At 63.2% G+C, this 55189-nt stretch carries 60 protein-coding genes (2 of these 60 running past the window's edge); 23 read left to right on the forward strand and 37 right to left on the reverse strand.

All coding sequences use genetic code 11. The features are described from left to right. A protein-coding gene (locus tag ACR0NY_RS12080) for an NAD(P)/FAD-dependent oxidoreductase (RefSeq protein WP_170369092.1) crosses the window boundary here: on the reverse strand, nt 1-70 show its start. It extends 1139 nt beyond the left edge of the window; 70 of the gene's 1209 nt are visible here — the first part of the coding sequence; the start codon lies at nt 68-70; its stop codon lies off the left edge, out of view. A gap of 99 nt (nt 71-169) precedes the next feature. Here ACR0NY_RS12080 and ACR0NY_RS12085 point away from each other — a divergent pair, with 99 nt between their 5' ends. The 4 genes from ACR0NY_RS12085 to ACR0NY_RS12100 all read left to right on the forward strand — a co-directional run bounded on the left by ACR0NY_RS12085 (nt 170) and on the right by ACR0NY_RS12100 (nt 1741). Next, on the forward strand, nt 170-655 hold the full coding sequence (locus ACR0NY_RS12085) for a peroxiredoxin (protein ID WP_170369254.1): 486 nt from the start codon (nt 170-172) through the stop codon (nt 653-655). A 120-nt stretch (nt 656-775) separates the two neighbouring features. After that, nucleotides 776-1021 (forward strand): glycine zipper 2TM domain-containing protein, encoded by a 246-nt coding sequence (locus ACR0NY_RS12090; protein WP_170369091.1) that lies wholly within the window; start codon nt 776-778, stop codon nt 1019-1021. An 11-nt stretch (nt 1022-1032) separates the two neighbouring features. Further along, nucleotides 1033-1380, forward strand: coding sequence for an EF-hand domain-containing protein (locus tag ACR0NY_RS12095; RefSeq protein ID WP_170360535.1), 348 nt, complete (start codon nt 1033-1035; stop codon nt 1378-1380). 49 nt (nt 1381-1429) lie between these two features. Continuing rightward, nucleotides 1430-1741, forward strand: a complete 312-nt coding sequence (locus ACR0NY_RS12100) for a hypothetical protein (RefSeq protein WP_093964392.1) — start codon at nt 1430-1432, stop codon at nt 1739-1741. On the opposite strand, the gene ACR0NY_RS12105 is transcribed toward ACR0NY_RS12100, so the two are convergent. Genes ACR0NY_RS12105 through ACR0NY_RS12120 form a run of 4 tightly spaced genes read right to left on the reverse strand, consistent with a single transcriptional unit; the run spans nt 1738 to nt 4482 of the window. Further along, nucleotides 1738-2031, reverse strand: a complete 294-nt coding sequence (locus tag ACR0NY_RS12105; RefSeq protein WP_093964109.1) for a 4a-hydroxytetrahydrobiopterin dehydratase — start codon at nt 2029-2031, stop codon at nt 1738-1740. The genes ACR0NY_RS12100 and ACR0NY_RS12105 overlap by 4 nt on opposite strands. Next, nucleotides 2028-3215, reverse strand: a complete 1188-nt coding sequence (locus ACR0NY_RS12110; RefSeq protein ID WP_170369090.1) for a GNAT family N-acetyltransferase — start codon at nt 3213-3215, stop codon at nt 2028-2030. Before ACR0NY_RS12110 ends, ACR0NY_RS12105 begins: the two co-directional genes overlap by 4 nt. Nucleotides 3216-3262: 47 nt before the next feature. Continuing rightward, complete coding sequence (locus tag ACR0NY_RS12115; RefSeq protein ID WP_170369089.1) at nt 3263-4030, reverse strand: glycerophosphodiester phosphodiesterase family protein; 768 nt, start codon at nt 4028-4030, stop codon at nt 3263-3265. Next, complete coding sequence (locus ACR0NY_RS12120) at nt 4027-4482, reverse strand: RidA family protein (RefSeq protein ID WP_005980179.1); 456 nt, start codon at nt 4480-4482, stop codon at nt 4027-4029. The genes ACR0NY_RS12115 and ACR0NY_RS12120 overlap by 4 nt, the downstream gene beginning before the upstream one ends. Before the next feature lie 296 nt (nt 4483-4778). Here ACR0NY_RS12120 and ACR0NY_RS12125 point away from each other — a divergent pair, with 296 nt between their 5' ends. Beyond that, entirely contained in the window at nt 4779-5606 is an 828-nt protein-coding gene (locus tag ACR0NY_RS12125) for an MlaA family lipoprotein (protein ID WP_170341043.1), read from the forward strand. Beyond that, nucleotides 5596-6204, forward strand: coding sequence for an MlaC/ttg2D family ABC transporter substrate-binding protein (locus ACR0NY_RS12130; protein ID WP_170341041.1), 609 nt, complete (start codon nt 5596-5598; stop codon nt 6202-6204). Before ACR0NY_RS12125 ends, ACR0NY_RS12130 begins: the two co-directional genes overlap by 11 nt. A gap of 61 nt (nt 6205-6265) precedes the next feature. Here ACR0NY_RS12130 and ACR0NY_RS12135 read toward each other — a convergent pair whose 3' ends face one another. The 4 genes from ACR0NY_RS12135 to ACR0NY_RS12150 are packed head-to-tail and all read right to left on the reverse strand — an operon-like array spanning nt 6266 to nt 10433. Continuing rightward, nucleotides 6266-7363 (reverse strand): ABC transporter ATP-binding protein, encoded by a 1098-nt coding sequence (locus ACR0NY_RS12135; protein WP_170341040.1) that lies wholly within the window; start codon nt 7361-7363, stop codon nt 6266-6268. 3 nt (nt 7364-7366) lie between these two features. After that, nucleotides 7367-8266, reverse strand: coding sequence for a carbohydrate ABC transporter permease (locus ACR0NY_RS12140; RefSeq protein ID WP_170341932.1), 900 nt, complete (start codon nt 8264-8266; stop codon nt 7367-7369). After that, nucleotides 8259-9131: a carbohydrate ABC transporter permease gene (locus ACR0NY_RS12145; RefSeq protein WP_170360524.1), complete on the reverse strand. Its 873-nt coding sequence runs from the start codon at nt 9129-9131 to the stop codon at nt 8259-8261. Before ACR0NY_RS12145 ends, ACR0NY_RS12140 begins: the two co-directional genes overlap by 8 nt. 57 nt (nt 9132-9188) lie before the next feature. Next, entirely contained in the window at nt 9189-10433 is a 1245-nt protein-coding gene (locus ACR0NY_RS12150; RefSeq protein ID WP_093964101.1) for an ABC transporter substrate-binding protein, read from the reverse strand. A 218-nt stretch (nt 10434-10651) separates the two neighbouring features. Between ACR0NY_RS12150 and ACR0NY_RS12155 the strand changes: the two genes are divergently transcribed. Further along, entirely contained in the window at nt 10652-11389 is a 738-nt protein-coding gene (locus ACR0NY_RS12155; RefSeq protein WP_170369088.1) for a response regulator transcription factor, read from the forward strand. Beyond that, nucleotides 11386-12825, forward strand: a complete 1440-nt coding sequence (locus tag ACR0NY_RS12160; protein ID WP_170369087.1) for a sensor histidine kinase — start codon at nt 11386-11388, stop codon at nt 12823-12825. Before ACR0NY_RS12155 ends, ACR0NY_RS12160 begins: the two co-directional genes overlap by 4 nt. A gap of 17 nt (nt 12826-12842) precedes the next feature. Here the strand turns inward: ACR0NY_RS12160 and fliP are convergent, their stop codons facing one another. The 4 genes from fliP to fliF are packed head-to-tail and all read right to left on the reverse strand — an operon-like array spanning nt 12843 to nt 16042. Continuing rightward, on the reverse strand, nt 12843-13571 hold the full coding sequence (gene fliP / locus ACR0NY_RS12165) for a flagellar type III secretion system pore protein FliP (protein WP_170369252.1): 729 nt from the start codon (nt 13569-13571) through the stop codon (nt 12843-12845). Continuing rightward, on the reverse strand, nt 13571-13858 hold the full coding sequence (locus ACR0NY_RS12170) for a FliM/FliN family flagellar motor switch protein (protein ID WP_093964097.1): 288 nt from the start codon (nt 13856-13858) through the stop codon (nt 13571-13573). Before ACR0NY_RS12170 ends, fliP begins: the two co-directional genes overlap by 1 nt. Continuing rightward, nucleotides 13851-14447, reverse strand: a complete 597-nt coding sequence (locus ACR0NY_RS12175; protein ID WP_170369086.1) for a FliH/SctL family protein — start codon at nt 14445-14447, stop codon at nt 13851-13853. Before ACR0NY_RS12175 ends, ACR0NY_RS12170 begins: the two co-directional genes overlap by 8 nt. Then, nucleotides 14447-16042: a flagellar basal-body MS-ring/collar protein FliF gene (fliF, locus tag ACR0NY_RS12180; protein ID WP_170369085.1), complete on the reverse strand. Its 1596-nt coding sequence runs from the start codon at nt 16040-16042 to the stop codon at nt 14447-14449. Before fliF ends, ACR0NY_RS12175 begins: the two co-directional genes overlap by 1 nt. Nucleotides 16043-16161: 119 nt before the next feature. Here fliF and ACR0NY_RS12185 point away from each other — a divergent pair, with 119 nt between their 5' ends. The 6 genes from ACR0NY_RS12185 (at nt 16162) to thpR (ending at nt 21548) form a co-directional block, all read left to right on the forward strand. Then, nucleotides 16162-16659 carry a flagellar basal body-associated FliL family protein gene (locus ACR0NY_RS12185; protein ID WP_170369084.1) on the forward strand — a complete coding sequence of 166 codons (498 nt, stop codon included), beginning with the start codon at nt 16162-16164 and terminating at the stop codon, nt 16657-16659. A 9-nt stretch (nt 16660-16668) separates the two neighbouring features. After that, nucleotides 16669-17223: a hypothetical protein gene (locus ACR0NY_RS12190; protein WP_170341029.1), complete on the forward strand. Its 555-nt coding sequence runs from the start codon at nt 16669-16671 to the stop codon at nt 17221-17223. 65 nt (nt 17224-17288) lie between these two features. Beyond that, on the forward strand, nt 17289-17804 hold the full coding sequence (locus tag ACR0NY_RS12195) for a MotE family protein (protein WP_254432931.1): 516 nt from the start codon (nt 17289-17291) through the stop codon (nt 17802-17804). Nucleotides 17805-17850: 46 nt separating this feature from the next. Further along, entirely contained in the window at nt 17851-18720 is an 870-nt protein-coding gene (motA, locus tag ACR0NY_RS12200) for a flagellar motor stator protein MotA (protein WP_170341025.1), read from the forward strand. Beyond that, on the forward strand, nt 18717-20861 hold the full coding sequence (locus tag ACR0NY_RS12205) for a hypothetical protein (RefSeq protein ID WP_170369083.1): 2145 nt from the start codon (nt 18717-18719) through the stop codon (nt 20859-20861). The genes motA and ACR0NY_RS12205 overlap by 4 nt, the downstream gene beginning before the upstream one ends. Before the next feature lie 123 nt (nt 20862-20984). After that, entirely contained in the window at nt 20985-21548 is a 564-nt protein-coding gene (thpR, locus tag ACR0NY_RS12210) for an RNA 2',3'-cyclic phosphodiesterase (RefSeq protein ID WP_170341021.1), read from the forward strand. Here thpR and ACR0NY_RS12215 read toward each other — a convergent pair. The 3 genes from ACR0NY_RS12215 to betB form a co-directional block, all read right to left on the reverse strand. After that, nucleotides 21521-22879, reverse strand: coding sequence for an MmgE/PrpD family protein (locus ACR0NY_RS12215; protein WP_170369082.1), 1359 nt, complete (start codon nt 22877-22879; stop codon nt 21521-21523). The genes thpR and ACR0NY_RS12215 overlap by 28 nt on opposite strands. Continuing rightward, nucleotides 22876-25320: a GcvT family protein gene (locus ACR0NY_RS12220; protein WP_170369081.1), complete on the reverse strand. Its 2445-nt coding sequence runs from the start codon at nt 25318-25320 to the stop codon at nt 22876-22878. Before ACR0NY_RS12220 ends, ACR0NY_RS12215 begins: the two co-directional genes overlap by 4 nt. A gap of 142 nt (nt 25321-25462) precedes the next feature. Beyond that, a complete protein-coding gene (betB, locus tag ACR0NY_RS12225) occupies nt 25463-26917 on the reverse strand; it encodes a betaine-aldehyde dehydrogenase (RefSeq protein WP_170369080.1) in 1455 nt (484 codons plus the stop codon). A 187-nt stretch (nt 26918-27104) separates the two neighbouring features. Between betB and ACR0NY_RS12230 the strand changes: the two genes are divergently transcribed. Further along, a complete protein-coding gene (locus tag ACR0NY_RS12230; protein ID WP_093964087.1) occupies nt 27105-27434 on the forward strand; it encodes a hypothetical protein in 330 nt (109 codons plus the stop codon). A 19-nt stretch (nt 27435-27453) separates the two neighbouring features. On the opposite strand, the gene ACR0NY_RS12235 is transcribed toward ACR0NY_RS12230, so the two are convergent. Together ACR0NY_RS12235 and trhO are read right to left on the reverse strand one after the other, a co-directional pair. Next, nucleotides 27454-27972, reverse strand: coding sequence for a potassium channel family protein (locus ACR0NY_RS12235; protein ID WP_093964086.1), 519 nt, complete (start codon nt 27970-27972; stop codon nt 27454-27456). Nucleotides 27973-28052: 80 nt separating this feature from the next. Then, nucleotides 28053-28958: an oxygen-dependent tRNA uridine(34) hydroxylase TrhO gene (gene trhO, locus ACR0NY_RS12240; protein WP_170341012.1), complete on the reverse strand. Its 906-nt coding sequence runs from the start codon at nt 28956-28958 to the stop codon at nt 28053-28055. Between the two features lie 96 nt (nt 28959-29054). On the opposite strand from trhO, the gene pncA reads away from it, so the two are divergent. Beyond that, entirely contained in the window at nt 29055-29648 is a 594-nt protein-coding gene (pncA, locus tag ACR0NY_RS12245) for a bifunctional nicotinamidase/pyrazinamidase (protein WP_170369079.1), read from the forward strand. A gap of 4 nt (nt 29649-29652) precedes the next feature. On the opposite strand, the gene ACR0NY_RS12250 is transcribed toward pncA, so the two are convergent. Next, nucleotides 29653-30024 carry a hypothetical protein gene (locus tag ACR0NY_RS12250; RefSeq protein WP_254432930.1) on the reverse strand — a complete coding sequence of 124 codons (372 nt, stop codon included), beginning with the start codon at nt 30022-30024 and terminating at the stop codon, nt 29653-29655. Nucleotides 30025-30352: 328 nt separating this feature from the next. On the opposite strand from ACR0NY_RS12250, the gene pncB reads away from it, so the two are divergent. Continuing rightward, entirely contained in the window at nt 30353-31645 is a 1293-nt protein-coding gene (gene pncB, locus ACR0NY_RS12255) for a nicotinate phosphoribosyltransferase (protein WP_170341005.1), read from the forward strand. A 6-nt stretch (nt 31646-31651) separates the two neighbouring features. On the opposite strand, the gene ACR0NY_RS12260 is transcribed toward pncB, so the two are convergent. From ACR0NY_RS12260 to ACR0NY_RS12285, 6 genes are read right to left on the reverse strand one after another with little or no spacing between them, the layout of a single operon-like run. After that, nucleotides 31652-33097 carry an aldehyde dehydrogenase family protein gene (locus ACR0NY_RS12260; protein WP_170341003.1) on the reverse strand — a complete coding sequence of 482 codons (1446 nt, stop codon included), beginning with the start codon at nt 33095-33097 and terminating at the stop codon, nt 31652-31654. A 34-nt stretch (nt 33098-33131) separates the two neighbouring features. Then, nucleotides 33132-34730 (reverse strand): ABC transporter ATP-binding protein, encoded by a 1599-nt coding sequence (locus ACR0NY_RS12265; protein WP_170369078.1) that lies wholly within the window; start codon nt 34728-34730, stop codon nt 33132-33134. Continuing rightward, the gene (locus ACR0NY_RS12270; RefSeq protein WP_170340999.1) at nt 34727-35542 is read right to left on the reverse strand and encodes an ABC transporter permease; all 816 of its coding nucleotides are present in this window, start codon (nt 35540-35542) and stop codon (nt 34727-34729) included. Before ACR0NY_RS12270 ends, ACR0NY_RS12265 begins: the two co-directional genes overlap by 4 nt. Further along, the gene (locus ACR0NY_RS12275) at nt 35539-36486 is read right to left on the reverse strand and encodes an ABC transporter permease (protein ID WP_093964078.1); all 948 of its coding nucleotides are present in this window, start codon (nt 36484-36486) and stop codon (nt 35539-35541) included. Before ACR0NY_RS12275 ends, ACR0NY_RS12270 begins: the two co-directional genes overlap by 4 nt. 49 nt (nt 36487-36535) lie before the next feature. Beyond that, nucleotides 36536-37597 (reverse strand): ligand-gated ion channel, encoded by a 1062-nt coding sequence (locus tag ACR0NY_RS12280; RefSeq protein WP_170340995.1) that lies wholly within the window; start codon nt 37595-37597, stop codon nt 36536-36538. A gap of 53 nt (nt 37598-37650) precedes the next feature. Next, nucleotides 37651-39138: an ABC transporter substrate-binding protein gene (locus ACR0NY_RS12285; RefSeq protein ID WP_170369077.1), complete on the reverse strand. Its 1488-nt coding sequence runs from the start codon at nt 39136-39138 to the stop codon at nt 37651-37653. 171 nt (nt 39139-39309) lie between these two features. Between ACR0NY_RS12285 and panB the strand changes: the two genes are divergently transcribed. The 3 genes from panB (at nt 39310) to glpK (ending at nt 42548) form a co-directional block, all read left to right on the forward strand. Continuing rightward, entirely contained in the window at nt 39310-40149 is an 840-nt protein-coding gene (gene panB, locus ACR0NY_RS12290) for a 3-methyl-2-oxobutanoate hydroxymethyltransferase (protein WP_170369076.1), read from the forward strand. Beyond that, nucleotides 40146-40997: a pantoate--beta-alanine ligase gene (gene panC / locus ACR0NY_RS12295; RefSeq protein WP_170369075.1), complete on the forward strand. Its 852-nt coding sequence runs from the start codon at nt 40146-40148 to the stop codon at nt 40995-40997. Before panB ends, panC begins: the two co-directional genes overlap by 4 nt. 72 nt (nt 40998-41069) lie before the next feature. Beyond that, nucleotides 41070-42548: a glycerol kinase GlpK gene (gene glpK / locus ACR0NY_RS12300; protein ID WP_170369074.1), complete on the forward strand. Its 1479-nt coding sequence runs from the start codon at nt 41070-41072 to the stop codon at nt 42546-42548. 28 nt (nt 42549-42576) lie between these two features. Here the strand turns inward: glpK and smpB are convergent, their stop codons facing one another. From smpB to ACR0NY_RS12350, 10 genes are all read right to left on the reverse strand, one after another. Beyond that, a complete protein-coding gene (smpB, locus tag ACR0NY_RS12305) occupies nt 42577-43053 on the reverse strand; it encodes an SsrA-binding protein SmpB (RefSeq protein WP_170369073.1) in 477 nt (158 codons plus the stop codon). 47 nt (nt 43054-43100) lie between these two features. Then, nucleotides 43101-43643, reverse strand: a complete 543-nt coding sequence (gene idi, locus ACR0NY_RS12310) for an isopentenyl-diphosphate Delta-isomerase (protein WP_093964071.1) — start codon at nt 43641-43643, stop codon at nt 43101-43103. Between the two features lie 189 nt (nt 43644-43832). Further along, complete coding sequence (locus ACR0NY_RS12315) at nt 43833-44246, reverse strand: c-type cytochrome (RefSeq protein WP_093964070.1); 414 nt, start codon at nt 44244-44246, stop codon at nt 43833-43835. Nucleotides 44247-44358: 112 nt separating this feature from the next. Continuing rightward, complete coding sequence (locus tag ACR0NY_RS12320) at nt 44359-45372, reverse strand: P1 family peptidase (protein WP_170340983.1); 1014 nt, start codon at nt 45370-45372, stop codon at nt 44359-44361. Nucleotides 45373-45445: 73 nt separating this feature from the next. Next, nucleotides 45446-46192: an SDR family oxidoreductase gene (locus ACR0NY_RS12325; protein WP_170340981.1), complete on the reverse strand. Its 747-nt coding sequence runs from the start codon at nt 46190-46192 to the stop codon at nt 45446-45448. A 60-nt stretch (nt 46193-46252) separates the two neighbouring features. After that, entirely contained in the window at nt 46253-46672 is a 420-nt protein-coding gene (arfB, locus tag ACR0NY_RS12330; RefSeq protein ID WP_005980088.1) for an alternative ribosome rescue aminoacyl-tRNA hydrolase ArfB, read from the reverse strand. A gap of 264 nt (nt 46673-46936) precedes the next feature. After that, nucleotides 46937-47581 (reverse strand): queuosine precursor transporter, encoded by a 645-nt coding sequence (locus ACR0NY_RS12335; RefSeq protein WP_170369072.1) that lies wholly within the window; start codon nt 47579-47581, stop codon nt 46937-46939. 91 nt (nt 47582-47672) lie between these two features. Then, nucleotides 47673-48557 carry an esterase-like activity of phytase family protein gene (locus ACR0NY_RS12340; protein WP_170369071.1) on the reverse strand — a complete coding sequence of 295 codons (885 nt, stop codon included), beginning with the start codon at nt 48555-48557 and terminating at the stop codon, nt 47673-47675. After that, a complete protein-coding gene (gene mepA / locus ACR0NY_RS12345) occupies nt 48530-49393 on the reverse strand; it encodes a penicillin-insensitive murein endopeptidase (protein ID WP_170369070.1) in 864 nt (287 codons plus the stop codon). The genes ACR0NY_RS12340 and mepA overlap by 28 nt, the downstream gene beginning before the upstream one ends. After that, a complete protein-coding gene (locus tag ACR0NY_RS12350) occupies nt 49390-50757 on the reverse strand; it encodes an MFS transporter (protein WP_170369069.1) in 1368 nt (455 codons plus the stop codon). Before ACR0NY_RS12350 ends, mepA begins: the two co-directional genes overlap by 4 nt. A gap of 131 nt (nt 50758-50888) precedes the next feature. Here ACR0NY_RS12350 and ACR0NY_RS12355 point away from each other — a divergent pair, with 131 nt between their 5' ends. The 3 genes from ACR0NY_RS12355 to yaaA all read left to right on the forward strand — a co-directional run bounded on the left by ACR0NY_RS12355 (nt 50889) and on the right by yaaA (nt 54097). After that, nucleotides 50889-51176 (forward strand): YggT family protein, encoded by a 288-nt coding sequence (locus ACR0NY_RS12355; protein ID WP_170369068.1) that lies wholly within the window; start codon nt 50889-50891, stop codon nt 51174-51176. Nucleotides 51177-51252: 76 nt separating this feature from the next. After that, nucleotides 51253-53292 carry a DNA helicase RecQ gene (recQ, locus tag ACR0NY_RS12360; protein ID WP_170369067.1) on the forward strand — a complete coding sequence of 680 codons (2040 nt, stop codon included), beginning with the start codon at nt 51253-51255 and terminating at the stop codon, nt 53290-53292. A gap of 34 nt (nt 53293-53326) precedes the next feature. Next, nucleotides 53327-54097: a peroxide stress protein YaaA gene (yaaA, locus tag ACR0NY_RS12365; protein ID WP_170340967.1), complete on the forward strand. Its 771-nt coding sequence runs from the start codon at nt 53327-53329 to the stop codon at nt 54095-54097. Here the strand turns inward: yaaA and ACR0NY_RS12370 are convergent. Both ACR0NY_RS12370 and ACR0NY_RS12375 read right to left on the reverse strand, forming a co-directional pair. Next, nucleotides 54088-54549, reverse strand: coding sequence for a VOC family protein (locus ACR0NY_RS12370; RefSeq protein ID WP_170369066.1), 462 nt, complete (start codon nt 54547-54549; stop codon nt 54088-54090). The two genes, yaaA and ACR0NY_RS12370, sit on opposite strands and share 10 nt — an antisense overlap. Before the next feature lie 9 nt (nt 54550-54558). Next, on the reverse strand, nt 54559-55189 hold the 3' end of the coding sequence (locus tag ACR0NY_RS12375) for a response regulator (protein WP_170369065.1). The gene runs 1583 nt beyond the window's last position; 631 of the gene's 2214 nt are visible here — the last part of the coding sequence; its start codon lies beyond the right edge, outside the window — the gene reads right to left on this strand; it ends in the stop codon at nt 54559-54561.

Consider the following 55189-nt stretch of genomic DNA (forward strand, 5'->3'; position numbering starts at 1 on the left):
CGCCCTTGCGCAGCCCGGCCACCAGGGATGACCCCGCCTGTCCGGCTCCGATCACGACGATATGGCTCATCTGGTCCGCCCCCTGTCGATTTCCCGTGGCTTGTGCCACCCGCCCACCTATATTGCGGCAAGGAGCGAGTTTGCAATTTCAATCGACAGGAGCATGAAGATGATTTCAACCGGCGACACCCTTCCCGAAGCAACCCTGATCCAGATGGGCGCTGACGGGCCGGAAGAGGTGCGGGTCTCCAGCAAGGTCAAGGGCAGGAAGGTGGTGATCTTTGCCGTGCCCGGCGCGTTCACCCCCACCTGCCACTCGGCCCATGTGCCCAGCTTCATGCGCACCAAGAACCAGTTCGCGGCCAAGGGCGTGGACGAGATCATCTGCGTGTCGGTCAACGACCCTTTCGTGATGAAGGCCTGGGGCGAGGCCACGGGTGCGACCGCGGCCGGGCTGACCATGCTGGCCGATCCGGCCTCGGAGTTCACCAAGGCGATCGGCATGGATTTCGACGCCCCGCCCGCCGGCCTGATCTCGCGCTCCAAGCGCTACGCGATGCTGGTCGAAGACGGCAAGGTCGTGGCGCTGAACCTCGAGGAAAGCCCCGGCGCCTGCGAGATTTCGGCCGGAGAAGGCTTGCTCGAAGTCATTTGACAGGGCGGCCCCGGTGCGCACCGGGGCCATGCCACAGGTCATGTTGGATGAAGGCCAATTAACTTGGCCCGCACCCTCGGAATGTGCCAGTGTTCCTGCATGGGAACCGGGAGCTCATTTATGAAGAGATTTCTAGCAGTCATTACTTTGGGCGGCGTGGGGCTGTTGACCGCGTGCGGGCCTGCGCCAACACCGCAGCAACAGGCTGCGCGCCAGCACGAGATCGCCTGTCTTGGCGGCACTCTGGGCGGCGCGTTGATCGGCGGAGCCATCGGCAACCAGTTCGGCGGTGGGTCGGGCAAGGATATTCTGACCGCAGCCGGCGCCCTGGCCGGCGGGGTCGAAGGCCAGAGATTCGCATGCTGAGGAGCGCCAGGATGAAACACTCGGTTCTATTGATGACGGCCCTGATGATGGCAGCACCTGCCGCAGCAGACAGCGTGGCCGAACTGAATGAGCGCGAATTGAACGCGATCGACGCCAACAATGACGGTTTCCTGTCGCGCGACGAATTCGATGCCTTTTCGGATTATGCCTATCAGGAAATGGACGATGACAAGAACGGCACGCTCGGTCTGGACGAAGCCAAGCCGTTCATGGATATCAAGATGTTCCAGAAGATTGACCGCAATCGCGACAACTCTATCTCTCGGTCAGAGTATGACTCGCAGATGAATGACGATTTCCTGTCTGCGGACAAGGACCGGAACGGTCAGTTGGATTGAGGCCCGGCGCCCCGGTACGGCTGACCCTGTGACCAACAGGAGCGCAGGCATGAGAGTATTTTATTGGCTTGGTGCGGTCGTTTTGCTGGCAGCGTGCGACGTCCCGCAGGCTCCGGTCGTGACCGGGCCGGATGGGCAAGCGCGCATTCAGATCAATACGGCTGGTCTGACCTGCTATCAGACGCGCTGTCTCGACATCAATCCGGCTGCGCGCAGCGTACGGATGATGGGCAACCGCACCGCCGGGATCCCGCGCGACATCGACGTGAGCGACGGCACCGTTACCCCGGCCGAGTTCCGCCGTCTGGGCGAGGTTGCGATGCTGGCTGGCGGCATGGGGTCGCGGGGCGACCGCGGCTAAAGCAGGCTGTCCATCTTGCGGGCAAGCTTGGCGTCCTGAGACGACAGGCCGCCTACGTCATGGGTGGTCAGCACTACCTCGACCGTGCGGTAGACGTTGGACCATTCGGGGTGGTGGTTCCACTTTTCCGCAAAGATCGCCACCTTGGTCATCCAGCCGAAGGCATCGACGAAATCGTCGAAGATGAAGGTCTTGGTGATCGCGTCACGATCCTTGACCATGGTCCAGCCGTTCTTGAACAGCGGATCCAGCAGCGGGCCACGGGTCTCGGTCGACAGAAGTTCGCTCATTGCTGTTCCTCCGGGTTGGCTTTTCTGAACGGGCCATAGTCCGTCAGAATCTCGATCTCTTCCCCCACCGCGCGGGACTCGGCCTCGAGATACCGCGCGACGGCGTCCGCAAAGCCTGGATCGGCGACCCAGTGCAGGCTGTGCGTGCGCGTGGGCAGATAACCCCGCGCCAGCTTGTGTTCTCCCTGCGCGCCGGCTTCGACCCGGTCCAGACCATGCGCGATGGCAAAGTCGATCGCCCTATAGTAGCACAGTTCAAAATGCAGGCAGGGGTGATGTTCGTTGCAGCCCCAATAGCGCCCGAACAAGGTCTCGCGCCCGATGAAGTTCAGCGCGCCGGCCACCGGGTATCCGCCCCGCTCGGCCAGCACTAGCGCCACGTCATCGGCTATGGTTTCGTGAACGATGTCAAAGAATTGCCGCGTCAGATAGGGTGAGCCCCACTTGCGCGCGCCGGTGTCCTGATAGAATTCCCAGAACGCGTCCCAGTGTTCGGGGCGCAGATCGGCACCGGTCAGTGTGCGGATCTCGCCGCCAAAGGCATTGGCCTGTGCCCGTTCCTTGCGGATGTTCTTGCGCTTGCGCGAGGAGAGGGCGCCCAGAAAGGCATCGAAATCGGCATAGCCGTCGTTCAGCCAGTGAAACTGCTGCGAGTCGCGCACCAGAAGGCCCATCTGCTGCCCGGCCAGCGCCTCGTCCTGGGTGCAGAAGGTAACGTGCAGCGACGACAGGCGATTGTCGGCGGCCAGTTGCACCGCCCCCTGCACCAGCGCCGACATGGCGATCCCGTCATAGCCGGGCCGTGTCAGGAACCGTCGCCCGGTGGCCGGGGTGAAGGGCACCGCGATCTGCAGTTTGGGGTAATACCGCCCGCCCGCGTTTTCATAGGCATGGGCCCAGCTGTGATCGAAAATATATTCGCCCTGGCTGTGCGACTTGGCATACATCGGCGCGGCCCCGATCAACAGGCCGTCCAGATAGGCGGTCAGGTATTGCGGCTGCCAGCCGGTGCCCCGTCCAACCGAGCCGCTGTCTTCCAGCGCGCGCAGGAACCGGTGCGTGGTGAACGGGTCCAGCGGGCGGGTGCCGTCGGCGGCCTCGGGGCAGGCGCAACTGTCCCATTCGGCCGCCGGGATCTGATCCAGCGTCGACAGAACCCGTATTTCGATCTGTGACTGGTCCATGTGCCCTCCTGCGTCCCCTGAACTATCTGTGACGCCGGCAGCCGGGTTCAACCCGGAATGGCGGCCAGATAGTTCTCGAAGGTCACGTTGTCGGCCACCTTCCGCGCCTCGGCCTCTTGTTCGGCCGAGCGCACCGTCCAGCACAGGATCGGTACGCCTTGCGCCTTCAGCTCGGCCACGCGGGGACGGGACAGATCCTGCACCTCGTGGCTGATGAAGCCGGCGCCAACCCGGTCGAAATCGCGGATGTCGCGCAGGTGGTCGCAGACCGCGGCCGGCAGATGCTCGACTTCGGGCTTGTAGGAACAGGTCGTCAATCCACGCGGAATCTCCGGCGCCAGCCGGGCCAGCTCGGCCACCGAGTTGGGGTTGAACGACATCAGCGCGACCGGACCGTCATAGGACTTCAACAGCGCGACCGCGTCTTGCTCCAGCCGCCCGTCTACAGGCCCCATCGCACCGTGCTGATCCTTGAACTCGATCAGCAACGGCACGCGGCCCGCCACCAGTTGCAGAACTTCCTCAAGCGAAGGGATCCCCTCGTCCCCGTGCAGCAGCGGAAGGTCCGCGGCCTCGGCCCGGGTGATCTGCTGGATTGCGCCGGACCGCCCGGTCAGACGCGCCATGTCATAATCGTGGAACACCATGGCATGGCCGTCCGACGTCAGCTGCAGGTCAATCTCGATCCCGTAGCCCGCAGCAATGGCGGCCCGGATGGCCGCCCGGCTGTTTTCCGGGCGGTTCTGCCGAATGTCATGCAGCGCCCGATGCGCGATCGGCGCGCCCATGAGCACACGAGAAAGAGACGGTGTCATTGGATCTCGAAAATCCCTTCGATCTCGACGGCCACGCCCAACGGCAGCGACGCGGCGCTGACGGCCGAGCGCGAATGGCGGCCGGCATCGCCCAGCGCCTCGACCAGGAAGTCGGACGCGCCGTTGATCACCTGCGGCTGGTCGGTGAAATCGGCGGTCGAGTTCACGAAGCCGGTCAGCTTGATCACCCGCACCAGCTTGTCGATGTCCCCGCCGCAGGCCGCCTTGACCTGGGCCAGCAGGTTGATGGCACAGACCCGGGCCGCCGCCGCACCGGCGGCCACATCCATATCGGCGCCCAGCTTGCCGGTGATCAACGCATCGTCCTTCGAGATCTGGCCCGACACATAGACGATGTTGCCCACCCGCACGAACGGCACGTAATTGGCTGCCGGTGCGGGGGCGTCCGGCAGGGTCACGCCCAGGGATTCCAGTTTGGCTGCGATGCTCATGTGATTGTCCTCAACTTCATGTGACTCGGGCGGACGCTAACCGGGAACACCGCCCACGGAAAGCCGGAAACCGGCAATTTCGCCTTTGCCCGCGATTTGGGCAGGTCTCCACTCATGCGGATGTGTTGAATGCAGGCCACTTTACCCGGGTCCGGCGCGCGGGTTAAACGCTAGGAGTTTCCTTTCGAGTGCGAAACGACTATGTGCCGTTGAATTGGTCCGTTGTGCCAACGAGAAAACGTATTGATTGAGTGTCCGGCTGGATTACATCCGGACGATCGGGAGTAACCAAGACCGTGTCCAACCGGATCCGTTTCAAGCACATCGTCGCAGTGTCGCTGTTCGCGGTTCTGTCGGCCTGCGCGTCGCAGCCCCAGGACGCAGCGGCCCGCGGCGAGGTCTTCGACCCCTACGAAAACGCAAATCGCGGCATTCACAAGTTCAATCTGGGCGTCGACCGGTTCCTGTTCCGCCCGGCCTCGAAAGGCTATGTGAAAATCGTACCCGACCCGATGGTCACCAGCTTCAACAACTTCGCTGAAAACATCTCGTTGCCCGGACAGGCCGTCGACTATCTGCTGCAGGGCAATCTGAAACAGTCGGGCAACGCCCTGCTGCGGTTCGTGATCAACTCGACCGTGGGCGGGTTCGGTCTGTCCAAACCGGCGGATGAGTTGAACCTGCCGCCGGTTGATACCGATTTCGGCGAAACGCTTCATGTCTGGGGCTTCGGCGAAGGGGCTTATGTCGAACTGCCGTTCTACGGCCCCTCGACGACCCGGGATGCGGTCGGCGTTGTGGTCAACCTGTTCTCGAACCCGATCAACTTCTCGCCGACGCGACCGGCCGACAACCTGGGCGTCTATGCCGAGGTGGTACGGCGGATGGGCGATCGGGGCAGATTCTCGGACACGGTCGACTCGATTCTGTACGAAAGCGCAGACAGTTACGCTCAGGCCCGCCTGATCTATTTGCAAAACCGCCGGTTCGAACTGGCAAGGGACGATGAGGATGCCTATCTGGGTCTGTATTCCGATCCCTACGCCGATACCGGCACCGACCCGGTCAGGGACCCATACCTTGACCCTTACGAGGACCCATATGAGGACCCCTATGCTGAATAACGCCATGAACCGCCGTACCTTTGCCGCCACCGCCCTGGCCGGGCTGGCCGTGGCTGGCCTTCCGCAGCAGACCCTGGCGTTGACCGAGGCCAGCGCGACACAACTGGTCAACAGCGTCGTTGCCGACATCACGCGCGTGATCGAGTCGGGCAAATCCGAAAGCGCCATGCTGCGCGATTTCGAAAAGATCTTCGTGCAATATGCCGACGTTCCGATCATGGCACGCTATGCGCTGGGCGCCGATGCGCGCAGCGCCAGCAAGGCGCAGATGCGCGAATTCACCAAGGCTTTCCAGGGGTATATCTCGCGCAAATACGGTCGACGCTTCCGCGAATTCATCGGGGGTGAGGTCACCGTCAAGAATGCCCGCAAGATCAAGGCCGGTTACGAGGTTCGCAGCAGCGTCAAGCTGCGCGGCGAAGCGCCGTTCGAAGTGACCTTCCTGGTGTCGGACAAGTCGGGTCGCGACAAGTTCTACAACATGTTCATCGAAGGGGTGAACCTGCTGCTGACAGAGCGGACCGAGATCGGCGCCATGCTGGATGCACGCAAAGGCAACCTGGATCAGCTGATCAATGACCTGAAAAAGACCGGCTGAACCAACCGGTCAGAGTAGTGATGACGCCGCGCAGGATCCCTGCGCGGCGTTTTTTTGTGGCTCAGTTCAGGCGTTCGCCTGTCGCTTTCGCAAAATAGGACACTTTGCTCATGTCAAAGGCCAGGTTCAGCATCTGACCGGCCCTGGCGCTGGTCTCGGCATGCAGGCGCGCAGTGACCTGTTTGCCGCCCAGTTCCGACACGACGTAGGTATCGGCACCGGCCGGTTCCACCATATCGACCAGGCAGGCGGCCTCTTGCACACCGGCACCAGCGCGGAACCCGGATTCAGCGATGTCCTCGGGGCGCAGGCCCAGGATCACCTCTTCGGGCAGGTCCAGATCGCGCGTATCCGTCAGCACGATCGGATCAGCCCCATCCCGCGCAATGGCGACCTGCGTGCCGGTCCCGTTGCGCTGGACCCGCGCCGGGATCAGGTTCATCGCCGGCGAGCCCATGAAATCGGCCACGAACAGGTTGGCGGGGCGATTGTATATCTCGGCCGGAGTGCCGATCTGCTGCACCACACCGCCCTTCAGCACCACGATCTTGGTGGCCAGGGTCATCGCTTCGATCTGATCATGGGTCACATAGACGATCGAGGCATCCAGCGTCTGATGCAGCTTCTTGATCTCGGTCCGCATCTCGACCCGCAGCTTGGCGTCCAGGTTTGACAGCGGTTCGTCGAACAGGAACAGCTTGGGGTCACGCACCAGAGCCCGGCCCATTGCCACACGCTGTCGCTGACCACCCGACAATTGGCTGGGGCGGCGGTTCAGCAACGGCTCGATCTGCAGAAGCGAGGCGACCTCTTTCAGCTTGGCGTCCTGAGTTGCCTGATCGACGCCGCGCACCTTCATGCCAAAGGTGATGTTCTTGGCCACCGACATGGTCGGGTACAGGGCGTAGGACTGGAACACCATCGCGATGTCGCGGTCTTTGGGGCTGACATGAGTCATGTCCTTGCCGCCAATCGACAGCGTCCCGCCCGAGATCGGCTCGAGCCCGGCGATGCAGTTCAGCAGGGTCGACTTACCACAGCCGGAAGGGCCGACCAGCACCAGGAAGTCGCCCGGTTCGATCGAGATGTTGATGTCCTTCAGAATCTCGGTTGCGCCGTAATTCTTGTACAGGTTTTGGATATCGAGGATGGGAGCCATGGGTTATCCCTTCACGGAACCGGCGGTCAGGCCGCGGATGAAATACTTACCGGCAACGACATAGACGAGCAGCGTCGGCAGCCCCGCGATGATCGCGGCGGCCATGTCGACGTTGTACTCTTTGACGCCGGTGGTTGAGTTGACGATGTTGTTGAGCGCCACGGTCACGGGCTGCGTGCCCGCCTGGCTGAACGAAACGCCGAACAGGAAATCGTTCCAGATCTGGGTGAACTGCCAGATCACGGTCACCACGATGATGGGCAGCGACAGCGGCAGGAAGATCGACCAGAAGATCCGAAAGAACCCGGCACCATCCACTCGCGCCGCCTTGGTCAGCTCGGCCGGGATGGTGACGTAGTAGTTGCGGAAGAACAGCGTTGTGAAGCCAAGCCCATAGATCACGTGGACGAAGATCAGGCCCGGAATGGTTCCGGCGATCCCCATCATGCCCAGCAGACGCGCCATCGGCAGCAGGACCACTTGGAACGGGATGAAACAACCGAACAGCATCAGAGAAAAGATGATGTTGGCCCCTTTGAAACGCCATTGCGCGACGACAAATCCGTTCAACGCCCCCAGAAGGGTCGAGATTGCCACGGCAGGGACCGCAATCAGGACCGAGTTCCAGAAATAGGGCCGCAGGCCTTCGCACTGGATACCGGTGCAGGCGCCTGACCAGGCGGTTTTCCAGGCATCCAGACTGACCTCGCGCGGCAGCGAGATCAGCGATCCCGTGCGAATTTCCTCGAGGCTTTTGAGCGATGTGGTCAACATCACGAAAAGCGGCATCAGGTAGTAGAGCGCAAAAAGACCAAGCAGGACATACAGCAACCAACGCAGGGCAATCTTGCCCGTGGCACTCTGGCTGCGGGTTCGGGTTTGGGGCATCGACAGATCAGTCATTTTTCGCCCTCAGTTCTGAGTAGAGGTAAGGAACCACGATGGCAAAGACGACCAGCATCATGATCATCGCGGACGCCGCCGCCTGGCCGATATCGCCGCGCGAAAACGCCATCGCGTACATGTATGTTGCGGGCAAATCGGTTGCGTAACCCGGACCGCCGCCTGTCAGGGCGATGACAAGGTCAAAGCTCTTGATCGCAAGGTGTGCCAACACGATGAAGGCCGACAGGAAGATCGGAGCCATCGACGGAATGATGATTGCCGTATAGATCCGCCAGGTGGGGATGCCATCGACCTGCGCGGCCTTGATGATCTCGCCATCCACCGAGCGCAGTCCGGCCAGGAACAGAGCCATGACAAAACCCGAACTCTGCCAGATCGCGGCGATGACGATCGTGTAGATCGCGTAGTCCGGGTTCACCAGCCAGTCGAACTTGAAATTCGGAAAGCCCCAGCCCTGGACCATGGCCTCGATACCCAGACCCGGGTTCAGGATCCACTTCCACGCGGTGCCGGTCACGATCATCGACAGCGCCATCGGGTACAGGTAGATCGTACGGATCGCGCCTTCGACGCGGATCTTCTGATCCAGCAGGATCGCCAGCAGCAGGCCCAGAACCATCGCAATCACGATGAACAGCGCGCCAAAGACGTAAAGGTTGTTGATCGCCGTGTCCCAGCGGGGCGAGTCAAACAGGCGGTCATATTGGATGAAGCCCTTGATCTCGTATTTCGGCAGCAGTTTCGATCGGGTCAGCGACACCCAGGCGGTCCATCCGATAAATCCGTAGACAAAGATCAATACGGCGATGAACGACGGTGCCAGCACCACCTTGGGAAGGTGGTTTTCCAGCCATTCGGACATTTTTTCCTCCGGGGAAAGATGCTCTGCCCCGCAGTATAGGGGGCAGAGCGTGTTGGATCAGTAGCTGTTTGCCACCGCGTCCGCCAGTTGCTGAACCGCGTCAGCCGAGGACATATCCGAGTTGAAATGTGCGGTCACGACGTCGGTGATCGCACCAGCCTGCGCACCGCGCAGCGCCATGCCATGTGCGTAGGACGGCAGCAGCGAGCCATTGGCGGACGAAGCGCCCATGTCTTCGGCCGAGATCTTGGCGCAGATGTCGAACTTGTCCAGCGCCACGTCGGTCCGCGCCGGAATCGAACCCTTGTTCAGGTTGAATACTTCCTGGAACTTGGGGGCAACGATCAGCTTGGCCAGCAGTTCCTGACCGGCGCGCTTGTCGTCGCCGTCCACGTCGAACATGGCAAAGCTGTCGACGTTGTACAGGTATCCGTCACCGGGGGTCGAGCCACACAGGAAGTCTTCGCCCGGGACTTTGCCCGCGGCCAGGAATTCACCCTTGGCCCAGTCACCCATGATCTGGAAGGCGGCCTCACCGTTCATGACCATCGCGGTGGCCAGGTTCCAGTCGCGGCCCGAGAAGTTCTCATCAACGAACCCGCGCAGGGTGCGCATCTGGTCAAAAATCTGAACCATCGTGTCCGAGGTCAGAGTCTCGGGGTCCAGATCGACAAAGGCCTTTTTGAAGAACTCGGGTCCACCGATGCCCAGCGCAACTGCTTCGAAAACGGTTGCGTCTTGCCAGGCCTGACCACCGTGGGCCAGCGGGATGATGCCTGCGGCCTGCAGCTTCTCGGCAGCGGCGTTGAACTCTTCCCAGGTGGTCGGCATCTCGATGTCATTGGCGGCCAGGATGTCGGCATTTGCCCAGATCCAGTCGATACGGTGCACGTTGACCGGTGCGGCGCACCAGGTGCCTTCGCATTGCATATGCGCCGCGATCGAGGCGGGCAGGACTTCGGCCCAGCCCTCGGCCTCGGCAACGTTCGAGATGTCCGCCAGAACACCCTCTTCGTACCATTCCTGGATCGCCGGGCCTTTCAGCTGAACGGCGGTCGGCGCGTTGCCGGCCAGAACGCGGGCGCGCAGCGCGGTCATCGCCGCGTCTCCGCCGCCGCCTGCAACGGGCATATCCGTCCAGGTGCCGCCATTGGCTGCGAACTCTTCCTGCAGAACGGCGACCGACTTGGCCTCGCCGCCCGACGTCCACCAGTGCAGAACTTCGGCCTGCGGTTCGGCCATCACCGACGTGCCAGCCAGAACGGCCAGCGACGACGCCGTGGCGAGTGCGAAACGTTTCATGTTTGGTATCCTCCCAGATCCTTGTTTGCTGCCGCGGGGCAGCGATGCGGGACATTACCGGCAGCCGCTTGCCGTCTGGCAATGGCAAATTTCCCATGTATCCGGCGCGGGCTGCAAATATTCCCGCCTTTTGTTACAGCGTGTTACGTTGACCTTGAATCTGTTGCAGTCCGTTACAATTGAGGGCAGCGTCGAGGGGGAAATCGGGGAGGAACAGCGTGAGCATTCCACGTCTGCTGGTTGTGGATGACGATCCGGAAATCCGGTCGATGTTGACCCAGTTCTTTCACCAGAACGGGTTCATTGCCCTGCCAGCAGCAACCGAGCGTGAGGTGCTGGCGCACCTGAAATCAGGCCGCATCGACCTGATCCTTCTGGACGTGATGCTGGGTGATGAAAACGGTGTTGAGATCTGCGCCCGGCTGCGCCGCGCACAGGACGTGCCGATCATCTTCGTGTCGGCCCTGTCTGCCGATCATCAGCGCATGGCCGGGTACGAGGTGGGCGCCGATGACTACATCGCCAAGCCGTTCAACCCGCAACTGCTGCTGGCGCGCGTGCGCGCGGTGATGCAGCGCGCGCGGCGCACGCCATCGCTGGCCTATCGCCGGCGGATCCGCACGTTCCGCTTTGGCGGATGGGTCTATGACGGCAAACGCGACGAGGTGCATGCCCCGGACGGGTACCAGGTGTCGCTGTCGCAGCGCGAAACCGCGTTGCTCAAGGTGCTGCTGGCCAACCCGCACATTCCGCTGACCCGCGACGAGATCGCCGCCGCGCTGGACGTGACCGGCAGCGGTGACAAGCCCGAAGCGCAGGGTCGGGCCATCGACGTCCTGGTGGGGCGGCTGCGGTCCAAGATCGAGGCCAACCCCAAAGATCCGCAGATGCTGCGCACGGCCCGCGGTGTCGGCTATGTCTTCGCCTGCGAGGTCACCGTGGAACAGGAGGCATGACCCTGCGCTTGCGGGATCTGGGCTGGGCTTGGAGCCTGGGTGCGTTTGCTGCCGGGTTGCTGGCGGCAGGACTGTGGTTTTCATCCGTTCGCAACTGGGACGCCTATCTGACCCGGGCCTATGTTGCCGGGTTCTCGGTCTACGAAGATCTGCGCACAGGTCGCGCCTCGCATCCCGACGTGTTGATCACGCCACTGCCGCCCGAGGCATCAAGTCTGGCCGATGCCGGTGAATTCGAGCAGTTGCCCGACCTTGCAGGGCGCCGGTTTCTGACCAACCTGTCCATTCTGACCGACAGTTCCGCGCCGCTCAGCGGGCGGAACCTGACGCTTGCGGTCTTGTCCGACCGGCTGGTCTATCCGGTATCCGACATCGTGTCGGGCAGCGATCAGACCGGGCCGCAGAAGATGGGCAACCTGACACGCCTGCTGGCCACCTATTGCAGCGAACCCATTCTGGTGGCCCGGTTCGGACAGGGCGCGTGGCAGAAGATCGACGGTACGCAGGTCTGGGGGTGCGACGCGGCCCCGGCCGACCTGCGCCTGCCCGCGATCTTTCTGGCCGTCGTGGCACTTGCGATCATTCTGACATCGGTCGGCAATGTGACAGACAGCTTTTCGCGGTTCTCCCAGTCGCTGCGTGACCGCCGGCGCAGCGGGGGTCCGGACAGCTACGATATGTCCGGGCCGGCCGAACTGCGCGACATCGTATCGGCGGTCAATACGCATCTTGAGGACGAACGCGCACAGCTGGAAAAGCGTGCCACGGTCTTGTCCGGCGTCAGCCACGACCTTGGGACGCCAGCAGCCCGGGTGCGTCTGCGCGCGGCGCTGATTCCGGACGCCGAATTGCGAGAGAAGCTAGAGTCCGATGTCGACCAGATGACGGGCATGATCGAAAGCGTGTTGACCTACACCCGCTCGGAACTGAGCGTCGAAGACCCGCGCCAGATCTCCCTCACCTCACTGGTCGAGTCGCTGGTTGCCGACTATCAGGACATGGATCTGCCTGTGACCCTGAAACAGGTCGCCCCGGTCGAGGTGGAGGGCGCGGCGTCGCTCTTCATGTCGCGGCGCGGGCATGGCTCGCTTCCAGAGACCCGCCGCATCCTTGTCATGGCCCGGCCGATCTCATTGAAACGGGCGTTGACGAACCTGATCGACAACGCGCTGAAATACGGGCGCCACGCGACGGTTGAACTGGAAACAGACGCGGAAACCGCCACGATTGTCGTCGAAGACAAGGGAACCAACTTGTCCGTCTCGGATATCGAGGCGCTGATGGCCCCGTTCCGGCGCGGTTCGAACATCGGGTCGTCCGACGGGTTCGGGCTGGGTCTGACAATCGTTGCAACCGTGGCAGAGCAACATGGCGGCTCGCTGCGCTTTGAAGCGGGCGATCAGGGTCTGCGGGCACGGCTGCAGATCCTGCGCTGAGACCGTCCACGTGCAGTTTAGGAGTAGCTTCGCACCAAGGCACTGGCGATCAGGGACCACCCATCCGCAATCACGAAAAACGCCAGTTTGAACGGCAGCGAAACCGTGGCGGGCGGCACCATCATCATCCCCATCGACATGAGTACCGCGGCCACTACAAGATCGATGATCAGAAACGGTAGAAATATCAGGAATCCGATCTGGAACGCGCGGGCAACCTCGGACAGCATGAACGACGGCATGAGAACCGACAGAGGCGCCTCCGGCGACAGCTCCATCGACGCGGTGTCGGGGCGCAAGGCCGCCATGGCCCGAAACGTATCACCATCCAGCCGCGCCGCCATGAACTCGCGGAACGGCACCATCGCACGTTCCAATGCAGGCTCTATCGCAAGCGTTTCTTCGACCATCGGGCGGATCCCGGTGTCCCAAGCCTGGGCAAAGACCGGCTCCATGATGAAGTAGGTCAGAAACAGCGCCAGGCTGACGATCAGCATGTTGGGCGGGGACTGTTGCAACCCGATCCCCTGCCGCAGAATGGCCAGTACCGTGACCAGAAAGGGGAAACAGGTCACCATGATCGCAAGGCCGGGTGCCAGGCTGAGCACTGTGATCAGCAGGATCAACTGAATGGTTCGCGCCGATATGGATCCGCCGTCGCCCAACGACAGCGACAGCTCCTGAGCCGATCCCACTGCTGGTGTCAGCACAAGGATCGCCAATGCACACCAGGCCGCCCGACGCATCATCCAAGTCCGTTCTGGAAATCCGAAATCTCGGTCAGACGCACCGCCAATTGGCCGGCATTGTCCCCCTCCATTTCCTCGAGCAGACCACGGGCGACCAATTGGTCGCCGACATACAGATCCACCGGATCTTCGACCCGTTTGTCCAAGGTCAGAACGGCGTTCTCACCCATGCTCAACAGGTCGCGTATCAGGGGGCGCGCCCGACCGACGGAAACCGTCACCTCGATGGGAACGGCTTCGAACGGATTGGGTCTTTCAGGTTTGGATGCAGGTGCGTCACTCATTTGACAAAGCCTCTTTTGCCTCAAAAACATATGCGTCGAAAGCGGCGGCGATCGCGTCCAGCAGCGCGGTGCAATCAACCTCGGACCGGGCGGTGCCGACCCGCAACCGCGCCTGACCCGGCAGCAACTCGGGGTCCGCGACGACCTTGGGGAGAGGCGTTATGTCGGCGGGCAACATTGCATCGACATCCCCTTCAACACCGGGTGGAACCAACAGAAGGATCGGTTGTGCAACCTGCGCCTTGGCCATTTCGCTCAACTGCTCGATCACGCGGGTGGCAAGCCCCCGATCCAACGCCTGGGGAAGGACGGTCTGAACCAGAGCACTGAACATCGGTTCAAGCGACAAGGTCATCCGGGTCAGAGCTTCCTGGTAGGTGAAGGACATGTCGGAGAAAGCCGCCCGCATATCCTCGGTCAGTGCAGCACGACCTTGGGCTTGGGCCTGCAACGCATCCTCCCACCCCGCACCATATCCGCGTTCGAAAGCGGCGAGCCGCTCTTCCTCCAATGCCTCTTCGTCCAGCAACCGCAGATTCGCGCCGTCGGCCTGAGCCGTGAAATCCTCGAGCAGGTGGGCGATCGACATCACACCTTCTCCTTGTTTTCTTCCAGCCAGCTCCGCAGAATTTCGACCGTTTCTTCCTGTTTGTCCCCGATCATGGCGCGCAGACGGCCGACCGCATCTTCGCTTGCCGACGAGCCAATCGCAGGCACAGAGCCTCCGTTTTCGCCCTGGCCGGTGAGAGCGCTGAATTCCTGTCCATCCGCATCCGAGATTTCACCGACAAGATATGGCGCGCCGCCATCGGCGGGGGCCGCGGCACTCGGCAAGGCTGGCACTGCGGCCGAACCGGTCAGGATCGGCCGGATCACGAACAGCCCCATGATCAGCGAGACCATGGCCAACACTGCCATCTGTATCAGCGACATTGTATCCAGATGGAGGCTTTGCCAGACCGAAGCGGTCGCCAATGTTCCCTGCGGTTCGACATTGGGCAGTTCCAGGGATTTCAGCGTGATGACATCCCCGCGATCCGCGTCGAAGCCCACGGCCGAGGCGACAAGCTCTTCCAGAGCGTCCAGTTCCGGCTGTGCCATCGGTACAAAAATCTCGGCACCGGTAGCGTCCGTTGTGCGGGTACCGTTGACGAGAACGGCAACCGTCAGGCGTTTGATTGCCCCGGGCACCCGCAGAACTTCAAGCTCGGTCTCTGAAACCTCATAGTTGATCCGCTCGCGGGTTTGCGTGGCTGAAGAATTCGATTCATCGCTGCCATTGCCGTCCCCGTCCGGCAGGTTGGACGCGACCGTCACATCCGACGACTGATTGCGGGAGGTATCCGACCGTTCCTCGACATCGGTGCTGATTGCGACGCGGCCCTTGGGGTCGAACCGCCGCTCTCTTATGGATTCGGTCTCGGTGACCGTGTCGACGCTGACTTCGACCACCGCGTTGCCGGGTCCGACGCGCGCCTCGACCAGCCGCAGGACGCGGTCGCGCAGGACCTTGGCCTTGTCATCGGCAGTGTCGGCGGCGACCGCCGTCTCTTGCGGGCCGATCACGGCGCCGCTGGAATCGATCACCGCAACATCCTCGGGCGCGAGGCCGGTCACGGCGGAGGCCACCAGAAAACGGATCGCCTTGGCCTGTTCGACCGTGATCTTGGCCCCGGATGGCACCAGATAGACCGAAGCGGTTGGCGAAACGCTGGGCTGGAACGGGCTTGTGGACCCGCTGGCAATGTGAACCCGCGCCTGCCCTACATGAGAACTGCTGACGATGGTTCGCGCCAGTTCACCCTCCTTGGCGCGCCAATAGGCAGCGTCGAACATCTGCGAGGTCGTACCGAACCCACTCAGCGTGTCCAGCAGCTCATAACCCCGGTTACCATTTGCAGGCAGACCCTCGCTTGCCAGGGTCATGCGCAACTCGTCGCGTTGCGAGCCCGGAACATAGATTGAGCCGCCACGAATCTCGTAGGTGACTCCGCGTTGATCCAGGGCCCGGACGATATCCCCCGCCGCCCCGCTTTCCAGCCCCGCATAGAGGAGCGTCATGGACGGAGATGTCACCAACCGCGACATCGCCAGGACACTCAGGAACACGACGACAGCCGCCCCCGCCACGATGATTTGTTTGCGCCTGCCCAAACTTGCCCAGACAGTTCCGATCTGCTGCACGCTCACCTCCGACTCGCCGACATTCTGTGCGGCTCGTGCCCTGTTTGACCGATTGCCCTTAACAATCGGTTAGTCCCTGCGGGGTTATGACGGGTGCCGAACGCAAGAATGAGGACGCCATGACAGACGCGACCGTGGATGAGGCAGAAGGCCCGAAGAAGTCGGGCAAAAAGGGACTGATGATTGGCGCGGTTCTGGCGCTGCTGGGTGCCGCGGGCGGGTACTATGTGACCTCGTCCGGGCTTTTGGGCAAAGCACCCGAGGCCGAAGGAAAAACAGCGGTCAATGCGGACGCCGGAGATGCGATCGATGCGTTGCCGGACGTCGGGTTCGTCGACCTGCCGCCCGTGATCGTGTCCGTGAATTCCGGCGATTCGCGCCATCTGAAATTCCACGCTCAACTTGAGGTGGCCGCCGGTCACGAGGCCGAGGTGGAAAAGATGATTCCCCGCATCATGGACGTGATGAACGGCTATCTCCGGGCCATCAACCTGTCCGACCTCGAGGACTCGCTGGCCCTGGTTCGCATCCGCGGGCACCTGCTGCGGCGCATCGGCATCGTCGTTGGCGAAGGTCGGGTACGTGACGTTCTGGTCACGGAATTCGTATTGAACTAGGAGGCGAAATTGGAACTGATCTCGGACATTCTGCTGGTCGCCGGCGCCTTGGGGGCCGGGTTGTACTGTTTTGTTCTGGCCCGACGCCTCAGGCGGTTCACGGATCTGGAGCGGGGCGTCGGTGGCGCGGTATCCGTTCTGTCCGCACAGGCGGAAGAACTGAAAAAATCCCTGGATGCCGCGCGGGCGGCATCTGACCAATCCGGACTCAAACTGCAGGATCTGACCGAGCGCGCCGAGTCAGTCGCACAGCGGCTTGAGTTGATCATGGCGTCGATGCACGACGTGATCCCCGAGGACAAACCCGGGACTGGGGAGCCTGCAAATGCCTCGGTCGAAGCCAAAAAGCCGTCACCTCTCGAGGCGGAACCGGTATCGCTGAAAGAGGAATCCGGGCCTCAGGCACCCAGGCAACCCGCCGAGCCTGAGGCGGTGGAACAAATGCCATCCGGGCCGGAAGCCGAGGTCAAATCCACCAACGACCCCGCAGAGGATCCGGGCCCGATTCCCAAGGGCGTATTGTTCTTCAGGCACAAGGCTCAAGGTAGCGAGGCCCGATCCTGATGCGCAGCCTGCAACCTGCCCAACGTCGACCGCGTGGTGGCGTTCTGACACTCATTTCAGCCTTGATGATCAGTTCCGCCATCATACGGCTGGGGCTGGAGGCTGGGCCGGCTTTGGCAAGGGGGCCTGACCCCTCGGAACTCTCGGCACACAGCGCCGGCTCGGACGAAAAGCCGGACATGCAAGCCTTGCTGACCGAATTGCTGCGTCGGGAAGCGGTCGTCAGACAGCGTGAGAGCGCGCTGCGCGACAGGGAGCGTGCCCTGGAGATTGCCAACGAGGCCATTGCGACGCGCCTGTCCGCTTTGCAAGAGGCCGAGGCATCGCTGCGCGAGACATTGGCCGTGGCGGACAAGGCGGCTGAAACCGACCTCACCCGTCTGACCGATGTCTATCAGAACATGAAGCCCAAGGACGCCGCGGCGCTGTTCGAAACGATGGATCCGGTTTTTGCGGCCGGTTTTCTGTCGCGTATGCCGCCTGAGGCAGCTGCGGGTGTGATGGCCGGTCTCAGCCCCGAGGCCGCCTATACCATCAGTGTCGTAATGGCCGGACGCAACGCCAACGCCCCGACTGAGTAGCCGCCATGAGCCCCACCCTCAAAGACCGCTCTGCCGGAGAGACCACATGATCGGAATTCTTGGAATCGTTGTTATTTTCGTAATGGTGTTCGGCGGCTACCTCGCCGCCGGCGGCAAGATGGCCATCATCCTCAAATCTCTGCCGTTCGAGATGATGATGATCGGCGGGGCCGCCATCGGCGCCTTTCTGATCAGCAATGACATGTCGGCGGTCAAACACACGATCAAGGATCTAGGCAAGGTTTTCAAAGGCCCGAAATGGAAGCCCGAAGACTACCGCGATCTGCTGTGCCTTCTGTTCTCGCTGATCCGGCTTGCCCGTTCAAATCCGGTCGAGCTCGAGCAGCACATAGAAGACCCTGAAAACTCGGCCATTTTTGCGGCCTTCCCAAAGATACAGGCGGACAAAGAGGCAGTGGACCTGATTTGCGACACCATGCGGTCGGCGGCGATGAACTATGACGATCCCCATCAGGTTGAAGAGGTTCTGGAAAAGCGGATGGATGCCAATTTCCACCACGCCATGCATTCCAGCCACGCCCTGCAAACCGTGGCGGACGGGTTGCCGGCACTGGGGATCGTCGCGGCCGTTCTGGGCGTGATCAAGACCATGGGCTCGATCGACCAACCGCCTGAGGTCTTGGGCAAGTTGATCGGAGGTGCCCTTGTCGGGACTTTCCTGGGCGTCTTTCTGGCCTACGGGCTGGTCGGCCCCTTCGCCGGAAAGCTGAAAGCGGTCGTGGAGGAAGACAATCACTTCTATCAACTGATCCGGGAAGTTCTGGTTGCCAACCTGCACAATCACAACCCTGCAATGTGTATCGAGGTTGGTCGCCAGAACACGCCGACCCACAATCGCCCCGGCTTCACCGAATTGGAGAAAGCCTTGAAAGAGATCAAGCAGGCGGCAGCATGATCCGGGTTTTGCTCCTGACCCTTGGCCTGAGCGCATCGGCAACTGGAGTGCTGGCGAAGGACGTTCCGGTGCGGTCCGGCGAACATGACGGCTTCACGCGGCTTGTTCTCAGCGTTCCTGCGGGCACCAACTGGAGCCTCGCCCACCGGAAAAACGGTGCGCGCCTGGCGGTCGAATTGGACGACGTGGAATTCAAGACCGGATCGGTCTTTGCACGATTGTCCGCAGGCCGGCTTGAGGCGATATCGCAGGCCGATCCCGGCGCGCCGCTTGAGCTGGACTTCGGCTGTGATTGCGCGGCGGCCGCTTTTTTGTACAAGGATACGATGATCGTTTTGGACATAGCGGCGCAAAAAGCCTTGCCTCCGCCAAGGCTGGACATTCCATCGATTGTGATCCCAGAACAGACTTCCAAACGTCGTCCACAGGCCGAAGCCCCATCAATTGAATTGGTTGCCCCCCTTCTGCAACTGGATCGCGATGGCCTGCAGCAGCGCCTTTCGACCCGTCTGTTGCAAGGTGCGGACCGCGAGCTTGTCGACCTGAATGTCACACCTCCGGGTCCGCGTGCTTCGGTGCCGGAAGCGCTTCCGGACATCGCGCGGGATCTGCCTGCGCATATCCAGGTAAGCTCGATCCTTGACGAGTTGGGCAAACTGGGAGAGCCACCTCTGCAACCTCTGGAGTCGCTGCCAGCCTGTATTTCGGATGCCGAATTGGGGTTCGACACCTGGTCTGACGGTCGGCCCTTTGCGCATCAGGTGGCTGAGCTGCGTGCAGGGCTGTTCCGGGAGTTCGACAGGGTCGACAGATCCATCGCGCTAAAGCTCGCGAAGCTGTTGGCACACTGGGGTTTCGGTTCAGAGGCCATTCAGGTTCTGCAGTTGATGGAAGATTCATCGCCGGAACAGGAATGGGTTCGAGCGGTCGCGCAAATAATTGATGATCAGCCCGTATCAGAGCCTAACCAACTGCGTGGGTTGCAACGCTGCGACGGCGCGGTTGCCATGTGGGCCGCGATGGCGGATGGCCAGTTGCAGGATGATGCGCAGCAGGAACGGATGGAACAGGCGTACCTGAGGCTTCCTGAGCATCTACGCCGGATCCTCGGCCCCCGGCTGGCCGAGATATTCGTCAACTCCGGCCAGCTTGAAGCCGCCCGGCGGGTATTGCGTTCGGTAGATCGCGTCCAAACTCTGCAACACCCCGAGGTGACACTCGCGCAGGCAACTGTGGCTGCCGCTGAGGGAGATGCGGACACCAACGACACTTTGTTGAACGACGTCATCGACAACCCAAGCTCGGATTTGGAAGCCCCGCTTGCGCTGGCCCGGCTTGTTGAAAAGAAGTCGGCAGAGGGTGGGGCCGTTTCGCGACGCCAAATCGATCTGATCTCGGGCTACGCGATCGAACTGCGCAATTCTGAATTGGGCCCGGTCATGGCCCGCTGTCACGCCCTGGCACTTGCCCTGGGCGGCGAGTTTTCTGCGGCCTTCAATATCCTTGATGCCCATCGCAGAGACGAGACCTGGTCCGGCACGCGCAATCGTATCCTGCTTCTGGCAGCAGAGCGCGCGGATGACCTGACCTTTCTGCTGTATGCAAGTACCCTGAAACCACATGAATTAGAGTCTATTTCGACTGAGACTTCGCTGTTGCTCGCCAGGCGTTTTGCAGACCTCGGCTTTGCCAAGCTAGCCCGAGACTTGACTGGTGCAGGTTCGGATGGGACACGCAGGCGCGACCGCGCCATCCTTCGGGCCCGGGCCGCGCTGCTGGAAAACCGACCGGATCTGGCCCTTCGCGAATTGGCCGAGGATCCCTCCGATGACGCTGAAAGGCTGCGGGCGCAAGCCCTGACCGATATGGGTAATTACGCGGCCGCTGTTGAGGCTTGGCGGGACATAGGGGATGAGGATACCGCCGCTCGCCTGTCATGGTGGGCGGGGTTCAACTTGGAAGAAGTTGGGGCGAAGGACACCGCGCTGGGGCAGGTCATAGATCTGAGCTCGGCCCTGCGTGCGCCAGTGCAGCGAGACCCGGACAAGCCGATTTCGGACGCTGAACAGCTGCTTGAGGTCAGCGCCGACACGCGACAGAAGATAGCCGAATTGCTGAACGTGACAACTGAATTGGAATAGTTAGGATCGGCGCGACGAACGGTCGGCTTATGCGCCTCGCATTGAGAACATGCGCTTGTCTGAAAATGCAAGCACCGGCAGACTGCCCGGCAAATTCAACCTTATCCAGATCAGGGGCAACGGATGTCCGGAGCGCTCATTCGGTGTTTTGTCGCCATTCCCGTATCTTCCGAAATCGCCCAGCTATGCGCCGACGTCGCGCATGCAGCACATTGCGGTCGAAGTTTGCCTGCTGAAAACCTTCATCTGACGCTGGCTTTCCTGGGCGACCAGACCCGGGACGCCTTGATCGAACTGAATGATCATCTTGAGGCGGTTAGGTGCCCGGCCTTTTCTATCAGACTGTCCGGGCTGGGCAGCTTCGGCAACTCGCTGCACATGGCGGTAGAGCCCGATCCCGAACTCCTGCACCTGCATGAAAGCGTCCTGCAGTGCATTAGGCTGGCCGGGATGAGGCTGCAACGCCGCCGCTTTCGACCACATATCACCATCGTTCGGGGTATTGAATCGGCTCTAAACAGGGGCTTTTTGCAAATCCCAGTTCCCCAAGCCACCATGTTCGTGACCCAGTTCAACCTGAAGTCTTCGACATTACGGCCGGACGGGGCACGATATGAAACGCTGTCGACCTATCCTCTGCAGCTGCAAGGTTGGTCCGGTCAGGCTGACGACTTGGCCGACCGGTAGAGAGGCTGCACCATGTCACTAAACCGGGTGCCGGGATCGGTAAGGTTCAAAACCGCCCTGCTCAGATTCTTGGCAGCAGACTCTCCGATTTCTGCAGAAGAAAACTCGACAAACTTGTCGATGACGTCCTGTCGCGACATTGGAGCCTCAGGCCCGCCCCGGGCATGGATGTCACCCGAGCGGAAAACGCGACCGTCTTGCGTCGTTACCTGAACGTCGGCCCAGCGCCCGGCGGGAAAGCGGGAATTATGGCGGTCCGACTCGGATACGGTGATGCGGTTCAGGAAATCGGCGACGATCGGATCGGATAGTCCATCGCCGCTGATGTGCTCTACCCCGATCCGCCCGTGTACTGCAAAAGTCGAGACGGCAAATGGCAGCGAGTATTGCGCCTGCGACGTTGTCTCGGGCATCCCCGAATACAGTTGAACCGCTTCGTGAAAACTATGTATCTCGACGCGGGCGATCTGGTCATGGGTCAGATCGTGCGTGTTCATCACCGTGCGCAGCCCGTCGATGGCGGCATGGGCCCAGCGGCAGATCGGATAGGGTTTCACGTATTGATGTTCCATCTGCCAAAATGTGCCGAGGTCCTGCCAATAGGGTGCCGCGCGGGCTTTCTCGATGGTGATGGCGGGGGCGCCGGTAAAGCCGCGCTCGGCCAGAATCGCCGCCGACAAGCCTACCAGCGCGCCCCAGCCCGAGCCGTCATGCAGCATGGTCGGGTTGGCGATTTCGCGCATCATCTGGCTGCGGGGGCCGTGATATTCGGCAATGCCAAGGCCTTGGCGCAACTGGTCCGGTGAATGGCCCCGCAAGCGGGCCGCCATGGCAACCACGCCCAGTGCGTTCCACGCCCCCGAGGTGTGATAGTCACTGACGGTGGCGTGCAGGGCGATACCTGCGCGGCCCGCGATTTCGTAGCCGGTGATGACGGCGGCCAACGCATCGGGTCCCGACAGGTCTGGGCAGTGCTCGGTCAATGCGCACAGCGCGGGTATGACCACGACACCGATATGCCCCTTGGTCGGGTTGTAGCCGTCGTGTCCGTCGAGATTGTCGGTCTGCGTGGCGGCAGCGTAGGCCGCGCCCGCCAGACTGACCCGACGCCCATCACACAGCATCCGCGCTGAGAACGCAGAGTCGGTCGTTCCGTACAGCAATGCCGCAGTGTCGCGGGCGATCACGCCGGCCTCAATCGGGGTCGATGCGATCACGATGCCCAAAGTATCCAGCAGCATCAGGGCCGCCGCTTCGCGCGCACTGTCGGGCATCTGGTCCGCCGGGCGGTTCAGAACAAACTCGGCAACGCGGGCGAAGGTTTCGGTCACTTGGCACCCTCCATCGCCGGTTTTTGGTCACGCAGGCGCAGGCCCTTGGGGTCGAACGGAGGCGCATGCAGGATCCGCGCCCTGTGCGGCTTGCCCAGGATGAAGACATGCACCTCGTCACCCGGCTGAGCCACGGCTGGGTTGGCATAACCAATGGCCAGCGACTTGCCGACCGTATAGCCATAGGCGCCCGAAGTGACGCGCCCCACGGGCGCACCATCTGGGGTGAAGATCGGCTCGCCTCCGCTGGCATCGGCATCGTGGGTGACATCAACCTCGAAGATCGACAGCACCTCGCGCGCGGGATTGTCCTTGATCGCCAGCCAAGCCTCCTTGTGCAGGAAATCCTTGTCTGGCTTGATCAACACATCCAGACCGACCTCGTGCGGCCAGTACTCCTGAGAATACTCGCGCCCCCATGAGCCATAGCCTTTTTCGATCCGCAACGCGCCCAGAGCCCGGCTGCCGACCGGCCCGCCACCGCAGGCGCGGGCCGCGTCCAGAAGCGCTGTATAGAGTCTGATCTGATCACTTTCGGCGCAGTGCAGCTCCCACCCCAGATCGCCGGTGAAGCTGACGCGGATGGCAAGGCAGGTGACCCCGGCAACCTCGATCGTGGCCGAGCGCATGAAGCGGAACGCCTCATTCGACAGGTCGGCGTTGGTCAGCCGTTGCAAGGCCTCGCGCGATTTCGGGCCAGCGATGTTGAAGCCCGCGATGCGGTTGGTGGCAACTTCGAAGGTGGTGCCCTCGGGCAGGTCCACCATGTTGAAGAACCGTTGGTGATAGCGTTCGGCCATACCCGAACCAATCATCATGTAGTCGTCTTGGGCCGTCTTGGTGATGGTGAAATCGCCCGCCACACCGCCACGCACGGAAATCAGCGGGGTCAGGCATGAACGTCCCACTTCGGTCGGCACCCGGTTGGCCACCAACCGATCCAGCCAGTCATGCGCGCCCGGCCCCTTGATGACGTAGTTGGCAAAGTTCGAGATGTCGATCACGCCCACGCTCTTGCGCAGCATCCGGGCTTCTTGCTCCACCGGCTCGAACCAGTTCTGGCGGGTGAAGCCGTTGGTTTCGACCGTTCCGGGCTGATCGGCAAACCACAGCGGGTGTTCCCAGCCGCAGTTCAACCCAAAGACCGCGCCCATCTGCTTCTGCAACTCGTAGGCAGGGCGTACACGAGCGGGGCGGCCGGCGCTGCGTTCCTCGTTCGGGAAATGGATGGCGAAGCGGTGGGAATATTGGTCGGAGACTCGCGCCTTGGTGAAGTTCTTGTCGGCCCAGTCGCCGAACCGCGCCAGATCCCAGGCGAACATGTCGTATTGCGGCTCGCCCTCGATCATCCATTGCGCGGCCAGCAGGCCCAGCCCACCCGATTGCGAAAAGCCGGGGATGATACCGGTGCAGCAGAAATAGTTGCGCAGCTCGGGCACCGGCCCCCAGATGGCGTTGGAGTCCGGCGACCAGATCATCGGGCCGTTGATCACCCGTTTCACGCCTGCGGTCGCGGCCACCGGCACACGTTCGGTCGCGCGGATCACGTTCTCCATGATCCGGTCCAAGTCGTCGGGAAACAGGTCATGGGCGAAATCCAGCGGCGTGCCATCCTCGGCCCAGAACCGCATGTCTTTCTCGTAGGCGCCGATCAACAGGCCGTTGCCTTCCTGCCGGAAGTAATACTCGCCGTCGCGGTCGGCGATCGAGGGCAGACGGCGGCCGAGAGCTGCCACCTCGTCAATCGCTTCGGTCACGAAATACTGGTGCTCGGTCGGTTGCAGCGGCAGGGCCAGCCCGGCCAAAGCCGCCACCTCGCGCCCCCACAACCCGGCTGCGTTGACCACCCATTGCGTGTGGATGTCGCCCTTTTCCGTGCGCACGATCCACGAGCCATCGGGCTGCGGTTCAGTCCCGATTACGGGGCAAAACCGCTGAATCTCGGCCCCCAGCGCCCGCGCCCCGGCCGCATAGGCATGGGTCACCCCCGAGGGGTCCACGTTGCCGCCGTCGGGTTCATACATGATGCAGCGGACATCATCGAACTGCGCCAGCGGGTGCAGCTCCATCGCCTGCTCGCGGCTGATCTCATGGAAGTTCAGGCCATAGAACCGCGCCTTGGCCTCTTGCAGGCGCAGCTGGTGCTCGCGCGCTTCGGTCTGGGCCAGATACAGCGAACCCGGCTGGAACACGCCGCAGCCCTGCCCGGTTTCCTGCTCCAGCTGCTTGTACAGGTTCATCGTGTAGTGCTGGATGCGGGTGACGTTGTTGTTGTCGTGCAGCCCGTGAATGTTGGCCGCCGCGTGCCAGGTTGAACCGCTGGTCAGCTCGTCCCGCTCCAGCAGTATCACGTCGGTCCAGCCCAGCTTGGCAAGGTGGTAGAGGATGGAACAACCGACAAGGCCCCCTCCGATCACGACGGCCTGTGCATGGGTTCTCATTGGACTTCTCTCCTGACTGGCGGGGGCGCGTCACCCCTCGGCATCAGAAGTCAGCCACAGTGTCCGCACACCGTATGCTCTGTTCCCGACCCCAAATGTCGGGAACAGTGCAAGTTGGGCCGGAATCCCGATTTGGGATCGTCTAATAGGGTGCCTCGACGTCGTTCATCGAGACATAGACGGTTTTCATTTCCGAATAGTGGTTGATCGCCAGCTTCGAGTTCTCGCGCCCAACACCCGACAGTTTTGACCCGCCAAACGGCGCTTCGACCGGGGCCAGGTTGTAGGTGTTGATGTAGCAGGTGCCCGCTTCGAACCCGGCCACCACGCGATGGGCGCGGGTCAGGTCCTTGGTGAAGACGCCGGCGGCCAGGCCAAACTCGGTGGCGTTGGCGCGGGCCATCACTTCGTCCTCGGTCTCGAAATCCAGCACCGACATGACGGGGCCAAAGATCTCCTCGCGGGCGATGGTCATGTCGTCGGTCACGTCGGCAAAGACCGTGGGCTGAATGTAGAAGCCCGGGCGATCCAGCCGCGCACCGCCATGGACCAGCCGTGCGCTCTCGGCCTTGCCCTTCTCGATATAGCCCAGAACGATGTTCATCTGGTTTTCGCTGACCATCGGGCCGAAGTTCACGGCCTCATCCATCGGGTCGCCGATCTTCACATTGGCAAGGCGTTCGGTCAGACGGGTCAGGAAGGCCTCTTTGATGCCTTTCTGCACGAAGACCCGCGTGCCGTTGGAACAGACCTGACCGGATGAGTAGAAATTGCCCAGGATCGCGCCCGAGACGGCGTTGTCGATATCGGCATCGTCGAACACGATAAGGGGCGACTTGCCGCCCAGTTCCATCGTGACGTGTTTCATGCCCTCGGCCGCGGCGGCATAGACCTTGCGGCCCGTGGGCACCGAGCCCGTCAGCGACACCTTGGCCACGCGCGGGTCGGTGACCAGCGCGGCGCCCACATCGCCATAGCCCTGAACCACGTTGTAGATGCCCTTGGGGGCACCGGCCTCGATCAGGATCTCAGCGACTTTCAACGCCGACAGGGGCGTGGTTTCCGAGGGTTTGAACACCATCGCGTTGCCACAGGCCAGCGCCGGAGCGCCCTTCCAGCATGCGATCTGGGTCGGGTAGTTCCACGCGCCGATGCCGACGCAGACGCCCAGCGCCTCGCGGTTGGTATAGACGAAATCGCCGCAGCCCAGCGGGATATGCTCACCGGTCAGTGACCCGGCCAGCCCGCCGAAATATTCCAGCGCATCCGCGCCCGAGGTCGCATCGGCCACCAGCGTTTCCTGTAACGGTTTGCCGGTGTCATGGGTTTCCAGGATCGACAGCTCGTGGTTGCGGTCGCGCATGATGTCGGCGGCGCGGCGCAAGACGCGGCCGCGCTCGGTCCCGGTCATGGCCGCCCAGGTCTTTTGCGCGAGTTTCGCGCTGTTTAGAGCCTGTTCGATGATCTGCGGCGTCGCCGAATGCAGGCGGGCGATGACCTCGCCCGTGGCCGGATAGATCACGTCGATCGGGGTGCCTGCGGTGTCTTCGACATATTCGCCATCAATAAAGTGGCTGGCCTTGGGCTGAACATTCATTGCGGATCCTTTTTTCTCGGGCCCCGGGGAGACAGGTGCCGGTCGGTTTCATCCGCAGGTAATGATTATTGATTGATCAGTCAATAAAGCACTGCTTTGGGCGAATTTTTGCCAACAAAAAAAGGGGCCCTCTTGAAAAAAATGGTTAATGTTCCATCTCTGTTCTGCATGATCGGAGGATCACCAGATGGAACAGTCTTTGCGCAAATCCACCCCGATGGGGCCGACCAACGACTACCACATTCTGCCCGTCACAGACCGTCAGATGCGCTATGCGCGCGCGATCGCCCAGCAGTCCGCTCTGGAGATCCCGGTCGAGGCGCAGCGCGACCGGCGATCCATGTCCGATTGGATTTCGGCGCACAAGCCGCACGATCCCTCCCCCTTTGCCGACTACCCGACGGGCAAACAGGTGGCCTTTGCCGAGCGGATCTCGCGCACAAAACGCCGCCCGATCCCCAGCGAGTGCTTCCGCGACAAACGTGCGATGTCGCAATGGATTGATCGGAACAAGTGAATAAGTGTGGCCGGCGGGCTCAGGCGTCTTTGTCATGGCGATGGCGATGCGACCGACCATACAGCCCCACGGCCGCAGCCACGAATAGGCCCAGTAGAATATAGCCGGTAATCGCCTCAGCCACGGCAAGGGCGCGGCACACACCAACTGGCCGCAAGTCACCAAAACCAACCGTCGTGAAGGTAACATACGAGAAATACAGGACATCCGCCGGACCGCGGGCGCCTTCAACGCACAGATCGTAGTACCCATATGACCCGTAGACTGCAGCGAACAGAAACGGCACGACCTGGATGAAGGAAATTCCCATCAGCAGCAACTGCCGCTTGGGCGAGCGCACAAGCGCCATGTAGTACCAGGTTTGAGAGAACAGCCAAATCGCCAACCCGATGGTGGCCGCGGCTCCGATTGTGTCGCCGGCGGCGGATTCGGTCAGGTGTGAAAGGATGTACCAAGCCAGAGCACTGAGCATGACAAGGCCCATCGCTGCGATCAGCGTGGGCTTCCAATCCTGCAATGTGGTTGGATCATGCGCCATCGTCCCCCTCCCCAAGCACGGGTACCCGCCATATTTTAACGCCGGGCGCATCATCGCAAGCTTTTTTGCGTGATTCGAAGCTATTGGCCGCCGATATGCTCTTCGCCCCGCGCCCGTGCCAGCGTGATCTGTTTCTGCCGTTCGCGGAACCGCGCCTTGTCGGCCTCGGACGTCTCGTGGATGCACTGGTGGCAGGACACGCCATGTTCGTATTCGGGGCGGTCCCTGTCCTGAGGCAGGATCGGGCGGCGGCAGCCATGACACAGCTGGTGCGGCCCCTCGACCAGCCCGTGCCCTACGGAAACGCGATTGTCGAACACGAAGCACTCACCCTTCCAGGTGCTGTCCTCAGGCGGGACCTCCTCAAGATAGCGCAGGATGCCGCCTTTCAGGTGGTACACATCCTCGACCCCCTGCCCAAGCAAATAGTTGGTGGATTTCTCGCAGCGGATGCCACCGGTGCAGAACATGGCGACGCGCTTGTTGTGGAATCGGTGCTTGTTCTGCTCCCACCAGGTGGGAAAATCGCGAAAACTGGCCGTTTTAGGGTCGATTGCGCCGTCGAACGTGCCGATCGACACCTCATAGTCATTGCGCGTGTCGATCACCACCACGTCATCCGAACGGATCAGGTCGTTCCAGTCCTGCGGCTCGACATAATGGCCGGTGCGGGCGCGCGGATCGACATCCGGCTGGCCCATGGTCACGATCTCTTTCTTCAGGCGCACCTTCATCTTGCCAAAGGGCGGCTGGCTGGCGGTGGCCTCTTTCCATTCCAGATCGGCACAACCCGGCAGCGCCCGGATAAACGCCAGCACCGAGTCGATCCCGGCGCGGGGGCCGGCGATGGTGCCGTTGATGCCTTCATGCGCCAGCAGCAGCGTGCCCTTGACCGACTGCGCGCGGCACAGCTCCAGCAGCGGCGCGCGCAGGGCGTCCGGGTCGGCAAAACGGGTGAAGTGATAAAGTGCGGCGATCGTGTACATGGCCGCGATCTAATGCGCGGCCCCCCGCAACGCAAGACACCGCATTGACGACCCCCGCCCGCCCCCCTACCGATAGGACACGCAAAGGAGGCCGCCATGACCCATGCCCTGATCGTGATCGATGTCCAGAACGACTTCTGCCCCGGCGGCGAACTGGCGGTTCCCAACGGGGATGAGATCGTCGCCCCGATCAATGCCATGATGCCCGATTTCGATGCGGTGATCCTGACGCAGGACTGGCACCCGGCGGGTCATTCCTCGTTCGCGTCATCCCATCCGGGCAAGGCGCCCTATGATCTGGTCGAGATGCCCTATGGCCCACAGGTCCTGTGGCCCGACCACTGCGTGCAGGGCACGCCCGGCGCCGAATTCCACCCCGACCTGCGCACCGACGCCGACCTGATCCTGCGCAAGGGCTTCCGCAGTGCGATCGACAGCTATTCGGCCTTCTTCGAAAACGACCGGACCACGCCCACTGGGCTGGAAGGCTATCTGCGCACGCGCGGGATAGACCGGTTGACGCTGGTGGGGCTGGCGACCGATTTCTGCGTGCATTATTCGGCGGTGGATGCGGCCCGGCTGGGCTTTGATGTGGCCGTCAGAACCGACGTTTGCCGCGCAATCGATCTGGATGGGTCGCTCGCAGCGGCGGAACCGGCCATGCGCGACGCGGGTGTTACGCTGGCCTAACGGTTCAGGGCGTCGCTCCGGCCGCAGCCAGATATTTCAGCAGGACGAACACGATTACCGCAAGGCCAAGGGCGAAGCCAATGCGCCCCGGCACGGTTCTTCGGTCAGGTTTTGCGGGCGCAGGTGTGGCCGGTTGCGGGCGGCGCACCGGATCGCGGCGTTTGATGCCGATCCCAGGCTGCGCGCTGCGAACATGGCGCAGAAAGTCGCGCAGATTGAATTCACCGCAATACTGGCCGCGCAATCCCGTGGCCCGAATATTTGCAAACAGCTGGCGCAGGACCTTTTCGCGGGCCGCGGCGTCTTCGGGCGGATAGAAACCACGCGATTCACCACTGCCGTGGCTGTCCAGAATGAATCCGGCATCTACGAACACCTGACGCAGATTCGGTGACGCCCCCCTCAGAGCATCAGCCGTCTTCACATCGCGAAAACGCGCGCAGACCGTTGCGGTTTTCGGCTCAGTCGTAGCCGACGAACCGCAATCGCTCCCATCTTTTGCAATCGTTACAATATCAAAGTCGTAAGCCAGACCCATTCAACCAACTACTACCTTCTCGTACCATCCCACCGACTAACTAGACCGCGAAAAGAACAGACATTATGCCCGCATTATGGCCTGTCCTTGGCATTGTTACCAAATCCGCGACTCTTGCCATTCACCGCCCTGATTGATCTAACAACGGAAATGGCAGGAGTTCCCCATGGTCGACATCGCGACCCGTGTCTACAATCACAAATGGAAGATCGACCCGATTGTCCGGTCGTTGATCGACACGGACTTCTACAAACTGCTGATGTGCCAGTCAGTGTTTCGAAACCGACCCCAAACAACGGTCGAGTTTTCCTTGATCAACCGCTCGAATCACGTCCCCCTGGCCAAGTTGATCGACGAGGGCGAACTGCGCGAACAGCTGGACCATATCCGCTCGCTCAGCCTCAGCCGGGGTGAAAGCACCTGGCTGCGGGGCAATACCTTCTACGGCAAACGCCAGATGTTCCGCCCCGATTTCATGGAATGGTTCGAGAATCTGCGCCTGCCGCCCTATCACCTCGAACGCCGCGGCGATCAGTACGAGCTGACATTCGAAGGCAAATGGCACGAGGTCATGCTGTGGGAGATTCCTGCCTTGGCGGTGCTGATGGAGCTCCGCTCACGCGCGGTTCTGAACGACATGCGCCGGTTCGAGCTTCAGGTTCTCTATGCCCGCGCCATGACCCGTGTCTGGGAAAAAATCGAAACGCTGCGCGGCATTCCCGGTTTGGGGATCGCAGATTTCGGCACCCGGCGGCGGCATTCCTTCCTGTGGCAGGACTGGTGCGTGCAGGCGATGATCGAAGGGCTGGGCCCGGCCTTCACGGGAACGTCGAACTGCCTGATCGCCATGCGGCGCGAGGTCGAGGCGATCGGCACCAATGCGCATGAACTGCCGATGGTCTATTCGGCGCTGGCCGAAACCGACGAAGGACTGGCCCGCGCGCCCTATGACGTGCTGAGCGACTGGCATGACGAACATGACGGCAACCTGCGGATCATCCTGCCCGACACCTATGGCACCAAGGGGTTTCTGGACCGCGCACCCGACTGGCTGGCCGGCTGGACCGGCATCCGCATTGACAGCGGCGATCCGGCCAAGGGCGCCGAGATCGCCATCGAGTGGTGGAAATCGCGCGGCGAGGATCCCAGCCAGAAGCGGATCATATTCTCGGACGGGCTCGATGTGGACAAGATCCGCGAATTGCACGGCCAATTCGCGGGCCGGGTGAAGGTCTCGTTCGGGTGGGGCACGTTGCTGACCAACGATTTCCGCGGTCTGGTGCCGGGGGATGCGCTGGCGCCGTTCTCGCTGGTGTGCAAGGCGGTCTCGGCCAATGGGCGGCCGACGGTGAAACTGTCGGACAACCCCGAAAAGGCGATGGGGCCGAAAGACGAGATCGAGCGCTACAAGCGCGTCTTTGGCGTAGGGGAACAAGAAGCGATCGAAGTGATCGTCTAGCCCGGCTCAGCCGTGATGGGCGGCCACGGTTTTCAACTGGGAAAAACCGTACAGCGCCTCGAACCCCTTTTCGCGGCCATGGCCCGATTTTCCGACCCCGCCGAACGGCAGCTCGACCCCGCCGCCCGCGCCGTAATTGTTGATGAACACCTGCCCCGCACGCAGCCGTTTGGCCAGCCGCATCTGCCGCGCGCCGTCCCGCGTCCAGACCCCGGCCACCAGCCCATAGTCGGTGCCGTTGGCGATTTGAATGGCCTGCTCCTCGGTGTCGAAGGGGATCAGAACCTGGACCGGGCCAAAGATTTCCTGCTGCGCCAGCGGATGATCGGGCGGCACGTCACCAAACAGCATCGGGCGCACATAAGCCCCGCCCGGCGGCGCGTGATCCACGATCCGGCCTTGTGCGGCGATCTCAAGATCGGCCCCCTGCGCCAGAAAGCCGGTCACGATCTGCTTCTGCCGGTCCGAGATCAGCGGCCCGACACGCAGATCCTCGGTCGCGGGGCCGACGGTCAGGTCGGCATAGGCGGCGGCCATGCGCGCCTTGACCTCGGCATAGACGCCGCGCTGCACCAGAACACGCGACCCGGCCGAGCAGGTCTGGCCCGCGTTCTGGATGCCCGCATTCACCAGAAACGGCAACGCCGCCTCCAGATCGGCATCATCGAACACCAATTGCGGAGATTTCCCGCCCAGTTCCAGCGTCACCGGCACCACGTTGGCCCCGGCCGCCTGCTGCACCAGCGCACCCGTCGCCACGGACCCGGTGAAAGAGATGTGGTGCACACCCGGATTGCCGGACAGCGCCGCCCCGGCCTCGGCCCCGATGCCGGGCACCACGTTCAGCGCCCCGGCCGGCAGGCCGGCCTCGGTGGCCAAATGGGCAAAGGCCAACGCGGTCAGACAGGCCTCTTCGGCCGGTTTCAGAATGCAGGCATTGCCCATCGCCAGCGCCGCCCCGACCGAGCGGCCGATGATCTGCATCGGATAGTTCCACGGCACGATATGGCCGGTCACGCCATGCGGCTCGCGCAGGGTGTAGACCGTGTAGCCGTCCAGATAGGGGATGGTCTCGCCCATCACCTTGTCCGCCGCTCCGCCGTAGAATTCGCAGTACCGCGCCAGCGCCACCGCATCGGCGCGGGCTTGGGTCAGCGGTTTGCCAACGTCCAAGGCTTCGAGCAACGCAAGTTCTTCGGTCCTGTCCTGCACCAACTGTCCAAGACTGGTCAGGATACGGCCCCGCTCAACGGCGGTCATGCGCCCCCAGTCTCCGTCCAGCGCCGCCTGCGCGGCCTGCACGGCGGCATCGATCTGCGGCACCCCACCACGCGCGATCCGGCAGAGCGGCGTGCCGTCGGACGGGTTGGTCAGATCAAGCGTGTCGTCGGTTGCGACCCAATCGCCTCCGATCAGGCACAGGGTGGGATCAAACCAGATGGGATTTTGCATATCTGCCTCCAAAACAGGCTCTAACAAAGCGGTATCATGCCGCGCCCTGCCCGATCTGGGGCAATTTCGGCACGGCTTGGATCAGGGTTTGCGTATAGGGGTGCTGCGGGTCCGCGAACACGCGCTCGGTCTCGCCCTGTTCGACGATGCGGCCCGCCTGCATCACCATCACCCGGTCGGTGATGGTGCGCACCACGCTCAGGTCATGGCTGATGAACAGGTAGGTCAGGTCATAGGCCGCACACAGCTCGGCCAGCAGGTCGAGGATTTGCGCCCGGACCGAGACATCCAGCGCCGAGACCGCCTCGTCGAACAGGATCAGCTCGGGCCGGATGATCAGGGCGCGGGCGATGGCGATGCGCTGGCGCTGCCCGCCCGAGAATTCGTGGATGTATTTGCCTGCATCGTCGGGCGAGAGCCCGACGGCGGTCAACATCTCAGCGATGCGATCCTGCCGTTCAGACCCGGTGGGCGGGGTTTCCAGCAGGTGAAAAGGTTCGGTGATCAGGCGGGCGACCCGGTGGCGGGGGTTGAAGCTGCCGAACGGGTCCTGGAACACCACCTGCATCTTGCGACGCACGGCCAGGTTGGGTTTGTGCCCGGTGAACACCGGCTGGCCGTCCAGCAGGATCTGCCCGCCCTGCACCTCCTCGAGCCCTAAAATGGCTCGCGTTAGAGTCGATTTTCCGCAACCGGACTCGCCCACAAGCCCAAGGCGTTCGCCCCGATTCAGCGTGAAACTCACATTGTCCACGGCGCGATGATGGCCGGGCTTTTCGAACAGCCGCGTGCGCGGCAGGCGATAGTCGCGCACCACGTTGAGGACCTCGAGCAACGGCGCGGGCGCGGGCGGCGCAGGCAATGCGACCCGGTGGCCCGAGGCCTGAAACAGCATCCGCGTATAGGCATGCTGCATGTGGCGCAGCAGGTGGTCGGTGGCCCCGGTTTCGACCACTCGCCCCTTCTGCATCACCACGATCCGGTCGGCCATGTCGGCCACGACCGCCAAATCATGGGTGATCATCAGCAGGCCCATGCCGTATTCGGTGACCAGCCCCCGTAGCAGATCGAGGATCTGCGCCTGCGTGGTCACATCCAGCGCGGTTGTCGGCTCGTCCGCGATCAGCAGCCGGGGGCGCAGGGCGATGGCCATGGCAATCACCACCCGCTGCCGCTGCCCGCCCGACAATTCGTGCGGGTAGCGGTCCAGCGGGAACCTCTCGGGCGGCAGGCCGACGCGGGTCAAAACCTCGCGGGCACGGGCCTCGGCCTGATCGGGCGGCATCGCCTTGTGGATCAGGATGGTCTCCATCACCTGCGCCCCGATGGTCTGGACCGGGTTGAGCGCCGTCATCGGCTCTTGGAACACCATGCCGATCGCCGCCCCGCGCAGGGCGCACATCTCGGCCTCGGGCAGGCCTAGCAGGTCCTGCCCGTCCAGTCGCAGCGCCCCCGATGTCCGCGCCCCGTTGGGCAATAGCTGCATCACCGCCAGCGCCGTAATCGACTTGCCCGAACCGCTCTCGCCGGTGACGGCCACGATCTGTCCGGGATCGACGGACAGGCTTACGTCCTTGAGGATGCCGACGGCGTGGATCGACAGCGACAGGTTATGGATTTCCAGCAGGCTCATGCGCGCGCCGCCCGGATGCGGGGGTCGAGCCAGTCGCGCAGCCCGTCGCCCATCAGGTTCAGCCCCAGCACCGTGACGATGATCGCCAGCCCCGGAATCAGAGCCAGATGCGGGGCAAAACTGACCATTGTCTGCGCATCGGCCAGCATGCGGCCCCAGCTGGGCGTGGGAGGCTGCGCGCCCAGACCGACATAGGACAGACCCGCCTCGGCCAGAATACCCAGAGAGAACTGGATGGTGCCCTGCACGATCAACAGGTTGGCGACGTTGGGCAGGATGTGCTCGGCCGAGATGCGCGCCGCGCCCTTGCCCGCGACGCGGGCCGCCAGGATGAACTCGCGCTCCCACAGGGACAGCGCCGCGCCGCGGGTAATGCGGGCGAAGACGGGGATGTTGAAGATGCCGATGGCGATGATCGCGTTCACCGCACCGGGGCCGAAGACGGCGGTGATTAGGATGGCAATCACCAGCGAGGGAAAGGCAAAGACCAGATCGTTGCCGCGCATGATCAGCTCGTCCAGCCAAGACCCCTTGCGCGCCGCGGCCGTCAGGCCCAATGGCACGCCGAACCCCATGCCAATGCCCACCGCCACCAGCGCCACCGCGATCGAGGTGCGCGCACCCACCATGATCATCGAGAACATGTCGCGCCCGAAATGATCGGTACCGAACCAGTGCTGTGCGTTGGGCGGCTGCAGCTTCTCGGGGATGTTCAGCGCGGCGTGGTCATAGGGTGTCCAGACGAAGGACAGCAGGGCCATCAGCACCACCACCGAGGTCAGCCCCGCCCCAAGGATCAGCGCGCGGCTCATGTGCGGCTCCGCAACCGGGGATCGACCGCGGCATAGGCCAGATCGACCAGGAAGTTCACCGTGATGACCGCAAAGACCAGCAGCATCACCACCGACTCCACAACGATCAGGTCCCGCGCCGAGATCGCCTGGAACACCAGCCGCCCCAGCCCGGGCAGGTAGAAGACCTGCTCGATGATGATCGACCCGGCCAGCAGAAACGAGAACTGCAGCCCGATGATCGTCAGCACTGGGATAAGCGCATTGCGCACCCCGTGCCGCCACAGCGCCTGGCGGCGCGACAGCCCCTTGGCGCGGGCGGTGCGCATGAAATCCTCACCCAGAATGTCCAGCAGCGCCGAGCGCATGACCCGCGACAGAATCGCCGCCTGCGGCAGGGCCAGCGCGATCGCCGGCAGCGTCAGCGAGTGCAGCCCGGCCCACAGGCCGTTGTCCCACCCCGCGAACCCGCCCGCGTTGAACCAGCGTAGATTGATCGCGAATATCAGCACCAGCATCATCGCGAACCAGAAGTTCGGCACCGCGATGCCCAACTGCGTGGCCCCCATCACCGCCAGATCGCCCGGCTTCCCCCGGCGCGCGGCGGCATAGATGCCGACCGGAAAGGCGATCAGCGTCGACAGTGTCAGCGCATAGAGCGCCAGCGGCAGCGACACCCACAGCCGGTCGGCCACCATCTGCGCCACCGGCGTGCGATAGGTGTACGAGGTACCGAAATCTCCGGCCAGCATGCCGCTGACCCAGTTCAGGTAGCGCTGCGGTCGAGACACGTCCAAGCCCAGCTCGGCGCGCAGGGCAGCCAGCGTTTCAGGCTGGGCGTTCACCCCCAGCATGAACGAGGCCGGGTCCCCCGGCGCCACCTCGATCACCGCGAAGATGACCACCGAAGCGATAGCCAGGCTGAGTGCCAGCGAAATCAGACGTTTGAGCGCATATCGGAGCATTGCCGCCACGTTAGGCCGGGATTGGCCGCCGGTCCAGCGGCACAGCGCGTCAGGACTGCATCAGAAACGCCCAGACCGCATAGCCCACGATCGCGGCATAGCCCAGCGGATAGATCCACTTGATCGCGTAGTTGTCCAGCTTGCGCGCCGTGTCCTCGCGCCCCGAGACCTTGAGCCGCCGCAGCATAACGTTGAATACCACCAGCGCCCCGGTCATCAGGAACATGCATTGCAGGATGAAATCCAGAAAGGTCAGATAGCCCAGCTTGGGCAGATCGGCCGAGATTGCCCAGTTGAAGGCGACAAAGACCAGCAGGTTGGCCCCCGCGATATCGATCCGCTTGCGGTATTCGTCCAGAAAGAACAGCGCCCAGCCGACCAGAACCAGCACCAGCATGGGCAGGAACACCCGGATGACATAGTAGGTCAGGTGGCGCTTGCCCTCGAAGACCAGCGACACCTGATCGCTTTCATTGCCCGACAGGCCGGTCGTGGTCGAGGCCAGCATACGGGCGTTGCCCAAAATCCACTCCTCTTCGCCCAGCGTGTCGCCCAGCCCCGAGAACTGGTCCAGCGCGTAGTAGTGCACGAAGTCGGACGGAAAGACCGAGACGACCTCGAAGTGGAACTCCTGCGTGTCGAAGGGGAACCTGAGGAAGTTGAAATGCGGCGCCTGCAGCGTCAGCGAGGATTTCTCGACAAACGTCACATGCCCATCATGGCGCAGAGCGGCCGCGGATTCGTGCACCCAGCGGTTGGATTGCTGGTTGTGGATGACGAAGGCCGGAACCACCGCATCCCGGGCGGCCGCATGGCGCACGAAGGCCGGCGGATCGAATACGCGGAAATCGCGGCCCAGCTCATCCGGATCGAACGCCAGGGCCGGATCGCTCCATTCAAAACGCAGCACGACCACTGCGCCATAATTCTCGGCCTTCTGATCGACCGAAGTGATCTGGTCGATCTTGATGCCGACGCCGACCTCGACCGGGTTTTCCGGGGTGCCCAACAGCGCGCTGTGGCCATCCTGAAACAACCCTTGCGCGCCCGAGGGCCCAGACAGGGCCAGGGCGACCATGAAGAAAAACACCGAAACCAGGCAACGTGTCATCTGAAACAGACCCTAATATGGGGAAATGGGCCCGCAAGGCGGACCCGAAAGGCTCATTCCGCCCAGCTGATCGCGGTCAGGTCAATGGCCGCCGTGGGCGCGTTTTCCCACAGGCCCTGAACGCCGGCCTTGGCCACGCCCAGCTTGGCCAGCTGGAACAGATAGGCGTTGACGTAATCCTCGGCGATCATGCGCTGCGCCTCGCCCATAAGGCGGGTGCGTTCGTCGGGGTCGGTGGTCGCGTTCAGCGTTGCCATCAGAGCCTGGAAGTCCAGGTTGTCATATTGGAAGTAGTAATCCGGCCGGGCATAGATGCCGATGTCCATCGGCTCGGTATGGCTGACGATGGTCAGGGCGAAATCCTTGCCCTTGAACACGGTTTCCAGCCACTGCGCCCATTCCACGTTGATGATCTCGGCTTTGATGCCGACCTCGGCCAGTTGCGCGGCCACGATCTCGCCTCCGCGGCGGGCGTAGGAGGGCGGCGGCAAGTGCAACGTGGTTTCGAACCCGTCCGCGAATCCGGCCTCGGCCAGCAGGGCGCGGGCCTTGTCCGGGTCATGTGCCGAATTGCCGGTCAGATCGACATAGGCCGGGTTGTGCGGCGCGAAATGCGTGCCGATCGGCGTGCCGTAGCCGAACATCGCACCATCGATGATCGCCTGACGGTCGATCGCATGGGCCAGCGCCTGCCGCACCCGCACGTCGTCGAAGGGCGGCTTCTTGTTGTTGGTCGCCAGAATGGTTTCGCCCTCGGTCGAACCGACAAGCACCTGAAACCGCGGGTCGGCCTCGAATTGCGGCAGGTTCTCGGGGGCGGGGAAATTGTCAAACACGTCCACGTCCTCGGCCATCATCGCGGCAAAGGCGGCGGTGGGGTCCGAGATGAACTTGAACGTGGCCTTCTCCAGCGCGGGTTGGTCACCCCAGTAATCGGGGTTGCGCTCCAAGGTGATGCGGTCGCCCTGGACCCATTCGGCGAACTTATAGGCGCCGGTGCCCACCGGGTTGGTCTTGATGCCCTCGATGCTTTCGGGCGCCACGATCACCGCGTCGCCCCAGGCCAGGTTGAACAGGAAATTGCCGTTGGGGTCTGCCAGAGTGATTCTGACGGTCAGCGGGTCCACGACCTCGACGCTTTCAATCCCGGCGAACAGGGCCTTCTGCGCATTGGCGCTGTCCTCGGCGGTGGCGCGGTCGAGACTGAACTTCACGTCCTCAGCATCCATCGTGGTGCCATCGTGAAAGGTGACGCCATCGTGCAGCGTGAAGGTATAGACCTTTCCGTCCTCGGAAATCTCCCAGCTTTCGGCTAGCCCCGGCACGACCGAGCCATCGCCCATGAACCGGGTCAGCCCTTCGAACACGTTGGTGTAGACCACCGAATCGATGGCTTGCGCGGCGGCGCTGGTCGGGTCCAGATGCGGCGGCTCCAGCTGCATGGCGATGGTGATGTCCGACCGGGCCATGGCCTGCGAGGCGAGCAGCCCCACGCCCAGCGCCATGGCGCAGGCAAAGGTGCGAAAGAACGGCTTGGTCATGTAAATTCCCTCCCAGAATGTGCGGATGGGCGGCGTATGACGCGGCCCTGACGGAAACAATGTCCCTGCAAACCTTGGGTCATTCAAGGAAATGTTCGCGCAACCGGGGTTTCTCTGGCCCCTGCCGATCTGCTATGCCGCGCTGCAACATGAACCCCGCGAGGAGCGAGCATGAGCGCCACCGCCCGCAAGACAGCCCCGAATGCCGAGGATATCCGCGCCCGCAAAGGGGGCGATCCGCTGGTCAGCCTGACTGCCTATACCACGCCGATGGCCCGGCTGATGGACCCCCATTGCGACTTCGTCCTGGTGGGCGACAGCGTGGGCATGGTGCTGCACGGGCTGAGCTCGACCCTGGGCGTGACGATGGAGATGATGATCCTGCACGGTCAGGCCGTCGCCCGCGGGCTCGAGACGGCGATGATGGTCATCGACATGCCCTTTGCCAGCTATGAAGAAAGCCCCGAGCAGGCCTTCCGCAACGCGGCCCGGCTGATGGCCGAGACTGGCGCCGGCGCGGTTAAGTTGGAAGGCGGGGACGAGATGGCCGAGACGATCCGCTTTCTGGTCAAGCGCGGCATCCCGGTGATGGCGCATGTGGGTCTGACGCCGCAATCGATCAACACTCTGGGCGGCTACAAGGTGCAGGGCCGCGACGAACAGGCCGATGCGGTGCTGGCCGACGCCCGCGCCGTGGCCGAGGCCGGGGCGTTTTCCGTCGTGCTCGAGAAGGTTCCGCAGGGTCTGGCCGACCGGATCACCGCCGAGGTGCCCATCCCCACCATCGGCATCGGGGCCTCGGCGGGTTGTGACGGGCAGATCCTGGTGGTCGACGACATGCTGGGCTTTTTCACGGCCTTCAAACCGAAATTCGTCAAACGCTATGCCGATCTGGGCCCGCTGGCCGAGGCCGCCATCGCCGAATACGCCGCCGAGGTGCGCGCCCGCACCTTCCCCGCGGCCGAGCATGTGTTTGCCGATCAGGCCCCTGCCAAGGGGGGCAAGGCATGACCGCGGCCATCCTGCGCACCCTGCCGGACCTGCGCGCCAAGACCCAAACTTGGCGCCGGGCGGGCCAGATCATCGGCGTGGTGCCCACCATGGGCGCGCTGCATCAGGGGCACCTGTCGCTGGCACAGGCGGCGCGGGCCGATTGCGACCGCGTGATCGTGACGATCTTCGTCAACCCCAAACAGTTCAACAACCCCGAGGATCTGGCCAAGTACCCCCGCACCGAGCAGGACGACGCGGCCAAGCTGGCGCCAATGGGGGTCGATGCGATCTATGTTCCCGACCCGGACCAGATCTATCCAGACGGGTTCGCCACCACCGTTTCCGTCGCCGGGCTGACCGACGTGATGGAGGGCGAATTCCGCCCCGGACATTTCGACGGCGTGGCGACCGTCGTGGCGAAACTGTTCCTGCAAACGCAGGCGGACAGGGCCTATTTGGGCGAAAAGGACTATCAGCAGTTGATGGTCGTGCGCCGCATGGCCCGCGATCTGGACATCCCGATCGAGGTGATCGGCTGCCCCACCGTGCGCGAGCCCTCGGGGCTGGCGATGTCCTCGCGCAATCTGCGTCTGTCGGACCAGGGGCTGGCGACCGGGGCTCGGATGCAAGCGGTTATGCAGGACGTGGCCGGGCAACTGGCTCAGGGGGCCGCATTCGCGGATCTGGTGGGGCCGGCTCGCGACACGCTGCTGACGGCGGGCTTTTCCGAGGTGGAATATATCGACCTTCGCTGCGCCGAAACGCTTGCGCCGCTGACCGCCGCCACCCGCCCCGCGCGCCTGTTCGCCACCGCTTGGCTGGAGGGCGTGCGCCTGATCGACAATATCGACGTGCCGGTGGCTTGAAACTGGGGTCTGGAACGGCCCCGACCAATCGCCTAATGTCCCCTGAAAATGAAGACCGGGGGGAGCACGGGCATGACCTATATTCTGGCAATCGATCAGGGCACCACGTCCTCGCGCGCGATCCTGTTCGACGCGCAGATGCAGCGCGTGGGCACCGCACAGCAGGAATTCACCCAGTATTTCCCGCAGGAAGGCTGGGTCGAGCACGACCCCGAGGAAATCTGGGACAGCGTCCTGAAAGTATGCCGGCAGGTGATGAACGAGGTGGGCGCCTCGGCCGACAAGATCGCCGGGATCGGCATCACCAACCAGCGCGAAACCACCGTGGTCTGGGACAAGACGACCGGCAAGGCCATCCACAACGCCATCGTCTGGCAGGACCGCCGCACCGCAGAGATCTGCCAGCGGTTCCGTGACGCGGGCTGCGAGGATGACGTGACCGCCCAGACCGGCCTGCTGCTCGACCCGTATTTCTCGGGCACCAAGGTCAAGTGGATACTGGACACCGTACCCGATGCGCGCGACCGGGCCGAGGCGGGCGAGCTGCTGTTCGGCACCATCGACAGTTTCCTGATCTGGCGCCTGACCGAGGGCCGCGTCCACGCCACCGACGCCACCAACGCCGCGCGCACCCTGCTGTTCGACATCCACAAGGGCAACTGGAGCGCCGAGATCTGCGATCTTCTGGACGTGCCGCTGTCGATGCTGCCCGAGGTGCGCGACTGCGCGGCCGATTTCGGCCAGACCGGCCTGTTCGGCAGGACGATCCCGATTCTGGGCGTGGCCGGCGACCAGCAGGCCGCCACGATCGGGCAGGCCTGTTTCCAGCCTGGGATGATGAAATCCACCTATGGCACGGGCTGTTTCGCGCTGCTGAACACCGGCACGCAGCCGGTGGAGTCGAAAAACCGCCTGCTGACCACCATCGCCTATCAGCTGGACGGTCAGCGGACCTATGCGCTGGAAGGTTCGATCTTCATCGCGGGCGCGGCGGTGCAATGGCTGCGCGACGCGCTGCAGATCATCGACTCGGCCCCGCAAAGCGGCGAACTGGCCGCGCAGTCCGACCCCAACCAGCATGTGGTGCTGGTGCCCGCCTTCACCGGGCTGGGCGCGCCCTATTGGAAGCCCGACTGCCGCGGCGCCATGTTCGGCCTGACCCGCAACTCGGGCCGGGCCGAGATCGCACGGGCCACGCTGGAAAGCATCGCCTTCCAGACCCGCGACCTGTGGCACGCGATGCAGGGCGATTGGGGCGCCGAGGCCGACGTGATCCTGCGGGTCGATGGCGGGATGAGCGCCTCCGACTGGGCGATGCAGGGCCTGTCGGACATTCTGGGCGCGCCGGTCGACCGGCCGGTGATGCAGGAAACCACGGCGCTGGGCGCAGCCTGGCTGGCGGGGATGAAGGCCGGGGTCTACCCCGATCAGGCCGGATTTGCCGAAACCTGGGCGCTGGACCAACGGTTCGAACCGATCCTGCCCGAGGCTGACCGCGAAGCAGCCTATGCGCGCTGGCAGCGGGCAGTTCGGGCCACCATGGCGTTCTGATCCACTCTGACCCGCGGCGCAGCCCGGGTCAGCTGTGATCCTTCAGCAGGCGCTGTTTCTGGCGCGACCAGTCGCGCTTGGCCTGGGTTTCGCGCTTGTCGTGGATTTTCTTGCCCTTGGCGATGCCGATCTTCAGCTTGGCCCGACCCCTGTGGTTGAAATACAGCACCAGCGGCACCAGCGTCATGCCCTTGCGCTGCGTGGCGTTCCACAGGTTCGACAGCTCTTTACGGGACACCAGCAGCTTGCGCCGGCGGCGCTCTTCGTGCTTGAACGCCTTGGCCTGCTCGTAGGGCGCGATGTAGCTGTTGATCAGCCACAGTTCGCCATCCTCGACCGCGGCATAGCTTTCGGCGATGTTCGCCCCGCCCGCGCGCAGAGACTTGACCTCGGACCCTTCCAGCACGATGCCGCACTCGATATCCTCTTCGATCGCGTAATCGAAGCGGGCCCGCCGGTTTTCGGCGATCACCTTGTAGTTGGGCTCTTTCTTCTGCTTGGCCATGACGCCGTGATGTATGCGGCTTCGTCAGCCCTTGCAAGATGGGCGCGTCAGGATTTGGCCGAGATGATCAGGTCGGGGCCAAAGATCGTGTCTGCGTGATTGTGCAGATAGATCTTCAGCCACGGGGTGAACCGTTCGGGGTGACGGCGCACTTCGGCCAGCAGATCGTGGTAGTCGATCCAGCGGATCTCCATCACCTCGTCGGGATTGGGCTCGATCTTCAGCGGCCCGCGCACATGCGCCAAGAACACGTCCACGACCTCGTTTTCGACCATCCCGTTGCCGACATCCGCATGATATTCCAGCCGGTGCCGGTATTCCGGATACAGGCCGGTAATGCCCAACTCCTCGCGCAGGCGGCGCACGGCGCAGTCCGAGGAGTTTTCGTCCCAGTCGGGATGGGTGCAACAGGTGTTCGCCCATAGGCCGGGCGTGTGATACTTGCCCAGCGCGCGGCGCTGCATCAGAATCTCGGTCCCCCGCACGACGAAGACCGAGACCGCCTTGTGCTTGAGCCCCTTTTCGTGGGCTTCCAGCTTGTCCACGGGTGTCAGCTCGCCATGAACCCAAGCCGGGATCATGATTCCCATCTGTCCTCTCCTGGTGTGACTGCGTCGGTCTGGCGGCATCGGCGACCGGGCGCGATGCGCTGGCGGATTGGGCGCAGTGTTTTTTTGGTCTGCGACAAAACTGGCGATGATCGACGTTGCAATCAAGCGCACGAAAGGCCGCAGGGCTGCGGCCTTTTGTACTTGTTCCGGTTTTTTGGCAAGTGCGGCTTATTCGGCCGAAACGCTTTGCAGATAGGCAAAGACGTCCTCGCCACCCTTCTTCAGTTTGAAGGTCATCTTCGACTTGGCCGAGGTTTCACCCAGGTAGTCCTTCAGGAACGCCTTGGGGTCCTGAACATAGGCAACAAAGCTTTCCTCGTCCCAGACCAGACCTTTTTCACCGGCCGCAACCAGGCTGTCGCCGTATTTGAAGCCTTCCTCTGCACCTGCGGCGCGGCCAGCGATACCGTACAGGTTCGGCCCGGTCTTGCCGCCCTTGACGATGGCTTCGCCGTCGGGCGTTGCGATCATGTGGCAGGACTTGCACTTGTTGAAGGTCTTGGCACCGGCTTCGGCGTCGCCTTCGGCCAGGGCCGGCACGGCCAGCAGGCCGGCGATGGCAGTCGCGATGATACGTTTCATTGGCGTTGCTCCGATATGAATTGGCTGCCCTTTAACCAGTATCAAACGCGCGCAGAGTCAATGCGCAATTTGACGCGCGGCGGCGACCTGACGCAGTCAAAAAGGTATATTTTCAAGGCGTATTTTGCAGATCCGACCAGCACGGCAACAGGTCGCCCGGCGCCGGTTTCGCATGATAGACCGCGCGCGCGATGGCGCGGGTCAGGCACAGGGCAGCGGCGTGGCCCAGCAGGGCCAGATCGGCCTCGGCAGAAGGGATCCGCCCCGTGCTGACGCCGAACACCAGGTCACCGTCGCCCGGCGTGTGGGCGGGCAGGATGGCGCGGGCGATCCCGTCATGGGCGGCCACCGCCATGCGCTGGCATTGCGGTTTGGTCAGGGCGGCATCGGTGGCGACGATGGCGATGGTCGTGTTGGCCTTGTCGGGCGGGGGATGGCCCATTGCCCGGGCCTTGCGGCTGGGCACGGGGTCCCCCAGTCCGGACGCCGCATCCGGCCCCAGCCCGCCGAACTCGGCCCCGATCTCGAACGGGGCGGCCCAAAAATGCCGGTCCCCCGGGGTGATGACGCTGCCCAGCGGGTTGGCTGCAACCAGCGCACCCACTGTCACGCCGCCCGGCAACACCGCCGAGGCGGAGCCCAGCCCACCCTTGCACATGGCCGTCAGCGCGCCGGTTCCGGCCCCGGCGCTGCCCAGATCGAACCTCTCCGCCGCGGCGTCGAATGCGGCCCGGCCCAAGGCGCGGTACGGGTTTTCACCCCACGCCTTGTCGCCACCGTTCAGCAGGTCGAACAGAATCGCCCCGGGTACGATCGGCACCACGGCTGACCCCACCTGAAACCCGCGTCCCTGTGCATGCAGCGCGTCCATCACGCCCGAACAGGCATCCAGCCCGAAGGCCGAGCCTCCTGAAAGCACGATCGCATCCACCCGGTCGACAGTTTTGTCGGCGGCCAGCAGATCGGTCTCACGCGTGCCGGGGGCGCCCCCCATCACATGCACCGAGGCCCGCAGCGATTGATCTCCGGTCAGGACGGTGACGCCGGATTTCAGGGCCGCGTCCTGTGCGTTGCCCACCAGCAGGCCGGGCACGTCGGTGATCAGGTTTCTGGGTCCGGGGGTCATTGAAGTTTGTCCTTTACTGCGGGAAAGCGGGCTGCCTCTGGCGGGGATATCTCTAGCCAGATGAAGGACAGGCTCAGATGCAGCGGCCCCCGTCCACCTCGAGCGCGGTGCCGGTGATCATGCTGGCCTCATCCGAGCACAGGAAACAGGCGGCGTTGCCCATGTCCTGCGGGGTCGAGAACCGGCCCAACGGGATGGTCGACAGGAACCTTGCGCGGATTTCGGGCGTGTCCTCGCCCATGAAGGATTTCAGCAGCGGCGTTTCCCCCGCCACCGGGCAGATCGCGTTCACGCGCACACCGGACGGGGCCAGTTCGACCGCCATGGTCTTGGTTGCGGTGATCATCCAGCCCTTGGAGGCGTTGTACCAGTTCAGGTTCGGGCGCGGTGACAATCCGGCGGTCGAGGCGACGTTCAGGATCGCCCCCGACCCGCGCGATTTCATATGCGGCACCAGCGCCCGCGCGGTCAGAAAGACCGACTTCATGTTCACGCGATAGACGCGGTCGAAGTCTTCTTCACTGACCTCCTCCAGCGGCGTCGGAAGGTGGGTCACGCCGGCATTGTTCACAAGGATGTCGAGGTGGCCGTAGAGTCCCAGCGCCGCATCCGCCATCGCCTGGACCGAGTCGCCGTCGGAGACATCCACCTGGCAGTGGTCGGCCAGCGGGCCCAGCGTTGCCGCCATGTGACGCGCGGCATCCCCGTTGATATCGGCGATCATCACCCGTGCGCCCTCGGTCAGGAATTTCTGCACGATCCCGGCCCCGAACCCGGATGCGCCGCCGGTCACGATTGCGGTTTTTCCCTCCAGCCTCATGGCCTTGCCTCCCTGCCGCCTGTTGCGGTCAGACTAGCAACGGCAGGGAAAGATGCCAGATCAATCTTCCGCCACCTTGCCGCGCAGCGCCTTGACGTCGGACCGGGCCTTTTTCGCCGCCAGCCGGCGCTTGACCGAGCCATAGGTGGGCTTCGTCGCGATCCGCCGCTTGGGTTTGACCAGCGCCTTGCCGATCAGCTCGGCCAGACGGGCGCGGGCGATCTCGCGGTTGCGGGCCTGGCTGCGGGTCTCGTCGCATTGGATGATGATCGCGCCATCCTTGGTCCAGCGCCGCCCGGCCAGCCGTTTCAGCCGCGCCTTGACCGGATCGGGCAGCGAGGGCGAGCGCGCCGCCTCGAAGCGCAGCTCGACCGCGGTCGAGACCTTGTTCACGTTCTGCCCGCCGGGACCCGAGGCGCGGATGAAGCTCTCGGTCATTTCCCAATCGTGCAGGGTGATATCGTCGGTGATGCGCAACATGGACGCGACTTTACAGGCGCCACCCGGAAACAGAAAGGGCCGCCCCGGCGGGACGGCCCTTCGAAAGTTCAGGAGGTCGGGTCGGTTAGATCAATCGACCAGCCGGAGCGCGCGCTCCGCCAAGGGCTGCCCTAGCAGGCGGTCCCCCCGGTTGTTCCGACACCTCTCTCCAATCTCTTTCTCGACACTGGATCACCTCCTTTTCTATCTGTTGCGGTTGAAAAGGATGGTGACACAACTTGTGCCACTCTCAAAGCGTTTTTTTTACGCAGGCTGTGCGGTCAGGCGGGCGACGATCACCTTGAAGGGGATCAGTGCGACCAAGGCCAGCGACAGCTTCACCAGCCAGTCGGCAAAGGCCAGCGTCACCCATAGGGGCGCCTCGGGGCCTGACAGCATGAAGGGCACGGGCTCCCACGCCCAGTTGATGGCCGCATCCGCATCGGCGCCGAAGACGGTCACCGAGGCCGAGAACGCGATTGTGAAGAAGATCGCTGTATCCAGCGCCGACCCGACCAGTGTGGACACCAGCGGCGCGCGCCACCAGCGGCCTTCACGCATGGCGTTGAACACGGTGACGTCGGTCAGCTGCGCGATCAGGAACGCGGTTCCCGAAGCCACGGCGATGCGCAACGGCACGGCGGCGTATGTGAAGCCGTCGCCCTGCAGCATGATCTGGCTGCCGATCAGCGAGCAGATCACGCCGGTGACGAAGCCGGCGAACACGACCTTGCGGGCCGGGCCCACGCCATAGACGCGGTTCATGATGTCGGTGACCAGAAAGGCCAGCGGATAGGTGAAGGCACCCCAGGTCAACAGCCCGTCAAAGATCAGGAACTGGACCAGGATGTTCGAGGCCACGACGATGGCGGCCATGGCAAGAATGCCGGGGATAAAGTTGCGTTGCATGTTCTGATGCCCGTTTTGACAAGGTAGCGGCGACTTGGCCAAGGGACCGTCCCAAGGCAAGCCGCGCTTCTAGACCCGGGATCGGCCCGTGTCAATCCGGCAGCAGATACTCGACCAGTTCGGTACGCTGCAGCGCCAGAAAGTTGTCGTCCGAGATCATCGTGGCCCGCAACCGCCCCTGCCCGTCGCGCCAGACCGACAGCCCCTCGAGATTGTCATGGGTTCCGGTTCCGGTCTGGAACAGGATTTCCTCGGCCGCAGGTGTATCACCCGCGATCCGCCACCGACGCAAACGCGACCGGAACCCGGTCAGCGAGACCGCGCGTTCCAGAACGTAGAACCGCCCGTCCGGACCGAAATCGGCCGCTACGGGCAGAAAACCGTCCCGCTGCGCCAGGACAAAGGGCGTGGACCAGGCGCGCCCGTTCCACCGATAGACCGGAATGTCGCCATTTGCCGTGCGGCTTTTCTCGGGCAACGTGTACAGGCGACCCTGGGCGTCGATGGCCAGCCCCTCGAACGAACCATTCTGGTCGAGCGCGTCAAAGGCCTTGGGGCGCGGCAGCACCTGAGCATGGGCACCGGGCGCGGCATAACGGGCCACGCGATGCACGCCTTCGAACGAGAGGTAGAAGCTGCCATCCGGCGCCAGCGCCAGCCCCTCGGAGTCACCCGAGCTGCCGGGCATGATCCGTCCCCGGCTGGACAGAACCGGCCAGTGGCCAACAATACGGATGCCGACAATCTCATCGCCATCCCGGTCGATGCGGACCGATGCCAGGGTGGAGCGGTCGCTCAGCACCCATGCGTGCTGCCCGTCATCCGAGACATGGATGGCGGAAAACCCGCCGAACCAGTCATGGCCGGCGCGCCATGCAAAGCTGCCCAGATATTCGGCCGATTTGACTTCGACCGCCCAGGCGGAACCGGCCAGAAACAGGCTGGCGATCAGTTGGACTGCAAGACGGCGGCGCATTGCTGGGGCAGATCCGCCAGAACATACTCACGCCGTTTCTTCGGAGGCGGCGCGTTGGGGTCGGGCGGCGGCGGGTTCAGGATGTTGCGCACCCACTGTTCGGCCTCGGCGCAGCCGTCACCCTTGGGCGGCGGATCCTGATTGACGCACCCGCGCGAGCCGCGCGGGCAGTTCAGCCGGACGTGGAAGTGATAATGATGCCCCCACCAGGGCCGGATCTTGCGCAGATAGGCACGGTTGCCCTTCTCTTCCTTGCACATCTGCACCTTGGCGCCCGGAAACACGAAGATGCGGGCCACGCGTTTGTCCTTGGCCGCCTCGCGCAGGATGGCGTGGTGCTGTTTCGTCCAGTTGCCGTTCACATAGGCGCCGTTCGAGCGCCGCAAGGAGACCGACGAGATGTTCTCGCGCGCCTTGCGCGACAGGCGCATGTTGTCACCGGGCAGCATCCAGATGTCGATGTCCAGGCCCAGCTGGTGGCTGCGGTGGCCCGAGGTCATCGGCCCGCCGCGCGGCTGGCTGATATCCCCGATGTACAGCCCGTTCCATCCCGGTTGCCTTGCCGCAAAACGGCTGAGGTCCTGCACGAAGTCGATGGCTTGCGGATGGCCCCAGTTGCGGTTGCGCGACAGGCGCATCGCCTGCCAGGTGGGTCCGGTCTCGGGCAGTTGCACCGATCCGGCCGCGCATCCGCGCGAATAACTGCCGAAAGCGGCCGGCTTTTGTTGCGAACTGTCCTTCTGAGCCCCGAACAACTGCTTGGCCAGCGGTTGGGCCCCAGCCGCTCCGGCCAGCGCAATTCCTGCCAAAAATACCAAAAAACGTAATGAAATCATCTGCTCTGATCCCCTTCCGGTTTGACCCAGCGCATTAGGAACAATCCCAGAATAAACAACCCGACGATCGGAGACACCCCCAACCGAGCGCTGCCGGTCGCGGTTGTTGCAATTCCGATCAGCAAAGGCGCCGCAAAAGCGGTGGCGCGGCCCGACAGACCATAGAGGCCAAAGCTCTCGACCGGGGCGGCCGGGTCGGTGTGGCGCACCATCAACGAACGGCTGGCCGATTGCAGAATGCCCCCCATCCCACCGATCAGGATGCCGCAGCCAAAGAACACCATGTCCGGCAGGCCCGACCCTTGGGGCAGGGCGATGCCGAAGATCTGCGTCCGGTCCATCGACACGATGGTGGTGCAGACCAGGATCAGAACCCAGATCGCGGTCAGGATCACCGGCTTGGGGCCGAATTTCCGGTCCAGCTTGCCGCCGATCCAGGCGAAGACTGCCGAAGCCAGCACGCTGATGATGCCGAAGACGCCAATCTTGATCAGGTCCCATTCCAACACCAGCCGCGCATAGACGCCGCCGAAACTGTACAGCCCGTTCAGGGCGTCCCGGTAGAACATCGATGACCCCAGATAGCTGGCAAGGCTGACCCGGTGCCGCAAGGCAGCCACGGATTTGCCCAGCAGACTCAGCGCCTCGGATACGCTGCCCTTTTTGTCGGCGGCGGGATCGTCGCGCACCCACAGGAAATACGGGACCATGAACAGGATGAACCACCCGGCGGTGAACGGCCCCACGAAACGCGTGCCTTCGCGCGTGCCGGCGTCCAGACCGAACAGCGGCTCCATCCCGATCAGCGTCTTCCCGTTGGGCTGCTCGACGAACAGCGCCAGCATGATCGCCAAGGAAATCAGCCCGCCGAAATAGCCGAAGGCAAAGCCCGAGCCCGAGATCTCGCCCACCTCATCGTCGTCCCCCAGATCGGGCAGTTGCGAGTTGATGAAGATCAGCGCGTATTCGGCCCCCACGAAGCCCAGACCGAAGGCCGACAGCATCAGCCACATGTTCGACCCGTCCGGCAGCGTGAACCATAGCGCCGCAGACCCAACGGCATACATCACCGAAAAGGCAAAGATCCACGGGATGCGCCGCCCCGAGACATCGGCCATGGCCCCCAGCAGCGGCGCGCCGAAGGCGATGATCAGCCCCGTGATCGTCAGGCAGTTGGCCCAGACCGTCTGCGCCTGCGCGGCGGCGGCTTCGGCATCCATCCCGACGGTTGCGTAATATTCGGCCGCAACGCCGGCGAAATACGGGCCAAAGACAAAGGTCACCAACAGGGTGTGATACGGCTGGCTAGCCCAGTCGAAAAACCACCAGCCCCAGATGCGCCTGCGCTTGGAAATCTCTGCCATCTCTGCCCCTTGCCTGCTTTTGATTTCATAAGACGGGCCTTTGGGCCATTTCGCAAGCGTTCTGTGACTGCGGGCTTGCCTATTGCCGCTTGGGCACTTAGGTCTCAGGCCGTACGGAAAACGAGGTGCCCATGCTGTCGCTGATCCAAATCCTGCTGCTGATCCTGGACATCGTCTGGTTCATCGTCCTGGCCCATGTGATCATGAGCTGGCTGATCAACTTCCAGGTCCTGAACCTGCATCAACAGCTGGTCGCCCAGATCTGGTACGGCCTGAACCGCCTGCTCGAACCGATTTACGGCCCGATCCGCCGCATTCTGCCCAACATGGGCGGTCTGGACCTGACGCCGCTGGTGGTGCTGATCGGGGTCTATGCGCTGCGGATCATCCTCATCAACAACGCGGTCTATTTCTACTGACCTCTTGTTCCCCGATTCCGACTGTGTGATTGTCCGTTCAAGAGCAGTCAAATCTTGAAACAGGGCACCCCCGCACATGTTCGACGCCGCGCCTCTGCTGCGAGATGTCTTTGGATTCGATGACTTCCGCCCCGGGCAGGAAGAGATCGTCGATGCCGTGACCGCCGGCGAGAACGTGCTGGCGATCATGCCCACCGGGGGCGGCAAATCCCTGTGTTTCCAACTGCCTGCCCTGCTGCGCGACGGCGTCACGGTGGTGATCTCGCCGCTGATCGCCCTGATGCGCGACCAGGTGCGGGGGCTGCAAGAGGCCGGGGTCGAAGCCGGTGCGCTGACCTCGGGCAACACGCCCGAGGAAACCGACGCCGTGTGGGAGGCGCTCGAGGCCGGGCGGCTGAAGCTGCTGTATATGGCGCCCGAACGGCTGGCGGCGGGCTCGGCGCTGGGCATGCTGCGGCGGATCAATGTCAGCCTGATCGCCGTGGACGAGGCGCATTGCGTCAGCCAGTGGGGCCATGATTTCCGCCCCGACTATCTGCGGATCGGAGAGCTGCGCCGCGCGCTGAACGTGCCCTTGGCCGCTTTCACCGCCACGGCGGATGCGGAAACCCAGGACGAGATCGTCGAGAAACTGTTCGACGGCACGCCCCCGCGCAAGTTCCTGCGTGGCTTCGACCGGCCGAACATCCACCTGGCCTTTGCCGCGAAGGACAGCCCGCGCAAGCAGATCCTTGATTTCGCCGACGCCCGCCGGGGCCAGTCGGGCATCGTCTATTGCGGCACCCGCAACAAGACCGAAGTGCTGGCGCAGGCCCTGCGCGAACAGGGCCACAGCGCCTGCCACTATCACGGCGGGATGGAAGCCGAAGACCGCCGCATCGTCGAAACCCGCTTCGCGCGCGAGGACGGGCTGCTCGTGGTGGCCACCGTGGCCTTTGGCATGGGTATCGACAAGCCCGACATCCGCTGGGTCGCCCATGCGGACCTGCCGAAATCGATCGAGGCCTATTACCAGGAAATCGGCCGCGCCGGCCGCGACGGTGGGCCGGCCGAAACCCTGACCCTGTTCGGCCCCGACGACATCCGCCTGCGCCGCAGCCAGATCGACGAGGGGTTGGCCCCGCCTGAACGCCGCGCCGCAGATCATGCCCGCCTGAACGCGCTGCTGGGTCTGGCCGAGGCGCTGCACTGCCGCCGCCAGACCCTGCTGGGCTATTTCGGGGAACAGGCCGAGCCCTGCGGCAAATGCGACCTGTGCGACAGCCCGCCCGAGCTGTTCGACGGCACCACCCCGGTGCGCATGGCCCTGTCGGCGATCCTGCGCACCGAGGAATGGTTCGGTTCGGGCCACCTGATCGACATCCTGCTGGGCAATGACACCGACAAGATCCGCGCCCGGCGGCATGACGAATTGCCCACCTACGGCATCGGCAAGGACTGGTCGCGCCCGCAATGGCAGGCGATCTTCCGGCAGATGATGGGCCATGACCTGGTCCGCCCCGACCCTGAACGCCACGGCGCCCTGCGCATGACCGAGGCCGCCAAGCCGATCCTGAAGGGCGAGGCGCAGATCACCCTACGCAAGGACACGCTGCGCAAGGCCACCCGGCGGCCCGCGGTCAAGATGATGGTCTCGGATGAGGATGCGCCCCTGCTGTCGGCGCTCAAGGCCAAGCGCCGCGCCCTGGCCGAGGCCGCCCGTGTGCCCGCCTATGTCATCTTCCCCGACCGCACGCTGATCGAGATGGCGGAAAAACGCCCCATGACCCTGGACGAGATGGCCCGGATCGGCGGCGTGGGCGCAAAAAAACTGGACCGCTATGGCGACACCTTCCTCGAAGTAATCGCGGGCGAGGCGCAGGCGGTCCACCCGGCGCGCCGCAAGCTGGCCGGGCGTGAACAGGGAAATATCTACGACCGTCTGCTCGAGGTGCAGGCACAGCTGGCCCGAGGCCCGGACGGGATCGACAAACCATTGAGCTGTTCGGCCGCGCAACTGGCGAAGGTTGCGCAGATGCGGCCCGACGACGACCGCGCGCTGGAGCAAATTCTGGGCGACCGCCGCGCCGAACGTTTCGCGGCCGCCTTTCTGGACGTGCTGCGCGCGGCGGGCTAGGTATCGGCGGGCAGGCACGTACAAGGGGGTAGATATGCTGGTGGTGATCTCTCCGGCCAAACGGCTGGACTGGGCAGAACGGGACGCGACGCCGACCCAGCCCGATTTTCAGGACGACGCGATCCGGCTGGCGAAAACCGCGCGCAACCTGACGCTGGGAGAACTAAAAAAGCTGATGAGCCTCAGCGACGATCTGGCCCGGCTGAACCGCGACCGGTTCCGCACCTTTGCCGATACCCCGCCGCCCGAGACCACCCGCCCGGCCGCGTTGGCCTTTGCCGGCGACACCTATCAGGGGCTCGAGGCCGCCTCGCTGGACGCCGACGAACTGGCCTGGGCGCAGGATCATCTGCGCATCCTGTCGGGGCTTTACGGCCTGCTGCGCCCGCTGGACGCCATTCAGCCCTATCGGCTGGAAATGGGTAGCCGGTTGAAGACCCGGCGCGGCAAGACCCTGTATGACTACTGGCGCGACCAGCTGAGCAAGGCGCTGAACGCGCAGGCCGAGGAGATCGGCACCGATACGCTGGTGAACTGCGCCAGCCAGGAATATTTTGGCGCGGTGGCCCCCAAGGCGCTGAAACTGCGGGTCATCACCCCTGTCTTTATGGAGGACAAGGGCGGCGCACCGAAGATCGTCAGCTTCTTTGCCAAAAAAGCTCGCGGCTCAATGGCGCGGTACATCATCCAGCACCGGCTGACCGACCCTGCGGGCCTCCGGGATTTCGACACCGGCGGCTATGCGTATCGGTCTGATTTGTCGGAACCGGACAAACCGGTATTCGTGCGCCCCTATCAGGCCTGATCCAGCATCGAGGCATCATACGCCACCAGTTCGACCGTGTTGCCCTCGGGGTCCGTGGTAAATACTCCGCGCCAACCGATCCAGCCGAACCGTTCGACACGATAGGGCTGGCCGATTTGGTCATACCAGCGCATGACGGCCTCCTGTTCCGCAAAGGGAAGAGACAAGGCGACATGGTGCAGCGACGATTGCGCCCCGGTCACGGGTTTGTCGGCACCGGTGGGGTGCAAACCCGGCCGCGGCGCTGCCCCATGGTGAAAAAGCGCCAGAACCTGTGTGTGTCCTTCGAACCCATCCGCAATCCGAAAGAATGTGATGGCGCTTTTATGGCCGCCATGCAGGCGGGTCAGCCCGATGACGTTTTCATAGAAATCAACCATTGCTGCCATGTCGGCGCAGCGTATTGCGATTTCACCCAAAGCGCGGGGGCGAAAACCTCGTTCCTGTGACATGGCGTCAGCCTAGACCGCACCAGCCGGCTCGACAATGACAGGTTGCGCATCCGTCGGGCAGTTGGACTGGATCATCTCGCAAATCAGCTTCTTCTGAAGCGGTTTCGTCAGGTAGTGATCCAGCCCGGCCCCAAGGATGCTGTGCTCGTCATCGGCCAAGGCATGAGCGGTCAGCGCCACGATCGGCACATGCTGCCCTGTGCCGATTTCGCGTCGGCGAATCTCACTCGTGGCCTGCTTTCCGTCCATCTTGGGCATCGAGATGTCCATGAGGATCAGGTCAGGGGCGAATTCCGCAAAGGCTTCGACAGCCTCAAGCCCGTTGGCCACCAGCTTGAGGTCTATGTTCAGATCCTTGGTCATCTTGCTCAGGATCAACTGGTTGGTGCGATTGTCCTCGGCGGCCAGAACCCGCATCTTGCGCCGCTTCGTGTTTCCGCCGGACGATTGGGCCGGCTCTGCGCGGCAGGGCGGGGAAACAGGCGCAGGCAACACAGCCGCGCCCAGCGCCTGAAGCCGCGAGAACAGCTCGGCCCGAGGGATCGGTTTCTGAACCACCCCTTGTATCAGCCGATGGTTCGGATCGGCGTGTACGATGGCCGGGTTTGCGGACATCAGCACGATCGGAACGTCGGACCAG

The organism is Ruegeria sp. BJ5, assembly GCF_056537865.1.

Excerpts from the sequence above, each read along its gene's own strand:
- ACR0NY_RS12085 (WP_170369254.1), top strand. The coding sequence starts at position 170 with ATGATTTCAACCGGCGACACCCTTCCCGAAGCAACCCTGATCCAGATG.
- ACR0NY_RS12090 (WP_170369091.1), top strand. The coding sequence starts at position 776 with ATGAAGAGATTTCTAGCAGTCATTACTTTGGGCGGCGTGGGGCTGTTG.
- ACR0NY_RS12095 (WP_170360535.1), top strand. The coding sequence starts at position 1,033 with ATGAAACACTCGGTTCTATTGATGACGGCCCTGATGATGGCAGCACCT.
- ACR0NY_RS12100 (WP_093964392.1), top strand. The coding sequence starts at position 1,430 with ATGAGAGTATTTTATTGGCTTGGTGCGGTCGTTTTGCTGGCAGCGTGC.
- ACR0NY_RS12105 (WP_093964109.1), bottom strand. The coding sequence starts at position 2,031 with ATGAGCGAACTTCTGTCGACCGAGACCCGTGGCCCGCTGCTGGATCCG.
- ACR0NY_RS12110 (WP_170369090.1), bottom strand. The coding sequence starts at position 3,215 with ATGGACCAGTCACAGATCGAAATACGGGTTCTGTCGACGCTGGATCAG.
- ACR0NY_RS12115 (WP_170369089.1), bottom strand. The coding sequence starts at position 4,030 with ATGACACCGTCTCTTTCTCGTGTGCTCATGGGCGCGCCGATCGCGCAT.
- ACR0NY_RS12120 (WP_005980179.1), bottom strand. The coding sequence starts at position 4,482 with ATGAGCATCGCAGCCAAACTGGAATCCCTGGGCGTGACCCTGCCGGAC.
- ACR0NY_RS12130 (WP_170341041.1), top strand. The coding sequence starts at position 5,596 with ATGCTGAATAACGCCATGAACCGCCGTACCTTTGCCGCCACCGCCCTG.
- ACR0NY_RS12135 (WP_170341040.1), bottom strand. The coding sequence starts at position 7,363 with ATGGCTCCCATCCTCGATATCCAAAACCTGTACAAGAATTACGGCGCA.
- ACR0NY_RS12140 (WP_170341932.1), bottom strand. The coding sequence starts at position 8,266 with ATGACTGATCTGTCGATGCCCCAAACCCGAACCCGCAGCCAGAGTGCC.
- ACR0NY_RS12145 (WP_170360524.1), bottom strand. The coding sequence starts at position 9,131 with ATGTCCGAATGGCTGGAAAACCACCTTCCCAAGGTGGTGCTGGCACCG.
- ACR0NY_RS12150 (WP_093964101.1), bottom strand. The coding sequence starts at position 10,433 with ATGAAACGTTTCGCACTCGCCACGGCGTCGTCGCTGGCCGTTCTGGCT.
- ACR0NY_RS12160 (WP_170369087.1), top strand. The coding sequence starts at position 11,386 with ATGACCCTGCGCTTGCGGGATCTGGGCTGGGCTTGGAGCCTGGGTGCG.
- fliP (WP_170369252.1), bottom strand. The coding sequence starts at position 13,571 with ATGCGTCGGGCGGCCTGGTGTGCATTGGCGATCCTTGTGCTGACACCA.
- ACR0NY_RS12170 (WP_093964097.1), bottom strand. The coding sequence starts at position 13,858 with ATGAGTGACGCACCTGCATCCAAACCTGAAAGACCCAATCCGTTCGAA.
- ACR0NY_RS12175 (WP_170369086.1), bottom strand. The coding sequence starts at position 14,447 with ATGTCGATCGCCCACCTGCTCGAGGATTTCACGGCTCAGGCCGACGGC.
- ACR0NY_RS12185 (WP_170369084.1), top strand. The coding sequence starts at position 16,162 with ATGACAGACGCGACCGTGGATGAGGCAGAAGGCCCGAAGAAGTCGGGC.
- ACR0NY_RS12195 (WP_254432931.1), top strand. The coding sequence starts at position 17,289 with ATGATCAGTTCCGCCATCATACGGCTGGGGCTGGAGGCTGGGCCGGCT.
- motA (WP_170341025.1), top strand. The coding sequence starts at position 17,851 with ATGATCGGAATTCTTGGAATCGTTGTTATTTTCGTAATGGTGTTCGGC.
- ACR0NY_RS12205 (WP_170369083.1), top strand. The coding sequence starts at position 18,717 with ATGATCCGGGTTTTGCTCCTGACCCTTGGCCTGAGCGCATCGGCAACT.
- thpR (WP_170341021.1), top strand. The coding sequence starts at position 20,985 with ATGTCCGGAGCGCTCATTCGGTGTTTTGTCGCCATTCCCGTATCTTCC.
- ACR0NY_RS12220 (WP_170369081.1), bottom strand. The coding sequence starts at position 25,320 with ATGAGAACCCATGCACAGGCCGTCGTGATCGGAGGGGGCCTTGTCGGT.
- betB (WP_170369080.1), bottom strand. The coding sequence starts at position 26,917 with ATGAATGTTCAGCCCAAGGCCAGCCACTTTATTGATGGCGAATATGTC.
- ACR0NY_RS12230 (WP_093964087.1), top strand. The coding sequence starts at position 27,105 with ATGGAACAGTCTTTGCGCAAATCCACCCCGATGGGGCCGACCAACGAC.
- ACR0NY_RS12235 (WP_093964086.1), bottom strand. The coding sequence starts at position 27,972 with ATGGCGCATGATCCAACCACATTGCAGGATTGGAAGCCCACGCTGATC.
- trhO (WP_170341012.1), bottom strand. The coding sequence starts at position 28,958 with ATGTACACGATCGCCGCACTTTATCACTTCACCCGTTTTGCCGACCCG.
- pncA (WP_170369079.1), top strand. The coding sequence starts at position 29,055 with ATGACCCATGCCCTGATCGTGATCGATGTCCAGAACGACTTCTGCCCC.
- pncB (WP_170341005.1), top strand. The coding sequence starts at position 30,353 with ATGGTCGACATCGCGACCCGTGTCTACAATCACAAATGGAAGATCGAC.
- ACR0NY_RS12260 (WP_170341003.1), bottom strand. The coding sequence starts at position 33,097 with ATGCAAAATCCCATCTGGTTTGATCCCACCCTGTGCCTGATCGGAGGC.
- ACR0NY_RS12265 (WP_170369078.1), bottom strand. The coding sequence starts at position 34,730 with ATGAGCCTGCTGGAAATCCATAACCTGTCGCTGTCGATCCACGCCGTC.
- ACR0NY_RS12270 (WP_170340999.1), bottom strand. The coding sequence starts at position 35,542 with ATGAGCCGCGCGCTGATCCTTGGGGCGGGGCTGACCTCGGTGGTGGTG.
- ACR0NY_RS12275 (WP_093964078.1), bottom strand. The coding sequence starts at position 36,486 with ATGCTCCGATATGCGCTCAAACGTCTGATTTCGCTGGCACTCAGCCTG.
- ACR0NY_RS12280 (WP_170340995.1), bottom strand. The coding sequence starts at position 37,597 with ATGACACGTTGCCTGGTTTCGGTGTTTTTCTTCATGGTCGCCCTGGCC.
- ACR0NY_RS12285 (WP_170369077.1), bottom strand. The coding sequence starts at position 39,138 with ATGACCAAGCCGTTCTTTCGCACCTTTGCCTGCGCCATGGCGCTGGGC.
- panB (WP_170369076.1), top strand. The coding sequence starts at position 39,310 with ATGAGCGCCACCGCCCGCAAGACAGCCCCGAATGCCGAGGATATCCGC.
- panC (WP_170369075.1), top strand. The coding sequence starts at position 40,146 with ATGACCGCGGCCATCCTGCGCACCCTGCCGGACCTGCGCGCCAAGACC.
- glpK (WP_170369074.1), top strand. The coding sequence starts at position 41,070 with ATGACCTATATTCTGGCAATCGATCAGGGCACCACGTCCTCGCGCGCG.
- smpB (WP_170369073.1), bottom strand. The coding sequence starts at position 43,053 with ATGGCCAAGCAGAAGAAAGAGCCCAACTACAAGGTGATCGCCGAAAAC.
- idi (WP_093964071.1), bottom strand. The coding sequence starts at position 43,643 with ATGGGAATCATGATCCCGGCTTGGGTTCATGGCGAGCTGACACCCGTG.
- ACR0NY_RS12315 (WP_093964070.1), bottom strand. The coding sequence starts at position 44,246 with ATGAAACGTATCATCGCGACTGCCATCGCCGGCCTGCTGGCCGTGCCG.
- ACR0NY_RS12320 (WP_170340983.1), bottom strand. The coding sequence starts at position 45,372 with ATGACCCCCGGACCCAGAAACCTGATCACCGACGTGCCCGGCCTGCTG.
- ACR0NY_RS12325 (WP_170340981.1), bottom strand. The coding sequence starts at position 46,192 with ATGAGGCTGGAGGGAAAAACCGCAATCGTGACCGGCGGCGCATCCGGG.
- arfB (WP_005980088.1), bottom strand. The coding sequence starts at position 46,672 with ATGTTGCGCATCACCGACGATATCACCCTGCACGATTGGGAAATGACC.
- ACR0NY_RS12335 (WP_170369072.1), bottom strand. The coding sequence starts at position 47,581 with ATGCAACGCAACTTTATCCCCGGCATTCTTGCCATGGCCGCCATCGTC.
- ACR0NY_RS12340 (WP_170369071.1), bottom strand. The coding sequence starts at position 48,557 with ATGCGCCGCCGTCTTGCAGTCCAACTGATCGCCAGCCTGTTTCTGGCC.
- mepA (WP_170369070.1), bottom strand. The coding sequence starts at position 49,393 with ATGATTTCATTACGTTTTTTGGTATTTTTGGCAGGAATTGCGCTGGCC.
- ACR0NY_RS12350 (WP_170369069.1), bottom strand. The coding sequence starts at position 50,757 with ATGGCAGAGATTTCCAAGCGCAGGCGCATCTGGGGCTGGTGGTTTTTC.
- ACR0NY_RS12355 (WP_170369068.1), top strand. The coding sequence starts at position 50,889 with ATGCTGTCGCTGATCCAAATCCTGCTGCTGATCCTGGACATCGTCTGG.
- recQ (WP_170369067.1), top strand. The coding sequence starts at position 51,253 with ATGTTCGACGCCGCGCCTCTGCTGCGAGATGTCTTTGGATTCGATGAC.
- yaaA (WP_170340967.1), top strand. The coding sequence starts at position 53,327 with ATGCTGGTGGTGATCTCTCCGGCCAAACGGCTGGACTGGGCAGAACGG.
- ACR0NY_RS12370 (WP_170369066.1), bottom strand. The coding sequence starts at position 54,549 with ATGTCACAGGAACGAGGTTTTCGCCCCCGCGCTTTGGGTGAAATCGCA.